Below are 48,216 nucleotides of genomic sequence, written 5' to 3' on the forward strand. Positions count from 1 at the left end.
GTATCGCCGAAATAGCCGTTCTTGATGACCGTGATATCGATATTCAGGGCGTCGCCGTTCTTGACGATCTTGTCGCCCGGAATGCCGTGGCAGATGACGTCGTTCACCGAAATGCACGTTGCCTTCGGATAGGGCGGGTAGCCGGGCGGCTGATAATTGAGCGGCGCCGGGATCGTGCCTTGCACGTCGAGCATGTAGTTGTGGCAGAGCCGGTCGAGCTCGCCCGTCGACACGCCCGGTTTGACAAAGGGCGTGATGTAGTCGAGCACTTCGCTCGCGAGTCGGCACGCGATGCGCATTTGCTCGACGTCGTATTCGTTTTTGATCGTGATAGCCATTGGAGTGCCAGCATGGGACGCGGATTGCCGGATTATCGCACCATATAGAGCCGCCGGCTGAAACCAAGGTCGGTGTTGAGGCGGACGCCGCGAGCGTGATATACTTTCTGGCTAGTCGTCAATGGTGCCCGGCGGAATTGGTGTTTCATTCCGTGTTTGATTCGCTCGGGGCTTCGGCGGCTGGAAGTCAAAGAGTCAAATTTTGAGTAAATCGCAAGCCGGCGCACCCAGGGTGCCGGGTGCGCATGATACGCGAGCATCGGCGAGATCGTCCGTGCACGCCTGTCGCGCATCCGTTACTGCAGCCGGCTTAAGGCCCAACCCTCGCGGAGAATTTCAATGGCAGTCACCATGCGTCAAATGCTGGAAGCCGGTGTCCACTTCGGTCACCAGACCCGCTTCTGGAACCCCAAGATGGCCCCGTTCATCTTCGGTCATCGCAACAAGATTCACATCATCAACCTCGAAAAGACGCTGCCGATGTACAACGACGCGCTGAAGTACGTGCGTCAGCTGGCGGCGAATCGGGGCACGATCCTTTTCGTGGGTACGAAGCGTCAGTCGCGCGACACCATCGCCGAAGAGGCGCAGCGCTGCGGTATGCCTTACGTGAACGCCCGCTGGCTCGGCGGCATGCTGACCAACTTCAAGACGCTGAAGGTTTCGATCAAGCGCTTGAAGGACATGGAGACGGCCGTCGAGGCAGGCGAGACCGAGCGCATGAGCAAGAAGGAAGCCCTGTTGTTCGAACGTGAAATCGCGAAGCTCCAGAAGTCGATCGGTGGCGTGAAGGACATGGGTGGCATTCCCGATGCGATCTTCGTCGTGGACGTCGGCTATCACAAGATCGCCGTGACGGAAGCCAACAAGCTGGGCGTTCCGGTCATCGCCGTGGTCGACACGAACCACTCGCCGGAAGGGATCGACTACGTGATCCCCGGTAACGACGACGCGAGCAAGGCTGTGGCGCTCTACGCGGCTGGCGTGGCGGACGCGATTCTCGAAGGCCGCGCGAATGCGGTGAACGAAGTCGTCCAGGCAGTGCGTGGCGAAGGCGACGGCGACGAATTCGTCGAGGTCAACGGGGAGGCGTAAAGCAACCCTGGGGCCGGCAAAAAAGGGGGCTTTCAGGGGCCCCCTTTTTTTGAGTTTCGGCCGCGGCGACGGCCGTTGATGCGGCGCAGCGGTTTTGGCGCGTGCCGCGAACGAATGCCTGCCGTTCGCATCGAAAGCGGGCGGCCTATGAAAGACAGACTCAAGGAGCGAATGATGGCGGCAATTACCGCAAGCATGGTGGCAGAACTGCGCGCGAAGACCGACGCGCCCATGATGGAGTGCAAGAAGGCGCTGACGGAAGCCGAAGGCGACATGTCCCGCGCGGAAGAACTGCTGCGCGTGAAGCTCGGCAACAAGGCCAGCAAGGCCGCCTCGCGCGTGACGGCCGAGGGCATCATCGTCTCGTCCATCAGCGGCAACGCGGGCGCGCTCGTCGAGTTGAACTGCGAGACGGACTTCGTCGCGAAGAACGACGATTTCAACGCGTTCGCCAAGCAAGTCGCGGAACTCGTGGTGGCGCACAAGCCGGCCGATGTGGCCGCGCTGTCGGCGCTGACGCTGAATGGCCAGACGGTCGACGCCGTGCGCCTCGCGCTCGTCGGCAAGATCGGCGAAAACCTGTCGATCCGCCGCTTCGTGCGCTTCGAGACGACCAACAAGCTCGCGGCCTACCTGCACGGCACGCGCATCGGCGTGCTCGTGGAGTACACGGGCGCCGACGAGCAAGTCGGCAAGGATGTCGCCATGCACGTGGCCGCCATGAAGCCGGTGTCGCTCTCCGCGAGCGATGTGCCGGCCGAGCTGATCGCGAAAGAGCGCAGCATCGCCGAGCAAAAGGCAGCCGAATCGGGCAAGCCGGCCGAGATCGTCGCGAAGATGGTCGAAGGCAGCGTGCAAAAGTATCTGAAGGAAGTGTCGCTGCTGAATCAGCCGTTCGTGAAGAACGACAAGCAGACGATCGAGCAGATGCTGAAGGCGGCCAATGCGTCGGTCCAGCAGTTCGCGCTCTTCGTCGTCGGCGAAGGGATCGAAAAGCGGCAGGACGATTTCGCGGCCGAAGTGGCCGCGCAGGTCGCAGCCGCCAAGCAACAGTAAGTACCTGCCTCGAAAGCGTCCGGGTGCCGGTGCATTCGGGCGGCGAGGCGAGCCTCGATGCGGAGTTCGGCACGAACCCGCTTCGCGGCATCGGCGGCACCGACTATTGACCAAGGGTTTTCCCTTAGTCATCGCGCGCAAGCTTTGCCGGGTGGCGGTTTTGCCAGTTGCCCGGCGAGCACGCGGCGCGGCGTGGGCGGTGCTTGCTCGAATTTATGTTTCACCCCTACAGTTCCACATTGTCGTCACTCCCTTCGGCGCGATCGGATACCGCTATGCCCACAGCCTATAAACGCGTTCTTCTCAAACTCTCCGGCGAAGCTTTGATGGGCGACGATGCCTTCGGCATCAACCGCGCGACGATCGAAAGAATGGTGGCGGACATCGCCGAGGTGGTTGGCCTCGGCACGCAGCTCGCGGTCGTGATTGGCGGCGGCAACATCTTTCGCGGCGTGGCCGGCGGTGCGGCGGGCATGGATCGCGCAACGGCCGACTACATGGGCATGCTCGCGACGATGATGAACGCGCTTGCGCTGCAAGACGCGATGCGGCACGCGGGCATCGAGGCGCGCGTGCAATCGGCGCTGCGCATGGACCAGGTGGTCGAGCCGTACATCCGACCGCGTGCAATCCGGCAACTCGAGGAAGGCAAGGTCGTGATCTTCGCGGCCGGTACGGGCAACCCGTTCTTCACGACCGATACGGCTGCGGCGTTGCGCGGCTCGGAAATCGGCGCCGAAGTGGTGCTCAAGGCGACGAAGGTCGACGGCGTATACTCCGCGGACCCGAACAAGGATGCGTCGGCAACGCGCTATGCGACGATCAGCTTCGACGAGGCGATCGGCCGCAACCTCCAGGTCATGGATGCGACGGCGTTTGCGCTGTGCCGCGATCAGAAGCTGCCGATCCGCGTTTTTTCGATCGTCAAGCCCGGCGCACTGAAGCGCATCATTCAGGGGGAGGACGAGGGTACGCTGGTCCACGTGTAAACTCTCGCACAACGCGGAAAACGCCCGCCGCGGCTTGTCGTGGTCATGCGCGCCGCTGGCGCGCGGGCGATCCGCACTGTTATGAAGGTTCGGAGGTTTAAATGAGTCTGGCAGACATAAAAAAGGGCGCCGATCAGAAGATGCAGCGTTCGATCGAGGCGTTCAAGAGCGATCTGGCGAAGATCCGCACCGGGCGCGCGCATACGGGCCTGCTCGATCATATCCAGGTCGACTACTATGGCTCGAACGTGCCTATTTCGCAGGTCGCCAACCTGACGCTCATCGATGCGCGCACGATCGGCGTGCAGCCTTGGGAAAAGAAGATGGTCGCCGTGGTCGAAAAGGCGATCCGCGAGTCGGATCTCGGGCTGAATCCCGCCACGCAGGGCGACTTGATCCGGGTGCCGATGCCGGCGCTGACCGAGGAGCGCCGCCGCGAGCTGACGAAAGTCGTCAAGAGCGAAGGGGAGACGGCGAAGATCGCCGTGCGCAATCTGCGCCGCGACGCCAACGAGCAGCTCAAGAAGCTCGTCAAGGACAAGGAAATCTCCGAAGACGACGAACGCCGCGCCAGTGACGAAGTCCAAAAGCTCACCGACAAGTACGTCGCCGAGATCGAGAAACTCGTGCATACGAAAGAAGCCGAGATCATGACGGTCTGAGGCCTCGCGCTTCCCGACGTCTTCCCGGTCTTACTTCGTTCAAAGCAGTTATCTGTCCCGGCGGCCATGACTTATACCAGCTCAACTGTTCGCGTACCCGATGTCGCAGCCGTTCCGCGCCACGTCGCGATCATCATGGACGGCAACGGCCGCTGGGCGACGCAACGACGTTTGCCGCGCGTAGCGGGCCATACGCGCGGCGTCGATGCGGTGCGTGCGACCGTCGAGGCGTGCGCGCGCGCGGGCGTCGAATATCTGACGCTTTTCGCGTTCAGCTCCGAAAACTGGCGCCGGCCCGTGGAAGAAGTGTCGTTCCTCATGCGGCTTTTCGTGACCGCGCTCGAGCGCGAGGTCGGCAAGCTGCACGCCAACGGCATCCGCTTGCGCGTCGTGGGCGATCTGTCGCAGTTCGATACGCGCATTCAAGACCTCATTCGCCGCGCGGAAACCAAAACGGCACGCAATGAACGGCTGACGCTGACGATTGCCGCCAATTACGGCGGGCGCTGGGATATCCTCCAGGCGGCCCGCAAGGCGGCCGAGGAGGCCGCGCAGCAAGGCCAGCCGGCGAGTTTCGACGAGGATGCGTTTTCCCGGCATCTGGCGATGGCTTACGCGCCGGAGCCCGATCTGTTCATCCGCACAGGCGGCGAGACGCGCATCAGCAATTTCCTGCTCTGGCAACTCGCCTATACAGAGCTCTATTTCACCGAGACGTTCTGGCCCGATTTCGACGCCAATACGCTCGCCGATGCCATTGCCTCTTATGGACGCCGGGAGCGGCGTTTCGGCCGCACCAGTGCACAGCTCGAGCCGCAATCGCAGGACGTCGATTCCCTCCCATGCTGAAGACTCGCGTCGTCACGGCCATCGTTTTGCTGGCCGTGTTTGTTCCGGTCACGCTTTATGCGCCGGCAAGTGCGTTCGGTGCGTTGATTGGACTGGTCGTGGTCCTGGCGGCATGGGAATGGGGGCGCCTTCTGGGTTTGCCGGCTCTCGCTTCGTATGGCTACGCCGCGCTGGCCGCGGTGGCGCTGCTGGCGAGCCTGCGGCTCGGCCCCGGCATGCGGGCCACGCGCCCGCTTTTCGAGGCGGCCGCGATATTCTGGCTCCTGGCGGGTCCGTTCGCGCTTGCCCGCAAGCCGCAGCTTGCACACGGTGCGTGGCGCGCGTTCCTCGTCCTGGCGGGGCTTGTCGTCTTCGTCGCCTGCTGGCATGCGCTGGTGCTGGCGCGCACGATTGGCGTCGCGTTCGTGCTTTCGGTGCTGATCGTCGTCTGGCTTGCGGACATCGGCGCATACTTCTCCGGCAAGGCTTTCGGCAAGCACAAGCTCGCGGTGACCATCAGCCCGGGTAAAACCTGGGAGGGCGCCGTGGGAGGCTGGATCGCCGTGCTCGTCGTGGGCGGCGTGGCGATGGCAAGCGAAGCGTTCGCGCCTACGCTATTTTCGACGTTGCCGGCCAAGCTCGGCGCAGTACGGGCGCTCCTGGCGCTCACCGGGCTCGTCGCCTTCAGCGTCGTCGGCGATCTGTTCGAGTCGCTGCTCAAGCGCCAGGCGGGCGTGAAGGATTCGAGCGCGCTGTTGCCGGGGCATGGCGGGGTGCTCGATCGCATCGACGCATTGCTGCCGGTGTTGCCGCTCGTGATGTTGCTCGTGGCGTAAGGCGCCTTCGGCGCCCAGGAAATGAACTTATGACAAAACGTTTGACACTGCTGGGTTCCACGGGCTCGATCGGCGAGAGCACCCTGGACGTCGTCGCTCGCCATCCGGAGCGCTTCTCGGTTTACGCCTTAAGTGCGCATCGCAATGGCGATAAGCTCGTCGAGCAATGCCTGCGCTTTGTGCCGGAGGTCGCCGTGGTCGGCGATGCCGACACGGCAGCCCGAGTCGAGGCGCAATTGCGTGCGGCCGGCTGCGCCACGCAGGTGACTTATGGCCCGCAGGCACTCGTCGATGTGGCCAAAAGCGATGACTGCGACACTGTGGTGGCGGCGATCGTCGGCGCGGCGGGACTGGCGCCGAGCTTGGCCGCGGCCGTCGCCGGCAAGCGCATTTTGCTCGCGAACAAGGAAGCGCTCGTCATGTCGGGGGCGATCTTCATGGATGCCGTGCGCGACCATGGCGCCACGCTGTTGCCCGTCGATAGCGAGCACAACGCGATATTCCAGTGTCTGCCGCGCGACGCATCGCCGCGCGGCGGCGTCGCCAAGATCATCCTGACGGCGTCGGGCGGCCCGTTTCGCACGCGCGAACCGGCCACGCTCGTCGATGTCACGCCCGAGGAAGCCTGCAAGCATCCGAACTGGGTCATGGGCCGCAAGATCTCCGTCGATTCGGCCACGATGATGAACAAGGGGCTGGAAGTGATCGAGGCGCATTGGCTGTTCGATCTGCCCGGCGAGCGCATCGACGTGCTGATCCACCCGCAAAGCGTCATCCATTCTCTCGTTTCGTACGCCGATGGATCGGTGCTGGCCCAGCTCGGCAATCCGGACATGCGTACACCGATAGCGCACGCGCTCGCTTATCCCGAGCGCGTCGATTCGGGCGTCGCTCAACTGGATCTGGTACAGGTCGCGTCGCTGAGCTTCGAAAAACCCGACTACGAACGTTTCCCGTGCCTGGCGCTCGCCATGCAGGCGCTGAGCGCAGGCGGAATCGCCAGCGCGGCGCTCAATGCGGCCAACGAGGTCGCGGTCGAGGCTTTCCTCGAGCGCCGCATCGGTTTCACCGATATCGCGCAAACGGTGGCGGCCGTGCTGGATGCGGTGCCGAACCAACGCCCCGACGAGCTCGCTACCGTGCTCGAAGCCGATGCCGCTGCGCGGCGCGCCGCCATCGATTTCATCGCGCGGCGCCCCATCGCGGGGCGCACTGCCGTTCACCGCGACCGGGCGAACCGCGCGTTGCAGTGAGACGTAGATGAACCTGCTGATCGAAATTGCCGCCTTCGCCGTTGCGATCGGCGTGCTCGTCGTCGTTCATGAATTCGGGCATTTCGCTGTCGCGCGATTGTGCGGCGTCAAGGTGTTGCGGTTTTCGATCGGTTTCGGTCGCCCGCTGCTGACCTGGGTCGGCAAACGAAGCGGCACCGAGTGGACCATCTCGGCGCTGCCGCTCGGCGGCTACGTGAAGATGCTCGACGAGCGGGATCCCGGGGCGGGCATTGCCCGCGCCGACCTGCCTTTCGCGTTCAATCGCCAGCACGTTGCCAAGCGCATCGCGATCGTGCTGGCCGGGCCGCTGGCCAATTTCGCGCTTGCCATCGTCCTTTTCGCGGCAGTTTTCGCGACCGGTGTCGTGGAGCCCGCGGCCACGCTTGCCACGCCGCCGGCCGACAGCGTAGCGGCGCATGCGGGCTTCGAAGGCGGGGAGACGATCGTCGCGATCGGCGACGTGCACGGTGCGGACATCGAGCCTGTGCGCTCCTGGTCGGATTTGCGCTGGAAGCTGCTCGATGCGGCGTTCGATCATCGGCGCATCGTCATGCGCGCGCACGACGGGCACGGCACGTATGACTTCCAAGTCGACCTCGGCCGTGTCTCGGACCGCGACGTCGACGACGACTTCATGTCGAAGCTGGGTTTCGACGAAGGCGGCGCGCTCTCGGTGGCTGCCGTGGAGCCCGGCAGCGCGGCCCAAGAGGCCGGCCTCGCGGCGGGCGATGTGTTACGCACGGTCGACGGCCGACGCATCGACGGCGCCGAGGCGTTCATCGCTTATGTGAAGGCTCACGCCGGACATCCGATCGAGCTCAAGGTGGAGCGGCCCAACGCCGCAAGCGGCCCGCTCGCCGTGGCGATCACACCCGTTGCCCAGGAAGACTCCGCCACGGGGCGCGAGGTGGGCCGCATCGGGGCCGCGCTCGCCACCAAGGTGGCTACGGTGCACGTGCGTTACGGCCCGCTCGAAAGCGTCGCACGCGGTGCGAGGCGCACGTGGGAGATCGGTGTGTATTCGCTGCGCATGTTCGGGCGCATGCTGATCGGCGAGGCCTCGATCAAGAATCTGTCCGGGCCGGTGACGATCGCCGATTATGCCGGCAAGAGCGCGCGGCTCGGCTGGGTGCCTTTCCTGTCCTTTCTCTCGCTCGTCAGCATCAGCCTCGGCGTGTTGAACTTGTTGCCAATTCCGGTATTGGACGGGGGGCATCTGTTATATTATTTGGTTGAAGCTGCGACCGGCAAGGCCGTATCGGAGCGTTGGCAGCTTGTTCTGCAAAGAGCCGGACTCGTTTGCATCGTCGCGTTGTCGGCGATCGCGCTCTTTAACGATCTGGCTCGTTTAATCCACTTCTAAAGCGTCCCGCGGCATGCGCTCGGCAGGCCGCTGCGGACTGATGCAGCTAAAAACATTGGGGAAGCACGTTGTTGAAACCTCATCGCTTTGTTCCTAAGACTGTCGCAGCCACGGCCATCGCCGTCCACGGGCTCGTCGCTCATGCCGCGGCGCCTTTCGTGGTGAAGGACATCAAGATCAACGGGCTGCAACAGGTCGAACCGGCCACGGTGTTCGCCTACCTGCCGATCAAGCAAGGCGATACGTTCACGGACGACAAAGCATCGGAGGCGATCCGCGCGCTCTACGCAACGGGGTTCTTCAACGACGTACAGATTTCGACGGAAGGCCAGACGGTCATCGTCAACGTCGTCGAGCGATCGGCCATCGCTTCGATCGACTTCTCCGGGTTGCACGAATTCGAAAAGGATGCCCTGCTCAAGGCGCTCAAGAGCGTTGGCCTCTCGCAGGGGCGCTACTACGACAAGTCGCTCGTCGACCGCTCGGAGCAGGAACTGAAGCGCCAGTATTTGACGCGCGGTTTTTACGCGGCCGAAATCAAGACCACGGTGACGCCCGTCGACCGCAACCGCGTGTCGATTCTGTTCTCGGTGACGGAAGGCCCGAGTGCGAAGATCCGGCAGGTCAATTTCATCGGCAACAAGGCGTTCAGCACGAGCACGCTGCGCAACGAGATGCAGCTGTCGACACCGAACTGGTTCTCCTGGTACACGAAGAACGACCTCTATTCGAAAGACAAGCTCACGACCGACCTCGAGAACGTCCGCAAGTACTATCTGAACCACGGCTATCTCGAGTTCAACATCGAATCGACGCAGGTGTCGATCTCGCCCGACAAGAAAGACATGTACCTCACGCTGACGGTACACGAGGGCGAGCCCTACAAGATTTCGAGTATCAAGCTGGCCGGCAATCTGCTCGATCGTCAGGCCGAGCTGCAAAAGCTCATCAAGATCAAGCCGGGCGAGCGGTTCTCGGCCGACAAGCTGCAATCCACGACGAAAGCGATCGTCGACAAGCTCGGCGAATACGGTTACGCGTTCGCAACCGTCAACGCGCAGCCCGAAATCGATCAGCAGCATCACACCGTTGCGATGACGCTGCAGGTGGACCCGAGCCGCCGCGTCTATGTCCGGCGCATCAATATCGTCGGTAATACGCGCACGCGCGACGAAGTCGTGCGCCGCGAAATGCGCCAGCTCGAAAGCTCGTGGTTCGATTCGAGCCGTCTCGCACTATCGAAGGATCGCGTCAACCGGCTCGGCTATTTCACCGATGTCGATGTGACGACGGTGCCTGTCGAAGGGACGGCGGATCAGGTCGATGTGGACGTCAAGGTCACCGAAAAGCCGACCGGCGCGATTACGCTCGGCGCCGGTTTTTCGTCGACGGACAAGGTCGTGCTGTCGGCCGGCGTATCGCAGGACAACGTCTTCGGTTCCGGCACGAGCCTCGCGGTCAACGTCAACACGGCGCGCACCTATCGCACGCTGACGGTGACGCAGGTGGACCCGTACTTCACCGTCGACGGCATCAAGCGGATCACCGACGTCTATTACCGCACGACCGAGCCGCTTTATTACTCGACGAGCTCGAGCTTCCGGATCATCACTGCCGGTGGCGATCTGAAGTTCGGCATTCCCTTCTCGGAAGTGGATACCGTCTATTTCGGCGCGGGCTTCGAGCAGAACCGGCTCGATATCGACAGCAACACGCCCAAGAGCTACCGCGATTACGTGACCGACTTCGGCCGCGTATCGAACAACATCCCCGTGACGGTGGCATGGTCGCGCGACGCGCGAGACAGCGCGCTCGTGCCGAGCCGCGGCTACTTCACGCAGGCGAACGCCGAGTACGGCACGCCGGCCGGCGCGACCCAGTATTACAAGGCGGACCTGCAGGCGCAGTATTACTACTCGTTCGCGCGCGGCTTCGTGCTTGGCCTGAACTTGCAGGGCGGTTACGGCCGCGGTCTGGCGGGCAAGCCTTTCCCGATCTTCAAGAACTACTACGCGGGCGGTATCGGCTCCGTGCGCGGCTATGAACCGAGCTCGCTCGGCCCGCGCGATGCGACGACGGGAGATCCGATCGGCGGCTCGAAGATGGTCGTCGGCAACATCGAGTTGACGTTCCCGCTGCCGGGTACGGGCTATGACCGGACGCTGCGCGTATTCACGTTCCTCGACGGCGGTAACGTCTGGGGCGAACTCGGCAACAGTGTCGGCGCGAACGGCTTGCGGTATGGTGCCGGTGTCGGTCTCGCATGGATTTCGCCGATCGGGCCGCTCAAGCTGAGCCTCGGTTTCCCCGTGACGAAGCACGAAGGCGACAAATATCAGAAATTCCAGTTCCAGATCGGGACGGCATTCTGACGAACACGCCCCAAACAGCATCGAGAGGAAGATTTTGCTAACCGGTACGTTTTCGAAACGCTTGATTTGCGCGACGGCGCTGGCGGTCGCGCTAGGCGCCAGCGTCGGCGAGGCGTGTGCTCAGGAAGCCCGCATCGCGGCCGTCAACTCCGATCGCATTCTGCGCGAATCCGCCGCGGCGCAAGCGGCGCAGAAGAAGCTGGAGGCCGAATTCGCGAAGCGCGACGGCGACTTGCGCGATATGACTCAGCGTCTGAAGGCGATGTCCGATGCGCTCGACAAGAACGGTCCGAAGATGTCGAGCGTCGAGCGCGCGGAAAAGCAGCGCGAGCTGTCGAATCTCGACAGCGACTTCCAGCGCAAGCGTCGCGAGTTCAACGAGGATCTCAATCAGCGCCGCAATGAAGAGCTGGCCGCTGTGCTCGACCGCGCGAACAAAGTCATCAAGCAGATCGCCGAGCAGCAGCACTACGATCTGATCGTGCAAGAGGCGGTCTATGTGAGCCCGCGCATCGACATCACCGATCAGGTGCTCAAGGCACTTGCGGCGAACGCAGCGAACTGAACACGCGGGGTAGCAAGCGAATGGCATTGACGCTCGGTGAAATTGCGCAGCGTTTCGGCGGCGACATCGTCGGCGACGCGACGACGCGCGTTGGCGGCCTCGCGCCGCTCGATCAGGCGCGCTCGGATCAGCTCGCCTTTTTAGCCAATCCCAAATATCTGTCGCAAGTCGAGGCGACGCAAGCTGGCGCCGTGCTGATCTCGCCGGCCGACCTCGCGAAGCTCGGATCGCGCGAGGGGCGTAACTTCATCGTCACACCGAATCCTTACGCGTATTTCGCCCGCGTGGCGCAGATGTTCATCGACCTGGCTGCGCCCAAGGCGGCGGCGGGCGTGCATCCGAGCGCAGTGGTCGATCCGGGCGCGCAGGTTGCGGCAAGCGCGGTCATCGGCCCGCATGCGGTGATCGAGGCCGGCGCCGTCATTGGCGAAGGCGTGCGGCTCGATGCGAACGTGACGATCGGCCGCGGCACGCACGTGGGCGAGGGCGCGCACCTTTATCCGCACGTCACCGTCTATCACGGCTGCAAGATCGGCCCGCGTGCGATCATTCACGCGGGCGCCGTCGTCGGGTCGGACGGTTTCGGCTTTGCGCCGGACTTCGTCGGCGAAGGCGATGCGCGGACGGGGACCTGGGTCAAGATTCCGCAGGTCGGCGGCGTGACGATCGGCCCGGACGTCGAAATCGGCGCCAACACGACGATCGATCGCGGTGCGATGGCCGATACGGTCATCGAGGAGTGCGTGAAGATCGATAATCTCGTGCAGATCGGCCACAACTGCCGGATCGGCGCTTATACGGTCATCGCGGGCTGTGCCGGCATCGCGGGCAGCACCACGATCGGACGCCACTGCATGATCGGCGGGGCCGTTGGCATCGCGGGGCACGTGACGCTGGGCGACTACGTGATCGTCACGGCCAAATCGGGGGTCTCGAAATCATTGCCCAAGCCGGGCATCTACACGAGCGCGTTTCCGGCGGTCGAGCACGGCGAGTGGAACAGGAGCGCCGCGTTGATGCGTAATCTCGACAAGCTGCGGGAGCGGATCAAAGCGTTGGAGGCCGCTGTCGCCGCGCGCGACAGCGGAGCATGAAGAGCGCCTGAAGTGCGCGAATGGCGGTGCCGCGCATGAACGGCGGACGCCGCGGGCGCAGGCAGCACGAACGCTTCGAACGAAGCACAGCAGTTATCATCCGCGCAACCGAGCGTGGAGCAGACACACCATGAGCACTGAAAAAATCAACCTCGACATCCATAAGATTCTGACGCTGCTGCCGCATCGCTACCCGATCCTGCTCGTCGACAGGGTGCTCGAGCTGGAACCGCACAAAAGTATCAAGGCACTGAAGAACGTGTCGATCAACGAACCCTATTTCGTCGGCCACTTCCCGAAGCGGCCCGTGATGCCGGGCGTCCTGATCATCGAGGCGCTGGCGCAGACCGCGGCGCTGTTGACGTTCACCGAAGAGGCGCACGATCCCGCGACGGCGCTGTATTACTTCGTCGGCATCGATGGCGCACGTTTCAAGCGCGTCGTCGAGCCGGGCGATCAGTTGATTCTGAACGTGGCGTTCGAACGCTGCATGCGCGGTATCTGGAAATTCAAAGCGCGCGCCGAGGTCGATGGCGCGACGGCAGCCGAGGCTGATCTGATGTGCACGATCAAGCATACCGATCAGTGAACGCATTGACGTATTGAAGAAGGGCGAAGGCGCATGAGCAGGATTCATCCCACCGCGATCATCGAATCGGGCGCAGAGCTGGCCGACGAGGTCGAAATCGGGCCGTACGCGATCGTCGGCCCGAACGTCGCGATCGGCGCGGGAACGGTCATCGGTTCGCACAGCGTGATCGAAGGCCATACCACTATTGGCGCTGCCAATCGGATCGGGCATTACGCCTCGATCGGCGGGCGCCCCCAGGACATGAAGTACCAGGGCGAACCGACGCGGCTCGTCATCGGCGAGCGCAACACGATTCGCGAATTCACGACGATTCATACCGGCACCGTGCAAGACGGCGGCGTGACGACGATCGGCGACGACAACTGGATCATGGCGTACGTGCACATCGGGCACGATTGCCACGTCGGCAGCAACACGATCCTGTCGAGCAATGCGCAGATGGCCGGCCATGTGATCGTCGGCGACTGGGCGATCGTCGGCGGCATGTCGGGCGTTCATCAATTCGTGCGGATCGGCGAGCATTCGATGCTCGGCGGCGCGTCGGCGCTCGTGCAGGACGTTCCGCCGTTCGTGATCGCGGCCGGCAACAAAGCGGAGCCGCACGGTATCAATGTCGAAGGCCTGCGCCGGCGCGGTTTTTCCGCCGAGGCGATCTCCGCGCTGCGCGGCGCTTACCGTCTGCTCTACAAGAACGGGCTGTCGCTCGAGGACGCGAAGGCCCAGCTGGGCGAACTCGCGGCGGCGGGCGGCGACGGAGACGAGCACGTGCGCAAGCTGATCGCCTTCATCGACGCGTCGCAGCGCGGCATCATCCGCTAAATGGTGCTCCCGACCCACTCGCTGCGCGTGGCAATGGTAGCGGGCGAGCCGTCGGGCGATCTGCTCGGCGCGTCGCTCGTGGGCGGCCTCGTGCGCCGGCTACCGGCCGGCACGCGCTACTACGGTATTGGCGGCCCGCGCATGATCGCGCACGGCTTCGACGCGCATTGGCCGATGGAGAAGCTGACGGTGCGCGGCTATGTGGAAGCGCTGCGTCACATCCCCGAGATTCTGCGGATCCGGCGCGACCTCAAGCATCAACTGCTGGCAGAGCGGCCGCACGCATTCATTGGCGTGGACGCGCCCGACTTCAACTTCGGGCTCGAGGAGCCGTTGCGCGCAGCGGGCATTCCGACCATTCACTTCGTCTGCCCGTCCATTTGGGCGTGGCGCGGTGGCCGCATCAAGAAGATTGCGCGGTCGGTCGACCATATGCTCTGCGTCTTCCCGTTCGAGATCGAACTGCTCGAGAAAGCCGGTGTTCCGGCCACTTACGTGGGCCATCCCCTTGCCGACGAGATTCCGCTCGTGCCCGACATGGCGGGTGCGCGTCAGGCATTGGGCCTGCCCGCGGGCGGTCCGGTGATTGCGGTGCTGCCGGGCTCCCGACGCTCGGAGATCGAGTTGATCGGGCCGACGTTCTTTGCCGCCATGGCGCTCATGCACGAGCGCGAGCCTGACGTTCGCTTCGTCATGCCGGCCGCGACGCCGGGCGTGCGCGCGCAACTGCAGCCGCTCGCCGACGCTCATCCGGGGCTGCCGCTGACGATCACCCCAGGCGATGCGCAGCGCGCCATGACAGCGGCCGACGCGGTGCTCGTCAAGAGCGGCACCGTCACACTGGAAGCCGCACTGCTGAAAAAGCCGATGGTGATTTCGTACAAGGTGCCTTGGTTGACGGGACAGATCATGCGTCGCCAGGGTTATCTGCCGTACGTCGGTTTGCCCAACATCCTCGCGGGCCGCTTCGTCGTCCCCGAAATCCTGCAGCATTTCGCGACGCCGCAAGCGCTCGCGGATGCAACGCTGACCCAGTTGCACGACGAAGCGAATCGGCGCACGCTCACCGAAGTGTTCACGCGCATGCATGAGACGCTCAAACGAAACACGGCCGAGCGCGCGGCGGAGGCGGTCGAGCGGATCATCGAATCGAGAAGGGTACGAACATGACGGCCTCCGGTCCAACGCGCCGCGCCGGCGCGGCGAGTGGTGCGGCTGCATCGAAGGCAGCGGGCAAACCGGCTGGCGACGCGCCGCAATCGGCGCTCGATTTCAGCTCGCCGCTCGATATCGTCTGCGGTGTCGACGAGGCGGGGCGCGGACCGCTGGCCGGTCCCGTCGTGGCGGCGGCCGTCATCCTGAATCCGAAACGACGTATTCGCGGTCTCGACGATTCGAAGGTGCTCAACGCGAAAACGCGCGAAGCGCTTTACGAGAAAATCGTCGAACGCTCGATTGCCTATTGCGTGGCCTCGGCCAGCGTCGAGGAAATCGATACGCTCAATATCCTTCACGCGACGATGCTGGCGATGAAACGCGCCGTCGAAGGACTGGCGATCACGCCGACCCTGGCCAGAATCGACGGCAATCGTTGCCCCATGCTATCGATCCGAAGCGAAGCGATCATTGGCGGCGATGCCCTCGTGCCGGCGATTTCGGCGGCGTCGATTCTTGCCAAGGTAACGCGCGACCGGATGCTGCACGAGCTGCACGAACGTTTTCCGGTGTACGGGTTCAACGCCCATGTCGGCTACAGTACGCCGCAGCACCTGGCCGCGCTGGCCGAGCACGGCCCGTGCGAGCACCATCGGCGCTCGTTTGCGCCGGTGCGCGAGGCGTACGCGCAGCGCGGCGTGTGCGTCAGCCTGCCTGCCGGCACCCAGGTCGTGGTCCCATCGACGCTCGAGGAGGCATTCGCGCTCGTGGACGTTGTCGCGCCCGCGGCAGCGCCCGGCGAGGATGCCGCGCCCACGCCTCCCTCGATGCCGTGAAAGCCATTACTTCGCGCGACAATCCGCTCTATAAGCGTCTGAAGGCGCTGGCCGGCTCGACGCACCAGCAGCGCAAAAGCGGCCATGCGCTGCTCGAAGGCTTTCACCTCGCAAGCGCCTACCTCGATGTTGCGGGGCAACCCGAGACTTGCGTGGTCACCGACGAGGCATTGCATCATCCGGAAGCGCAGGAGATCGTCGCGCGCGTCGATCCGGCACATGTCGTGTCGTTGCCGCAAGCACTGTTCGGGCAGCTATCGAATGTCGTCAACGGCGTTGGCATGCTCTTCGTCGTGCCGAAACTCGTGCGGGCGCTACCGGAGCGCATCGACGAGACCTGCGTCGTGCTCGATGGTGTGCAAGATGCTGGCAATGTGGGTTCGGTTCTGCGCAGCGCGGCTGCTGCTGGCATCAAGCGTGTATTTTGTGCGCCCGGAACTGCCTATGCCTGGTCGTCCAAGGTACTGCGCTCCGCGATGGGCGCGCATTTTCTGCTCGATGTCCACGAAGATGCCGCGGCCGAGACGTTGATTCCACGTCTCGCCGTGCCGGTGGCGATCACCGATTCGCACGCGGCCTCACCGCTTTACGATTGCGATCTGTCGGGGCCCATCGCGTGGGTATTCGGTAACGAGGGCGCCGGCGTGTCACCCGCGTGGCGTGCCGCCGTTTCGTACCGGTTGAGCATTCCTCAGCCGGGCGGGATGGAATCGCTCAACGTGGCCGCGGCCGCCGCCATTTGCCTGTTCGAACAGTGCCGTCAACAGCGGGCTTAAGGCCGCAGCCTCGGCGTCATGCCCCGTTGAGCGGCTCTGCCTGAACCATGCGGCGTCGCATTTGCACCTTCAATAGCCAGGCCGTTCCAGTTTGATTTCCTGGAGGATCGTGGTTGCGATTTCTTCGATCGACTTGTGCGTCGACGACAACCACTTGATCCCCTCGCGCCGCATCATCGCTTCGGCTTCGTTGATCTCGTAACGGCAGTTTTCGAGCGCCGCGTATTTGCTGCCAGGACGCCGCTCGTTGCGAATTTCGGACAGGCGTTGCGGGTCGATGGACAGGCCGAACAGTTTGTCGCGGTGATCGCCGAGCGCGCCGGGCAGCTTGCCGCGTTCGAAATCTTCGGGAATCAGCGGATAGTTCGCCGCTTTCACGCCGTATTGCATGGCGAGATAAAGGCTTGTCGGCGTTTTGCCGCTTCGCGATACGCCGATCAGGATCACGTCGGCTTCGGTCAGATTGCGATTCGATTGACCGTCGTCGTGCGCGAGCGAGAAGTTGATCGCCTCGATACGCGTCTTGTATTCCTCGGTGTCCGCATTCTGGTGGCCGCGGCCGACAGCGTGCGTCGACTTCATATCGAGTTCCTGCTCGAGCGGCTCCACGAACTGCTGGAAGATGTCGAGCACGAGTGCATTCGAATTCTTGACGATGGCATTCGATGCGCTGTCGACGAGCGTCGTGAAAACGATCGGGCGGCGGCCGTCGAGCAGGGCGGATTCGCTGATCTTTTCGACCGTCGCATACGCCTTGTCGGCCGAATCGACGAAGGGGACGCGGACGAGACGGAACTTCTGGTCGAACTGGGAAAGAATCGAGTGCGCGAAGGTTTCGGCAGTGATTCCAGTACCGTCGGAAACGATGAATACGGTTGGCGGCATCGAGAAAAACTCTGAAGGTAGCGGCGCTGCGGGGTGGGAACTGGCTCGAAAACAGACGGCATTGCCCGCGGAAAAACGGAGGAGCGATGCCTTGAAGGCGCCCCGGCGCACGTTCTGCCGGCGCTTTTTCGCTTCGAGCGCCCCGATTATCGCGCGGCGGCCACTATTTGGCGAGGCAGCACGGTAAAATAGCGACAACCTGTTGGATAAGCAATTGCTATCGAAACGCGAATGCGATTGCTTCTCCAACAGGTTGCGCATGATGCGCGCCGTCTTCCAATGGGGTGGCGCGCGTCCAAGCCCACGTGCGCAGCCGTGCATTTTTTTCACACTTAGGGGCTTGTATGACTAACGTAGCAAACGTCGCAAAGGACCAGGCGTATGTAGTTCCGTTCGAACAATTGCGAATGACCGATGTCGAGATCGTGGGCGGCAAGAACGCCTCGCTCGGCGAGATGATCAGCCAGCTGGCCGAGGCAGGCGTGCGCGTGCCGACCGGCTTCGCCACGACCGCGCTGGCCTTTCGCGATTTCCTCGCTCACAACAACCTGACCGAGCGCATTGCGGCGCGCCTAGCGACGCTCGACGTCGACGACGTCAAGGCGCTCGCCGCCGCCGGTGCCGAAATTCGGCAATGGATCGTCGAGGCGCCGATGCAGGCACGCCTCGAGCAGGAGATCCGCGCGCAGTTCGAGACCCTCCAAAACGGCTCGCCCGACGAACTGTCGTTCGCCGTGCGTTCGTCGGCCACGGCCGAGGATTTGCCCGACGCATCGTTCGCTGGCCAGCAGGAAAGCTACCTCAACGTCGTCGGCATCGACGAGGTGCTGGACCGGATGAAGCACGTCTTCGCCTCGCTCTACAACGATCGTGCGATCTCGTACCGCGTTCACAAGGGCTTCACGCATGCGGAAGTGGCGCTTTCGGCCGGCGTGCAGCGCATGGTGCGCTCGGACGTGGGCGCGGCCGGCGTCATGTTCACGCTCGATACGGAATCGGGCTTCAAGGATGCGGTGTTCATCACCTCGAGCTACGGTCTCGGTGAAACCATCGTGCAAGGCGCGGTGAATCCGGACGAGTTCTACGTCTTCAAGACGACGCTCGAGCAGGGCAAATATCCGATCATCCGCCGCTCGATCGGCTCGAAGCTGATCAAGATGGAGTTCACGAAGCCGGGCGAGCCGGGGCGCGTGAAGACGGTCGACGTGCCGCACGAGCAGCGCAACCGTTTCTCGATCACCGATGAGGATGTGATCGAGTTGGCGAAGTACGCCGTCATCATCGAAAAGCACTACCAGCGTCCGATGGACATCGAGTGGGGCAAGGATGGCCGCGACGGCAAGATCTTCATCCTTCAGGCGCGCCCGGAGACGGTCAAGAGCCAGAGTGCCGGCAAGATCGAGCAGCGTTTCAAGCTGAAGGGCCAGTCGACCGTGCTTACCACCGGCCGTGCGATCGGTCAGAAGATCGGCGCGGGACGTGTCCGCGTCATTCACGATCCGTCGGAAATGGAGCGTGTGCAGCCGGGTGACGTGCTCGTGGCCGACATGACCGATCCGAACTGGGAGCCGGTGATGAAGCGTGCGTCGGCGATCGTCACGAATCGCGGCGGACGTACCTGCCATGCGGCGATCATCGCGCGCGAACTCGGTGTGCCGGCCGTCGTCGGTTGCGGAGACGCCACCGATGTCCTGAAGGACGGCACGCTCGTCACCGTGTCGTGTGCCGAGGGCGACGAAGGCAAGATCTATGACGGCTTGCTCGAAACGGAAGTAACCGAGATCGCGCGTGGCGAGCTGCCCGAGATTCCGGTCAAGATCATGATGAACGTCGGCAATCCGCAGCTTGCGTTCGATTTCGCGCAGTTGCCGAACGCCGGTGTCGGCCTTGCGCGGCTCGAGTTCATCATCAACAACAACATTGGGGTGCATCCGAAGGCGATCCTCGAGTATCCGAATGTCGATCAGGATCTCAAGAAGGCTGTCGAAAGCGTTGCGCGCGGCCATGCATCGCCGCGTGCCTTCTACGTCGACAAGCTGACCGAGGGCATCGCCACGATTGCCGCGGCGTTCTATCCGCGCCCCGTCATCGTGCGGCTTTCGGACTTCAAGTCGAACGAGTACAAGAAGCTGATCGGCGGTTCGCGCTACGAGCCCGATGAAGAAAACCCGATGCTGGGGTTCCGTGGCGCCTCGCGCTACATCGCGCAGGACTTCGCTCAGGCGTTCGAAATGGAATGCGTGGCACTCAAGCGCGTGCGCGAGGACATGGGTCTTTCGAACGTCGAAATCATGGTGCCGTTCGTGCGTACGCTCAAGCAGGCGGAGCGCGTGGTGGGTCTGCTCGCGAAGTTCGGATTGAAACGCGGCGAGAACGGCCTGCGTCTCATCATGATGTGCGAGATTCCGTCGAACGCGATTCTGGCCGAGCAGTTCCTCGAATACTTCGATGGCTTCTCGATCGGCTCGAACGACCTCACGCAGCTCACGCTCGGTCTGGACCGTGATTCCGGCATGGAGCTGCTCGCGGCCGACTTCGACGAGCGCGACGAGGCGGTCAAGTTCCTGCTGAAGCGGGCGATCGATACGTGCCGGCGCCTGGACAAGTACGTCGGTATCTGCGGTCAGGGGCCGTCCGATCACCCCGATTTCGCGCAATGGCTCAGCGATGAAGGCATCGCGTCCATCTCGCTGAATCCGGATTCGATCATCGAAACCTGGCAGGCGCTTGCCAAGGCCGCCGCGAAGTAACGAGCGAACCCGCCCGATATCGGTGCGGGTCCATCGTGCAAGCCACGGCATTCGTGCTATAACGCCCCGGTAACCCCGGGGCGTTTTTATATTGGGCAATTCAATTCAGTACTCAGGATTCGGGATTCGGTACTCGGGGTGAGCCGGATTCGAGGAGACCGGGGATGAATGCGAACGACTATATCTGGTGGATCGGCGCGGGTGTGCTCGTCGTCGCCGAGCTGTTGACGGGGACGTTCTATCTATTGATGATCGCGCTCGGTTTTCTGGCCGGCGCGCTCGTTCATCTGGCCGGTGCGGCGCCCGCCGTTCAATACGCGGTGGCGGCGCTCGTTGCGCTGGCGGCCGTCATCACGTTGCGACGCAGCCGCTTCGGTCACCGCAAGGCGCGGCGCGATGCTGCGTCGAATCCCGACGTCCATCCCGATATCGGCGCTGCGATCGAGGTCCTCGAGTGGAGCGATGGCCATGCGCGTGTGCCGTATCGCGGCGCGCTCTGGGACGTGGAGCTCGCGCCCGGAGCCCGCGCCGACGCGCGCCGCTATGAGATCACCGCGGTACACGGGAACCGTCTGGTCGTCGCCGAAAAGAAGCCGTCGGGGCCGGGCGCGGCGCATCATCCGCTGTCAACAACCAAGGAGTGAACAATGGATATGACCATCGTGGGGGCCGTGCTGCTCGTCGTCGTGATCGTCCTCGTCGCGCAGACGATCAAGATCGTGCCGCAGCAGCATGCGTGGGTGGTCGAGCGGTTCGGTCGCTATCATGCGACGCTCGCGCCGGGGCTCAACATGGTGCTGCCGTTCGTCGATCGCGTCGCCTATAAGCACGTACTCAAGGAAATCCCGCTCGAGGTACCCGCGCAAATCTGCATCACGCGCGATAACACGCAACTGCAGGTGGACGGGGTGCTGTACTTCCAGGTGACCGATGCGATGAAGGCATCGTACGGATCGACCAATTTCGTGTTCGCGATCACGCAGCTCTCGCAGACGACGCTGCGCTCGGTCATCGGCCGGCTTGAACTCGACAAGACCTTCGAAGAGCGCGATCTCATCAACCGCAGCGTGGTGTCGGCGCTCGACGAAGCCGCGTCGGGCTGGGGCGTGAAAGTGCTGCGCTACGAGATCAAGGATTTGACGCCGCCGAAGGAAATCCTGCATGCGATGCAGGCACAGATCACCGCTGAACGGGAAAAGCGCGCGCTGATCGCGGCCTCCGAAGGGCGCAAGCAAGAACAAATCAACATCGCGGCCGGCCAGCGCGAGGCGGCCATCCAGCGCTCGGAAGGCGAGCGTCAGGCGGCGATCAACCAGGCGCAGGGCGAAGCAGCGGCGATTCTGGCGGTGGCCGAAGCGAATTCCGAGGCGATCCGAAAGATCGCGGGCGCGATTCAATCGACCGGGGGCATGGACGCCGTCAACCTGAAAGTGGCCGAGCAATACGTCAACGCGTTCTCGAATCTGGCGAAGGCGGGCAATACGCTGATCGTGCCCGGCAACCTGTCCGACTTGAGCACGATGATTGCCTCGGCGCTGACGATCGTGAGCCGCGGCAAAAACGCACAGGTGGCCGAGGCGCGCTGAAACCGTCGGCCATTTCGCGACCGAGGCCGCCGGCGGTGGTCTCGGTGTTTGACGGAGCCCCCAGCGCTCGGTTTTTAGCCTTTCTCCGCCTTGGCCGGACGCTCAGCCGGCAGAGCGCATGAGCCGTGCCTTTTCGCGTTCCCAATCGCGCTTTTTCTCGGTCTCGCGTTTGTCGTGCTGCTTTTTGCCCTTGGCGAGGCCGATTTCGCACTTGACGCGGCCGCCTTTGTAGTGAAAGTTGAGCGGCACGAGCGTATAACCGCGTTGTTCGACCTTGCCGATCAGTTTTTTGATCTGGTCCGCATGTAAAAGCAGTTTGCGCGTGCGCACAGGGTCGGGCTTGATGTGGGTCGACGCTTCGGGCAGCGGACTGATGTGCGCCCCGATCAGGAACATCTCGCCGTCGCGCACGACGACGTAACCTTCCTTGATCTGGCCGCGCCCGGCGCGCAGTGACTTGACCTCCCATCCCTCGAGCACGAGCCCTGCTTCGTAGCGCTCCTCGATGAAGTAATCGAAGAAGGCTTTTCTGTTGTCGATGATGCTCATGAATGGAGGATGCCCATCTCGTTTAAAATCGCAATTTTAGCAAAGCGGGACCTACCGAGGCTCCGCTCCGCCCACTTTCGCCCGCGCGCCGTCAAATGTATGGCTGATGTCCAGAAAACCGTATTGATCCGGCACTCGGCCGAGGAGATGTTCGATCTCGTCACCGATGTCGCCGATTATCCCAACTTCCTGCCCTGGTGCGGCGGCGTCGAGATCCGGCGGCAGGACGAGCACGGCATGGAAGCCCGCATCGACATCAACTTCAAGGGCATCAAGCAGCACTTCGCGACACACAACTCGCAGTCGCGTCCGACCCGCATCGACATGGAATTCGCCGAGGGACCGTTTCGCAAGTTCACCGGCTACTGGCGGTTCACCCCGCTGCGCACGGACGCCTGCAAAATCGAGTTCGCACTGCATTACGAGTTTGCGAGCATCATCCTCGAGAAACTCATCGGCCCGGTATTCACGCACATCGCGAACACGTTCGTCGAGTCGTTCGTCAAACGCGCCGATCAGCGCTACGGCCGGCCATGAGCGCGCAGTTGTCGATCTGCGTCTGCTATGCGCAACCTGGGACGCAAACCCTGATCGAGGTCCGTGTGCCGGCGGGTGCGACGGTTCGCGACGCGATCGACGCGAGCCGCATCGTCGAGCGGCATCCGGAGATCGAGCTCTCGACCGCGAAAGTCGGTGTCTACGGCAAGCTCCGGCCGCTCGACGCGCCGCTTGCGGATCACGACAGAGTCGAGATCTACCGTCCGCTCATTGTGGACCCGAAGCTTGCTCGGCAGCGGCGCGTGGACAAGACACGCCGCGAGGGCTCGATCGAGGGCCGCAAATGGCTGTCGAAGGATTCGCGCTGAGCGGGGAGGCGGCCCGGGACTGCGCGCCGCTATGCCGCTTGACCGACCATACCACACCGGCCAACAGCAGCGCGATGGCTGCGATTTCCAGCGGGCGCGGCATGCGCGCGTCGTAGATGAATCCGTAGAGCAGGGCGAAGAGCGTCTCGAAGACGATCAACTGGCCCGATAGCGTGAGCGGCAAGCGGGTTGCGGCCGCGTTCCAAAGGCCGTTGCCGAGCCAGGAAGCACCTACCGCCAAACCCAGATTGAGCAGCCAGAACGTTTGCCAGCGCGCACCGCTCAGGGCGTCGAAGCTGTCCACCGCGCCATGCGCGTGGACGAATGCGAGGGCGGGCAACCACGTGAGCGCGCCGAAGAAGCCCGTAGCCACGCCGAGCAGGACGGACCATTCGTTGCTGTCGAAGCGGGCATTGCCGCGCAGCGTGCGCGCGTTGACCACGGCGAACCAGGTCCATGTGGCGAGCGCGCCCACCGCGCAGGCGACGCCGGCGAGCTTGCCGGCCACTGTTGTCGCGGTCGCGGCCGCCTGCGAGGCGTCGCCCGTGAAGACATCCACATTGATGCAGGCGATGCCGGCCGCCACGAGCCCGAGCGGAAAGATCAGACGAAGCAGCGGTACGGCGCCATGGTCGTGTCGGCCGGCGAGCGTGACCGTGACGGGGAGTACGCCGACGATCAGCGAGGTCGGCCCAATACCGATCCGATGCACCGCCGCGGTCAGAAAAAGGTAGTAAACGAGATTGCCGATCAACGCGAGCCCCGCGAGCGCGCCGAGATCGGCACGCGTCAGCTTGCCGGCCACTCGGCGCGCGATCGGTACCGCAGCGGCGAGCGAAACGAGCCCGTACATCATGCAGCGCGCAGAGGCGAGCAACGCCGGCGGGAAGTCGCCCAACAGCCTCGGCACGAGAAACACGGTGCCCCATAGGGCGCCAGCCATGATGCCGTAACTCACGCCCTGCCGCATGCCGTGATCCTCGTTCGATGGGTTGCACTGTGCCGCACTGTAGGACCGCGGGGAGCCCTCGTCTTGTTCATTTCTGCACTCGCGGCAGCTTGGGCTCGATCGCGCGCTTTTTTTCTGTTGGTTCGATTCGTGCGTGTCACGCAAACGAAAAACGAGCGAACCGGGCTCGAACGCAAAACCGAAATCGCGTCGGCCCGAGGGGCATAAAAATGCGCTAACTTGCTGTTCGCGCAGTGAAAACCGGGGAGGTATCGCGTATAATTCGCTTTTGCGCCTATAGGATTTGCCATGCGTCTGATCCAGAAAGCACTCACGTTCGATGACGTGCTCCTCGTCCCGGCTTTCTCCGAAGTGTTGCCGCGCGACACCAGCCTCAAGACCAAGCTGACCCGCAATATTTCCCTGCATATGCCGCTCGTGTCGGCCGCGATGGACACGGTCACCGAGGCACGGCTCGCGATCGCCATGGCGCAGCAGGGCGGCGTCGGCATCATCCACAAGAATCTGACGGCTGCCGAGCAGGCGCGTGAAGTGGCGAAGGTCAAGCGGTTCGAATCGGGTGTCGTGCGCGATCCGATCACGATCCCGCCCGACATGAAGGTGCGCGACGTCATTGCGTTGTCGCAGCAGCACGGCATTTCCGGCTTTCCCGTCGTGGAGGGCGCGAAGCTCGTCGGTATCGTGACGAACCGCGACTTGCGCTTCGAGACGCGCTTCGACGAGCCCGTACGCAGCATCATGACGCCGCGCGAGCGGCTCGTGACGGTCAAGGAAGGGACGCCCCTTGCGGAGGCGAAGGCCTTGATGCACTCGCACCGTCTCGAACGCGTGCTCGTCGTGAACGACGCATTCGAACTGCGCGGGCTCATGACCGTGAAGGACATCACGAAGCAGACCGAGCACCCCGATGCGTGCAAGGACGAGCACGGCAAGCTGCGCGTGGGCGCGGCCGTCGGCGTCGGTCCCGATAACGAAGAGCGCGTGACGCTGCTTGCGGCGGCAGGGGTCGATGTCATCGTCGTCGATACCGCGCATGGTCACAGCAAGGGTGTGCTCGAGCGTGTGCGCTGGGTCAAGAAGCAATACCCGCACGTGGAAGTCATCGGCGGCAATATCGCGACGGCCGATGCGGCGCGTGCACTCGTCGAATACGGTGCGGACGGCGTGAAGGTCGGCATCGGCCCCGGTTCGATCTGCACGACGCGGATCGTGGCCGGCGTGGGCGTGCCGCAGATCACGGCGATCGCAAACGTCTCCGAGGCGCTCAAGGGCACCGGTGTTCCGGTGATTGCCGATGGCGGTGTCCGTTACTCGGGCGATGTCAGCAAGGCGCTTGCCGCCGGTGCCGACGCAGTCATGATGGGCAGCATGTTCGCCGGTACGGAAGAAGCGCCGGGCGATGTGTTCCTTTATCAGGGCCGGCAGTACAAGTCGTATCGCGGCATGGGGTCGGTCGGCGCGATGAAGGATGGCGCGGCGGACCGCTACTTCCAGGACAATTCGGCCAATATCGACAAGCTCGTACCCGAGGGGATCGAGGGCCGCGTTGCGTACAAGGGCTCGGTCAACGCCATTCTGTTCCAGCTGATCGGCGGTGTGCGGGCCAGCATGGGTTATTGCGGCTGCAGCACGATTGCCGAGATGCACGAGAAAGCGCAGTTCGTGGAGATCTCGTCGGCAGGCATGCGCGAATCGCACGTGCACGACGTCCAGATCACGAAGGAAGCACCGAACTATCACGTGGACTGACGCGTGTGGGCGTCGCGGGGCGGGGCGGGTCGGCTTGGTTCGGCTTGCCCTTCACGCCGACCGTCCGGTTTCCGCGATCGTCGTCAGCTTTTCTCGATGATGGGTGCTGCCACTCGCTGCCTGCATAGCTGTTGCGCCTGCGTGCCGGTCTTGTTTGCCGGCCGCTCGGCGCAATTTGTTTATCGGCGTGGCCAATCGCCTGTCCTGACGCATTCGTTTTCTATTTTTCCTCATTGAGTTTCGTGCCCAGCCATGCATGACAAGATCCTGATCCTCGACTTCGGCTCGCAAGTCACCCAACTGATCGCCCGCCGTATTCGCGAAGCGCATGTGTATTCGGAGATTCATCCGTACGACGTCGACGACGCGTTCATCCGTGAGTTCGCCCCGAAAGGCGTGATTCTGTCGGGCGGCCCGAGCTCGGTGACCGAATCCGATACGCCGCGCGCGCCGCAGGCGGTGTTCGAACTGGGCGTGCCGGTGCTCGGCATCTGTTATGGCATGCAGACGATGGCGGAACAGCTGGGGGGCAAGGTCGACCGCGGACACGTGCGCGAATTCGGCTATGCCGAAGTGCGTGCGCGCAACCATACGAGCCTGCTCGAAGGTATCGAAGATTTCCGCACGCCGGAAGGACACGGCATGCTGAAAGTCTGGATGAGCCACGGCGACAAGGTGACCGAGATGCCGGAAGGGTTCGCTCTGATGGCGTCCACGGAATCGTGCCCGATTGCGGCAATGGCCGATGAAAAGCGGCATTTCTATGGTCTTCAATGGCATCCGGAAGTCACGCATACGGTTCAAGGCCGTGCGATGCTCGAGCGCTTCGTGCTGCAGATTTGCGGCGCGAAGGCCGATTGGGAGATGGGGCATTACATCGACGAGGCTGTCGAAAAGATTCGCGCGCAGGTGGGTGACGAGCATGTGATTCTCGGCTTGTCGGGTGGTGTCGATTCATCGGTGGCGGCGGCGCTCCTGCATCGCGCCATTGGCGATCAACTGACGTGTGTCTTCGTCGATCATGGGTTGTTGCGGCTGAACGAGGCGGAGCAGGTGATGGCGACGTTTGCCGATCATCTCGGTGTGCGCGTCATTCATGTCGATGCGAGCGAAGCGTTTCTCTCGAAGCTTGCCGGCGTGACGGATCCCGAGCACAAGCGCAAGATCATCGGCGCGGAGTTCGTTGAAGTGTTTCAGACGGAAGCGGGCAAGCTGCGCGATGCGAAATGGCTGGCGCAGGGCACCATTTATCCGGATGTGATCGAATCGGCCGGCAAGGGTAAGAAGGCCGCGCATACGATCAAAAGCCATCACAACGTTGGTGGGTTGCCTGAGACGTTGAATCTCAAGTTGCTGGAGCCGCTGCGCGAACTGTTCAAGGACGAGGTACGCGAGCTCGGCGTGAAGCTCGGATTGCCGTATGAGATGGTCTACCGGCATCCGTTTCCGGGGCCGGGGCTCGGTGTGCGGATTCTTGGCGAGGTACGGCGCGACTTTGCGGATCTACTGCGGCGAGCTGATGCGATTTTTATCGAGACGCTGCGTAACACGATCGACAAGGAGACGGGGAAGTCGTGGTACGACCTTACCAGCCAGGCGTTTGCGGTGTTTTTGCCCGTGAAAAGCGTTGGCGTGATGGGAGACGGGCGGACTTATGAATATGTCGTCGCACTGCGCGCGGTGCAGACGCTCGATTTCATGACGGCGCATTGGGCCCATTTGCCGCACGAGTTGCTCGGGCAGGTTTCCAATCGGATTATCAACGAGGTCCGGGGGATCAATCGGGTTGTTTATGATATTTCGGGGAAGCCGCCGGCTACGATTGAGTGGGAATAGGGGTTCTTGAAATTTCCTTTTGAATCGAGGGCTTGTGATGGTCGATAAATCACGCGTGCCCGATTTTAAATTGCCGAGCGCAGGTGCGTAAGGCTTCGATTGATAAGGAGATTATAAACCTACGCCTGCGCTCCGCGTTCAGGCCAAGCAGCCGTTATTTGACGGTATTTCTGACGGTATGTGCGGGCAACATGCGGATGGGCTTGCTTGATACCGTCAGCGGTGCCGACGGCATCCTTGACTGTTAAAGCCATGCGCTTTGACGCTTAGCCGTCCAAGCCGCCGGTGGATGCAGCCTTGATGCCAATGGCACCAGCATGGAGTTGCTCAGTGCCTAGCGACTCCTGAGGCAGCCACGTGCCCGTAGACCAAATTCCTTCTAGTTCTGCGGCCAGCTCTGCGCCGAGCCAAGCGGCCGCTAGTCCTGCTGCATAGGTTGCACACTCGGATTTTTCACGCCGCACCCCGTTCGCAAGCAACCAGCGGTACAACGGGAGCGCCGCAGAAACGGTCGGATAGCCTGACTCGACGGAACGGTTGAAGTCGAGGGGAATCGACAAGCCCTTCGGGTCCAGGTCGCCGAAGTATTCCGCTGAAGAAGCTCCTGTTTCATGCATCGCTTGGCGCAGCGCTCGCCCAGTAAGCCTGAAGTTTTCGCCTCCGCCATAGACGACTCCCGTATATCGTCTCGTGGTCTCGTTCCATTCGGCGAAGCTCCAGTACGTGTTGTGGTTTTCGACAACGAGTACAGGCTTACCCGGCGTATCAACCTTGCGATACGGTAGCGGCTGGGGTACCCGGAAGCAACCGATGATGGAGAGTGGAAGTCGCCCGTTAAAAAGGAAGTCCCCGGCGCACATGTTGTCGAGCCGCTTCTCGTCGCCGAAGATTTCCAAGGAGCGCTCCTTGATTGGAACCGAGGAGAAAGCCCCTCGGCGTCGGAGTAGGAAGTCATTGATGGGCCATAGCGCTGACAACTGCGATGGCCTCAACTCCGGCCAGAACCCCAGCTCCGGCGCCCAGGTCACGTCGGCATGGTTCACAGAAACCTGGGAGCGATGTGAGCTCTTCAACGTGACCCAAAGTGGAAGAGCGGGCGAGCCGGCCTGTTCCCAATTTCCGGTAGCCGGCAGCGAGATGGCGCCGTCAGCTTCCAGCTCCTTCAGCGCCCTCAGTAGCAGCACACCACGGTCTGGGCTGTTCTGGACATCTGGGTACAGCGAGAAGTAGTGTCGGCGCAGCTCGTCGAGCGGCACACGCTTGCGCGGCGATGACAGCAGCGTTTCAAGGAACTCGCTCAAGCCAACTCCTAGGGTACGTTATTGAGCGTCAGGTTTGCGAACTCGAGGTGCCAGCGCCTTGTCTTGCTGTTCTGTCCGGCGCGGCGCAGGCGGACGAATCGCTGGAACTCGCCGAGAGCGTTGAAGTCCTGAAGCGCCGTGGCGAATATTAATTGGACGTTCATGGCCTCGGCGAGCAGCCGTTGGGCGCGCCACATGGCGGGGCTGGTGGCCTTCGCGAACGGGTTGTCGAGGATGAGCGGCCCACCGGCGATGCGATGTACCTGCGCGTGGTTCTCAGCCCGCAACTGGTTGATGACAAGGTACAGGAACATCGCCATGACGACGCCTTCGCCACCGGAGTTCGAAACCCGCTCAACTGGTACATACTGCTCTGTTTCCTCGATGGACATCTTCAGGACCTGCAGTCCGAGCGGGCGCCCATAAACGCGCGCCACAGCGTCGGCGATGAGGTCTGTACCGCGCGGAGGGAACACGTTCGTATCGACCAAAGTGTCGAGGTAGGCGCTGAGAGTCTGGCGTCGCGTTTCGACTGGCACCGAGCCGAAGTTTGCCCGCATCTTCAGGACTTGCTTGCCACCGACGTATGGGGCGCCCACCGGCACTGACTTGTCCTTGCTCGTTGCTCGATTGAGCGTCGCGATGGCTGAGCGGACGACGGCGAGCACCTCCTCGACGCAGGCGTCGAAGTCAGCTTGCATCGATCGCAGCGTTGCCTCGGTCGTCGCGATGCGGTCGTCCAGATGCTCCAGGAGCCGTTTCGCGTCCGTACACGCGGCACTGAACTCGTTGGCGACCATCTGCTGCGCAACATCGGGGTCAACCCCGCTGAACGACGGCTCCGACGCAGCCACCTTGATGAGGTCGAAGGCCGCGCGAGCTTTGCTCTGCAGTTTGCTGACGCCTTGGTTCCTCCCCATGTAGTCCTTTAGCAGTGCGTTGACCTGATTGCTGGCGTCGGCTTCGAGAACCAGGCTGTCTGGGTCCGGCACCTCCAAGGTCATTCCCACTTGGGCGCCGATTTCCGCTGCGATGAGAACTGGGTCGGGCTTGTCTTCAAACCCCATACTGCTACGCAGTAGCGCCTCAACCTTCCCGTCGGCCTGCGCGGCTGCACGCTTCCGGCTGGCCCGGTCCGCTGCTTGATTCGCAGCTTCGTTGGCCGCACGCATCCGCTCCAGCGCCGCGGTCACGCGCTCCTCGGCTTTCGCCATAAGAGCGGCCAGGGCATCCAGGTCCAAAGCCTCGTGAGCGGATACTGTAGGCCCGAGGTTCGTCTTGTTTTGGTCGAACCACTTTCTCGACTCGTTGGTTACAACCTGCAGGTTCGAAGCGGCGGTCACTTGCTCTGGCTTGGCCGCCTCCAGTGCGGATGCGACGTTCACCAATGCCTCTTCATGGTTGATATCCAGGAAGGGGGCAAGATCCGCCGTCTGTACACCCTTGTATTCGCGGGTGAACTCCTTGGCCTTATCCTCGCGGCGCTTTCGAGCATCTTCCAGTTTGTGAGCCAAGAGTCCCAATCGCTCCTTTTCCTCGGCCAGGTAGGCGGCTTCGGCGTCGCGATAGATGCGACGTAAAGTCTCTACTGGCCGAGGGTTCTGCAGCAGCTGTTCATGGGCCGGATAGTCCTTGTCGTAGTGAGCAACGCCCGCACGCTCATCGCCAGCGAGCTTGAGTGTATGGTCGGTGCTCACGCGCAGGCCTTGGTCGCGGTCGTGTTCATCCTGCAGCCGCTCAAGGCCACCGTCTGCTGCGGACTTTCTCTCCTGTGCTGCGGTGATATCTTGCGCTACCTCCGCCAGTCGACGGACGCGCTCCGCATGGCCGGCTTCGTGTTCGCTCTGGAACGTACGAACTGCTGCGGAAGACAGAAGTGCAGCCTGGCGTCTCGCATCGCTGGCCTGGGCTTGCAGCTCCAGCCCTTGAGCCTTCTCATCCAGCTCAAGCGAGAGCGATTCGAGGGACTCTGCGCGTGCTGTCGCCGCGGCAGCGTCTTCTTCGAGGGCCACCTTGTCGGCTCGTGTCCGTCCAAGTTTTCCGTCGCCGAACTCCTTCGCATACGTGTCGAGCTCGTGGATGGCTTTCAGCGTTTGGTCGTGGCGCTCCCGATACGCGCACCGACGCTCGTTTTCATCGGAGACGCGGATCTCGAGGTTCGACCTCAGCTTGGCGGCAGCCTCGACGTTAAAGGCTGAATCGTCCTCGGCAGGGACGACCAGGCGCTCCGCCAGTTGCGCTGCAGGCTCAAGGGTTGTCGCTGACATCACTACAGGACGCGTAGGCCGGCGCGCCTCCCAGGAGATTGCCTTGGCCTTACCAAGTTCCGTGGACGCCACGCAGACGCCGAGGAAGCGGGCGGGGTCGCTGGAGACGAGCGCCCGCGCCTGGGAGACATCCGGAAGGGCGCGTGAGATGTACTCGTTATAGGCTTTGGCTGAGCGCACTCCAGCCTGTAGAAGTGTCTCGACGACGAGTGCGACGTCGATGCTGTAGCCAGCAACCCCGGTCTCATCAATAGCCTGCTTAGTTGCGCGCAGCTCCGCCAAGCGAACGTCTCCCAGAGACACGTGTCTTGCCGACTCAGAGACGACCTCGCGCAGGCGGGCAGGCAAGGCCGCGGACAACGGGTCGACGCGGTCGGATTCGACGGCATTCAGAAGAGCAGGTAGCTGCGCCAGGCGCTCGAGCTCGGCCTCCCCTCGTGCGATGAACTCGCCGAGTGCCCGTGCCCTGCCGGTCAACTCGGCTGCGCGGACGTTCTCCGCTGCGGCGACCAGTCGATGCTCTCGCGCCTCTTTGGCGCAGCGTTGCTGCGTTGCTCGATGCAGGTCACGCTCGGAAGCCGCAGTTGCGGCTTCGGCATTCAGTCGTTCAAGCGACTCCGCAGTTGTCTCATCGGGTCCGAGAAAGGTCCCATCCACTTCAAGAGTTTGCCTACGACGCGTGTAGGACTCCTCGGCCGCTTGAAGCTTCGAGCGTTCTCCTACCTGGCGGAGCTCATCAGCTTCGGCTTGAGCTCGTTGCTTGCGAAGGGCCGTCCGTTCTTCCTCCCGCGCGGTAGCTTGCTCATCGAGCAATTGGAGCGTTATCTTCAGTCGCTGCTCTTCGTCGAACAGCGCTCGGCGCAGCAGCGCCCCTTGAATTTCGACGTGGTCCTTCGTCGGTTTGAGATTCGCACGCTCGGCTTCGGTCAGCGCGTCAAGCTCCTTGAGCTCCTCGTCGACGCCGACGATTTCCTTTTGCAGTCGCGCAGCTCGAACGAACCGTTCGTCTCGCTCCAGGTGCTTCACCTGGCCATCGGCCGCCTCCTTGCGCGCCTTCGCCAGTGCGATGCGCTTCTGGTGCCAAGCCCAGGTGACCGTCGCCAGCTCCTTCGTGCACGACATCGAGTCCGCGAGTGCAGCCGAGGCCAGTCCTCGCTGGGTCTGCGCAAACTCCATCTCTCGGTCGTGGTCAAGGCACAAGGAGACGGTCCGGGCCTGCAGAGCCTGGACCATCTGTGCGCCCCGAATCAGCATCGAGCGCTGCGCGGCAAGCATCTCAAGGTACAGATGAGCAGCCTCGGCGAAAGCTTTCAGCGACGCCCGGAACTTGGTTAGCTCATCACGACGCTTCTGGAACTGAGGCTTGCGGCGATGCTTCTCGCATACCGCAACCACCAGCTTCCGTGCCTCGTCGGCCTTCGTGGTGTCGCTGGTCAGGTGCAGGAACTTGCGCAGGAACTCGCCTTCCGTCTTGAAGTCGAGGAAGCCCGTGTCGAAACCGCCTTCCTGGGCCGAGAAGTTGACCTGCATGCGTAGCATGTCCAGGTCAATGAGACGCTCGTCTTTCAAATGCCGCTGCCACTCCGCTTGGCGATTGTGGCTGATGAAAACGTCACCCGGGTACTTCTTCTGCTGCGCGTGTAGCCAGCGAGAAAACTCCGGCATGGAGGACGGCGTGGGCTGCGCCAGACCAGGGGCCGGGATGTCCGCCAGGCCGAGGTCGGCGCGCTCCTCGAATGAGAAGAACATGCGGTCGACTTCCGGTGGCTCGGTGTGCGACCTTACGGCGACCGCCTGACCGGTCACCAGACGGTAGGGCTTGCCTCCTGCCGTTCTGGACGGCAGGAGCCATTCAACGATGATGAAACCAGGCGCGCCATCGTGGGTGAAGTACTGAGAGAACGTGTTGTGCTTGCTCTGGATGTGCTTGAGGAACCTCTCTTGAGCGGTCTCGAAGCACGAGAACACAAGCCCGATGAGCGTGGTCTTGCCGCCGCCGTTCTCCAGATTGATGAGCGTGTCGGTGGGTTGGCCGCTGTCCGGGTCGGTTACCTCAAAGGTCATCCCTTCATACCATGCGGTGCGGTAGCCACAGTTACCCAGGTGGATGCGGGAAATCTTCTGCATGGTCATGCCGCCTTGCGCTCGGTCGTAGCCAGTTGCGCCATCTCGTAGAGCCGCCGCAACGCCAGTTCTCGCAGCTGCACACGCAGCCGAAAGGTGGGTGTGTAGGTCGCAGCCGCCTCGTCTTCCGCGTCGCGGTCAAGCCGAACAAGGCCGCTCTGCGCCATCTGGTTCAGCGCAATCTTGACGACGCCGACGACCGAGGCGTGCGACGCCCGCTGACCGGACGGAATTGCTACTGGCAGTGCTGAAATCGTCTCCCAGCCAGGAGCTAGCTCAGGTGGCACGTCCGGCGGAACGTCAGATGTCTCCTTCAGACGCCGCGCTAGCGCGTAGAGCACGTCGCGGCAGGTGGCCACCGACGCCGGGGGCGGGGAGTAGTTGTCGTCGTCCAGCCCATCAGTCGTTGGGAAGAAGACCGCGGCGATGGCGATGTGCGCAAGCACGAGCGCGGCCTTCTGGTCTGGAGTCATGCCGCTGCGGATATCCGTGAGACGCACTGCGAAGCGGCTGTCCTTGGAGACCGGAACTACGATGAGCCCACGCTGCTCGCTCAAGTCGAGAATCTGCAGTTCCATGCCGGCCGCGACATCCTCGACGTACCGTCTGAATGTCGGGTCCGCCCTGCACAAGGCAAGCAGTTCGCGGTACTCGGGGTCATTGATGGGCGACAACGTCGTGTGCAGCGCCTTGTAGGTCAGTCGCGCGGCGCTGCGCACGGTAGGTTCTGCATTCATTCTGACTCTCCCTGGGGAACGAACTCGAGAGCGCTGCCCTGAGCGATGTCGAGGTGGAAGGTGTCTCCCGTGAGTTCGGCGCTCACGTTTTTGAACTCGCTCTCAGACCGCGCGAACGAGCGGAACAGGATGAGAACGACGCACCGCCGCGTCGTCCGGTCTAGGCCTTCGTCTTCGGCGGCATCCAGCAACTGGTCTATACGCAGCCGTTGGCCGGTGGAGAACTTGCCTGCCAACCAGTCGTTGGCACGCCGTACGAGCTCCTTCGAAAACTGGTCGGGCAGAGGTTCGAACTTCTCAATCGAGCCTGGGTCAGTTTCGACCTCTGCATCTTCCCCACGCTGCTCTAGTAGCAGGGCGAACACCGAGTTCAGGTCGTACACCCTTGGCCACACCGGTGGGTATAGCGCACTGATGAAGACGTCCGCTTCTGCCGAGAGTGCTTGGGTCGGAAGGCTGACGAGCTGCGGAAGGAGTTGCGGCTCAAGGTCCGGGAGACCGGTGGGCTTGCGTGCACGGAAGACCGCGCGCTGCGCCTCGATGAAACGCTCGGGCGCTATGTTGATATCAGTGACAAGCTGTAGTCGGATGAGGCTGGCGCTACGGATGGTTTCCTTCAACTGTACGAGACTCTCGCGCGTCTTCGGCTCATCGGCGCCAAGTAGGGCCTCGCCAACCGCTTCCTCCATCCGGGCGTCTTCGACTTGGCGCTGACGAACGTGCGTCCGCGCCTCGTCGAGCCGCCCGGCCATGTCGCGGCTCCAGTTGACGCTGCCTGGCGCTCGATAGGCTTGATAGAGCCGGTCACGAATCAGTTGGCGGTACTCAATGGAGTACTTCCGTGCTCGCCGGGCAATCTCGACGGCTGCTTCGAACCGGCCGCGGCGCACGAGCAGGTCGAGCATCTTCTCCATAAGCTCTTGCGAGTCGTCCGGCGCGAGGTCGAGCATCCCCAGGTAGACGAGGTAACCTTCGGCGGTGGGGCGATAGCGGTAGACGTCATCAGCGTCTGGTTCGAAGCGGACCAGTCGGTATCGGACCGTCTTAGTCGTGCCGGTAGACGCGTCGAAAAACTCTCCTGTGAACTCCCTGTGGTTGTTGGCCTTGTTGTCGAGCGCGTCGAGGACAACTTCCGCGATGAGGCGTACTTGAGACGACGTGAGGCCAGGCTTCATGCGACCGGCGACATACTCCAGGTGAATCACAACCTCGACCGAGGTGCTACCGCTGGAAACTGTCGTCGCTTCCATCATCAGGTCAAGGGCGGACAACGCGAGGTAGTGGGTGTCGATGCCGTGGAACAATGTCCTGTCCGCTCCACCCTCGTCACCAAGCATCGTCTTATAGCGCTCGAGGTGGAAGATGGGGCGGAGGAGTAGCAGGTTGCGCTGTTGACGCGATAGGTCAAGCAGGTCTGCGGAGCCGCCATCCAATCGCACCCTGCCCTCGGAGGATTCCTTCGGCTCAGGTTCAGCCGGGACTATCTTGCGCGAGGCAAGGTTCTGTTCTGAGTCCAACGATGGCGCCTCCTGGTGCGGCACAGCTCCCTCCTGAGAACATCTAATAAGTGTACGAACAAGAAGACACGCCTACCTTCGATACCGCGGGTATGTTTCATTGCGCGCCCACGCGCGAAGTGGTTCAGATTTCAAATGCGCTTGACAGCATCACTAGACCGATGCTTTTCTCAGGAACAGCGCGTGTAGCGCGTGCCGTCGAAATGCCCAAACTCGGCATCGCATTGGAACAGAGGCCGGCGGTTAGGTGCCTCGGTCTCTGCTCGCACATTCTTATCACTTGTTATGCTGTGCGTACACCGCGAGCTTCCACTGTATCGGCCCGAGATTGGCCGAATGCTGGGCGTGATTCTGGGCCGGCAGAATGTGTCCCTCGGCGATTCCGATTTCATGATTGCATTTGACGCAGCGATAGATGCCCGCGTACGGCGCCGCGACGCCAGGGGCGTGTATCGCGTCGAATGCTTCGCTCGTTGACTGTCCAAGCACGTTCTGGTTTTTGTAGAGAGCCATGTTCTATCCTTTATCGCGTGTGAAAAAATTAAACTGTCATGGACGTTTAGAGACCGAAACACTGGGCGATTCATGGACCAGAAAAAGGACGGCGAACCGCTAGCCCGGAACCATTCCCCGGAGATGAGGAAATTTTATAGGACCAGGTGGCTCATAGAGTGAGCCACTAAATGCCTAAACTTGGTATTTCGCTGCTGCGATGCACAAATCGTCGTGAATTTTTCGCCTCAGTTCGGGAGGCTCCAGGACTTCCACTTCGGGTCCGTGCCGAAGGAGGTCCATCACCAGTTCTTGATCGCTAGAGTATGGAACCTCCAGCAAGTAACTACCGTCATCACACCATGTAGCGGTCTGATTCGTGTGCCATGTTTCTTGCGAGACCCACTGCGCACGGCTTGGGCTAAATTTGAGTTTCGCTCGGTGGGCGGCCTTACCAGCGAAAATTCCGTAACCACTTTGGAAGTGTTCAGCCATGTCTGCTGCGCTGACGTCGATCGCTGGCGTTTCGATCGCGCAGACCTCGCGGACGGCTTCGAGAGCAAACGAGCGTATGGCATCCTTCTGGTGGCACCACGCGTCCAGTAGCCAGTTTTCGCGGTAATAGACGAGTTGGAGAGGCGAGACTTCGCGGACGGTTAATTCTTGCTTGTCGCGGCTCCAGTAGCGCATCTGCAAACGCTTTCGATCAAGCAGGGCGTTCGCAACGAGCTGAAAATGCTTCAGTGCTACCTTGCGGCTGGCAAAGTGAATCAACTTTACTCTACGCTCGATAGCAGCGGCTGAGTGGGCACCCTGTCCTAACATTTGACGTAGTTTCGTCTTGAGCGGTCCAACGTGTTCGTCCAAAAATCCCGGTTGAACACCGTGCAAGAGGTGCAGCATCGTCAGCAACGCATAGACCTCCGATGAGTCGAACCACAATCCCGGTAGCTCAAACGGTTCGCCGTTGGGAAGATGCGCGTCGTTGATCACGTAGCCACGTTTCTTTCCATCCCATTCCAAAGGACAGCCAAGCCGAGACCTAAGGTATTCAAAGTCGCGCTTGATTGACGCGTTCGAAACCTCGAACTCGTCTATCAGTTCACGAATGGTGACCGCTCCGCGTTTGCGTATCATTCGAACAATATTGCGGATCCGCTCGCTGTTCTCCTTGGGCATGTTTTGCCCTCCCCGTAGCGATATCGACAAGATGAGGATATCTTAAGAAAGAACGATTTGTCATCGGATAACAACGATAGGTAAGTCGCCGCCATTGATTCGTGTAATCGATTGCAGACGTGGCTCGCGGGCGAAATCAAGCAATCAATATGGAGGGAGATGATGAGCAACGACGAACATGCGCGCCGGCCGGGCTTGTTTGGTCGGAGATAGTGCATGACCGATGAAGCGATAAAAGAAGGCAAGCTGTCGGGCCCGAACTGAGAAAATCGCACACGCGAATATCTGCTCGCGGAGCTCGCTCGCATGCGGGCCGAAAACGCCCGATTAGCTGCCTTGGTGCCGGCAACTGTGGCGGCGCAAGAGCGCGCCCCGTTTCTGCGCTCTTGCTCGCTTACGTCCCGGGGCTTGCGATTTGCAAAAAGCCCACGCGCAGTGATGTGCGATCCGTGTCCTTGCGGCATCGAGCCGTTCAGCAATCCGAAGGGGTTGGCAACATGAATGTCATCTTCGTGTTACATTAACTGGTATTAAGTACCATGAAGGTAGCAAAATGCCAACCCCTCACGCTCCTTCTGCCGCCGTCCGACGGGCACTGCGCAAATTGGGCGCAGATATTCACGACGCGCGTCGTCGTCGCCGATTAACCATGGCGGTGATTGCCGATCGAGCTTTCACGTCGAGAGCGACTTTGCAGCGCGTTGAGGCGGGAGATCCGGGCGTGAGCATCGGCATCTATGCAGCAGTCCTGCTGGCGCTTGGGCTTCTAGGCGGATTACAGGAGGTTGCCGACGCTGCCCACGATACAGTGGGGCAGTCGTTGGCTAACGCGGCGTTGCCTCAGCGCATCCGGCTGCCGCGTGGCAAAGGGAAGGGCGATCATGGCTGATGTCGAGGTATACATCGATCTCGACGGCTCGCCGCGTCCGGTGGGGCTGCTCAGGCGCCATGCCTCGCGCCGGGAAGAAACGGTCACATTCGAATATGACGAGACCTGGTTGGCCGACGACGAGCGCTTCTCGATCGAGCCAGCGCTGGCGTTGACGCGAGGTCTCTTCCCCCCGCCGGCTGACCAACCCATTTTCGGTTCGATCGGCGATTCGGCGCCGGACACCTGGGGGCGCCGCCTCATGCAGCGTGCGGAGCGTCGACAAGCCGAACGGGAAGGGCGGCGCGTCCGCACGCTCGGCGAACTGGACTATCTGCTGGGCGTAGCGGATGAAACGCGCCTGGGCGCGCTGCGATTCCGCTGGAGCGGAGAAGAAGAATTCCAGTCGCCTGTGCTCGCCGGGGTCCCGGCGCTGATCGAATTGGGGAGGCTGCTTCAAATCACCGAACGCATCTTGCGCGACGAAGAAACCGAGGAGGATTTGCAACTGATCTTCGCGCCAGGGTCGTCACTTGGTGGTGCGCGTCCCAAGGCCTCGGTCATCGACCAATACGGCCATCTGTCGATTGCCAAATTCCCGAAGGAGACCGATGACTACAGCATCGAGACCTGGGAGGAAATCGCCCTGCGATTGGCTGAACGCGCGGGCATTTCTACTCCGCATCACGAACTACTAGAGGTCGTGGGTAAGCCGGTGTTGCTGTCGCGCCGCTTCGATCGGACAGGAGGCATTCGCATTCCCTTCCTTTCGGCCATGTCGATGACGGGGTCGCGGGATGGCCAACGCGGCAGTTATCCCGAACTGGTTGATTCGCTGACACAACACGGAGCGAAGGCTCGGGCCGATGCTGCGCAGTTGTATCGACGGGTGACGTTCAATGTGCTGGTTTCCAACGTCGATGACCATCTGCGCAACCACGGCTTCCTGTGGGCGGGGCGCGATGGATGGGTGTTGTCGCCAGCCTACGACCTCAATCCCACGCCAACCGATGTCAAAGCACGCATTCTGACGACAAACATCGATCTCGACGAGGGAACGTGTTCGGTCGACCTCCTAGAAAATGCCGCGGAGTTCTTTGGTTTGTCGCTCAAGCAGGCTCGGGCCACGATTCGGGAGGTGGCCAACGTGACCCAGACATGGCAAACGGTCGCTCAGGAAGTGGGTTCCAGGCGAGCAGAGATCGCCCGCATGGCGAGCGCCTTTGAGCACGATGATCTTTGCGCCGCGTTACGGTTGTGACGGTATCGAGGACTGAGTTCGAACGCGTTTTGACGGTATTAGCGACGGTATCGCGCTCACGGATTGCCCGGCGACCCGGGGGTCTTCGATGGTTTTCAACGAAGCGAGCATTGATCCTCCAGTGCAGTCCAACAACGGCCGTCTTTAATTCGATGGCTTGCGGTGGCCTGGTCAGAAGTTCCCAAGCGATTGCTGCGGCGTCGGGATTCGAGGCTGATGCGCTTTTGAGAGCAGTGACGACGGAGCCTGCGAGGCCGTTCGGCGGACCGTGAGCAGGGTCGACGGATCGGGCGATACGATGAACAAGGCATGGAATAAATCGCACCTGCAAGTGCGGACCGGCCGCGGGCCGGCGACCGTCAAGGCCCCGTGATGTGCTCGATGCCGTCGCTTTCGGCACGCGGCGACGCTGCCGAAAGCGCGAGCGTCGAACAGGCTCATTCGAGGTTGCCTTGACAGAGATACTTGGTCGAGAGGTAATCATCGAGGCCATACTTGGAGCCTTCGCGGCCATAGCCCGATTCTTTCACGCCGCCGAACGGTGCGGCCTCACTCGACAGCGCGCCTTCGTTGATGCCGACGAGTCCCGCTTCGAGCTGGCGCGATACGCGGTCGATGCGGCGCAAATCCTGGCTGTAGAAATAGGTCGCGAGGCCGAACGGTGTGTCGTTGGCCGCCCGAACCACTTCGTCTTCGTCGTCGAAGCGGAACAGCGGCACGACGGGGCCGAATGTTTCCTCGCTGCTCAAACGCATCTCCGGCGTGGCGCCGGCGAGCACGGTCGGCGCGTAGTAGTTCGGGCCGCGTTCTGTCAGGCGCGTGCCACCCGTAAGCACTCGGGCGCCGCACTGAATCGCATCGCTTACATGCTGCGCGATCTTCTCGACTGCGCGGGCATTGATCATCGGCCCAATTTGCGCGTCGGGATCGGTCGCTGGCGCGACCTTCAGCGCGGCGACGCGCGCTGCCAGCAAGTCCGCGAACTTGTCGTAGATCGACGCTTGCACGTACACGCGATTCGGCGACACGCACGTCTGCCCACCGTTGCGAAACTTCGATGCCATCAGGCCCGCGACGGCGGCATCGAGGTCCGCGTCCTCGAACACGATAAATGGCGCATTGCCGCCGAGTTCGAGCGAAAGCTTCTTCAACGTGCCGGCTGATTCGCGTGCGAGATACTTGCCAACAGATGTCGACCCGGTGAAGGTGATCTTGCGCACGCGGCTGTCGTCCAACCACGCTTTTACGGAAGCAACCGCGCTATCTCGCGATGCGCCAATGAGGTTGATGACGCCCGCCGGAATGCCTGCTTCGTGCGCGAGGAAGACCAACGCGAATGCGGTGAGCGGCGTGTCCTCGGACGGCTTACTGACCACCGTGCAGCCCGCCGCGAGCGCTGGCGCGATCTTGCGCGCGATCATCGCGAGCGGAAAATTCCACGGTGTGATGGCTGCCACGATCCCCACAGGTTCCTTCACCGCGCTCATGCGCTTGCCGCGCTGCTGCTGCGGGATGATGTCACCGTAGATGCGCGCCGCTTCATTTGCGAACCACGCGACGTATGATGCGCCGTACATCACTTCGCCACGCCCTTCCGCGAAAGGCTTCCCCTGTTCCAGCGAGATCAGGCGCCCGAGCGTATCCGCGTGCTCGAGGATGAGAGCATGCCAGCGATGCAATACCGCGGCGCGGTCCTTTGGCAAGGTATCGCGCCAAGCGGGGAGGGCGCGTGCGGCGGCATCTGTGGCGGCGCGGGCATCGGCGGGGCCGCTGTCGGCCACTTGGGCGATGACGTCGCTCGTCGCTGGGTCAGTCACGGCAAAGCGCTTGCCGCTCCTGGCAGAAACCCACTTACCGTCGATGAAATTGTCTGAATGGATCAGATCGTGCAATGCGTAACGTTGGGTCATATCAAATTCCTCAGCGATCGGCGCGATCACGTAAACACAGCCATGGCAAACTCTCTGTGCGTTGTCAGTGGCTGTAATGCCGAGCGATGTATGCCATCACCGCGTCTGCCGACGGCGCCATCGGTTCGCAGCGCCTCGTGCGATGCTCCAGGTCGGCCACAGCTGCCGGGCGCGGCGCGGCCTGGCCCGTTGCCTCACGGATGATGTCCTCGAACTTCAGCGGCAGCGCGGTCTCGAGCACGATGGTGCGAACACCGGGGCGGAGATGTTCGCGCGCGACCTTAACGCCATCGGCCGTGTGCGGGTCGATCATCGTGCGATGGCGCTCCCATGTATCGGAGATGGTCTGCACCCGGTCTACGTGCGTACTCTTGCCCGACACGAAACCGTAGCTGGCGATGCGCGATATCTCCTCCGCCGTCAGGCTGAACTGACGGCACGCTGAGAGCTCAGTGCCAAACAGCCGTCGAATGCGTTCCGCGTCCCGGCCGAGCAGATCGAACACGAAACGTTCGACGTTCGACGCCTTCGCAATATCCATCGACGGACTCGAAGTCACCATCGTCTCGTTACTGGTGCGCACACGATATCGGCCGGTCTTGAAAAATTCGTCGAGCACGTCGTTCTCGTTTGTCGCCAGCACCAGTCTTTCGATCGGCAACCCCATCATGCGGGCGACGTGGCCGGCGCATATGTTGCCGAAATTGCCCGAAGGGACGCAGAACGAGACGCGTTCGCTGTTGTCGTTCGTAGCCTGGAAATAGCCGGAAAAATAGTAGACGACCTGTGCCAGCAGCCGTGCCCAGTTGATGGAATTGACGGTGCCAATGCTGTACCGCCGCTTGAAGGTCAGGTCTGCTGAAACAGCCTTGACGATGTCCTGGCACGTGTCGAAGCTACCTTCGATGGCGAGATTGTGGATGTTCTCGTCGTGCAAACTGAACATCTGCGCCTGTTGGAACCGACTCATGCGGCCAGACGGGCTCAGCATGAAAACCTGGATGTTCCGCTTGCCGCGCATCGCATATTCCGCGGCGCTGCCGGTATCGCCCGAGGTGGCACCGAGAATGTTCAGTTCTGTGTCGCGGCGCCCCAACTCGGCTTCGAAAAGCTTGCCAAGCAACTGCATCGCCATGTCCTTGAACGCGAACGTTGGACCGTTGGACAGGTTGAGCAAAGCAATCGATTCGTCGAGCTTCCGCAAAGGCGCGATCTGCACCGAGCCGAACGTGTCCTGCGTGTAGGTCCTGGCGATGATGGTGCGCAGTTCGTCAGCGGGAATGTCGTCGATGTACAGCGAAGCGATCTCGAAGGCCAACTCGGGATACGACAGGCCGCGCCAGTGCTGCAGCGTTGCGTCGTCGACCTTGGGATAGCTGGTGGGCACATAGAGGCCACCATCGGCCGCCAGTCCTTCCATCAATACTTCGGAAAACCGCAGGCCGGCGCTGGCACCACGGGTCGAGACATACTTCATAACGAGGCTACCTCTCTATGGATTCGAATTCGGCGCTCGTTACCAGCCATAGAACCGCGGCCAGGTTTCGACATTGCCGTCAGGGCCGACGGCCTGATAGGCGGGATGCTGTGCGCCGGTGGCGCACGCATGATTGGGCAGTATCCGAAGGCGCGTCCCGATCGGAAAACGTTTCTCGATCTCGTGATCCGGCGTACCCGACCGGGAGACGATTCCGTGCTCCTGGTTCGCACCGCTCATCACATACTCGCCAAGCACCTCTCCGTTTTCGCTGCACACGAGCCCGTAACCAAAGTCGCGCTTCTGGCGCTGAGTGCCACGGTCGCGGCTCATGGCCATCCACCCCGCATCGACGATGGCCCAGCCTTTCTCGCTCTGATGTCCGATGACGGTAGTCAACACGCTCAATGCAATCTCGGACGCGTCGTTCACGCCGATGTTGTGCATGACGAGATCGAACATGACGTAGACGCCTGCGCGAACTTCGGTCACGCCCTCCAGATGTTCGGCGGCCAACGCTGTCGGTGTCGATCCGATGCTCACGACGTCGCACCGTAGGCCCGCTGCCCGAATGCGTTCAGCGGCACGCACGCAGCGCGAGCGTTCCTGCTCCGCGATCTGCACGAGCTCTTCACGGGTATCGTAGTCGTAGCTCGAGCCGGCATGGGCCAACACGCCGCCAAGATGCATGCCGCCATTCGATAGGGTCGCTGCGACAGCGAGAAGCGCGTCGTCATCGGGTGTGATACCTGAGCGATGACCATCCACGTCGATCTCGATCCAGACCTCGAAGGGCTCTTCGTACGCTCGACCGAACGCGGCGATGGCCTCGGCGCAGGCGACGCTGTCGGCAACGATCTTCAGATCGCAGCCTTGTCGGCGCAGTGCCAGCGCCTGCGCGAGTTTTGCCGGCGCCATGCCCACCGCGTAGACGATGTCGCGAATGCCGCTTGCGAAGAATTGTTCGGCTTCCTTAAGTGTGGATACGGTGATGCCGCGTGCTCCGGCATCCATTTGTGCCCGGACTACCTGCTCGCATTTAGTCGTCTTGACGTGCGGGCGGAACCTCACGCCGAGCGCATTCATGCGTTGCTGCATCCGTTCGATGTTGCGGTGCATACGCGCGACATCGATCACTGCAGCGGGTGTATTCAACGACTCCAAATTCATCAGTGGCTCCTGGCAACTCTTGGCGCGGTCGGTGTCGATGCCGTGTGGCGCTTGAGGAAAAGCCACTATAGAAGTTAGCCGCGAATTTGTGCTTAACGGAGAATAAACTGGCCGTTAAGCCCCGTTGAATGTCGGTGCGGAGAAGGTCGCGTCACCCCCAGCATTAAATGGGCTTTAACGTTGGATTTTTTGGATATTAAGCACTGGCAAAAGATTCTTTCCTATAGTTCGCGGCATGGACTTGGCGCATGCGGTGGGCGTCCCACTGCAACACACGGGCCCGATCCGGTACGTCCTTGCCTATCTGATGAATTTTCGTTGAGGATCTGTCATGTACTCATATACATCGCAACGCGTCTGCCGCTCGCGTGTCTGCTTCTTCCGGCGCCTTCTATCTGCTGCTGCCATCGCCATCCCCGCGGCGTTTGGCGCCGGTCATGCATGGGCAGCGCCAGTCAACGTTTCTGCGGGGACCACGCCATCGAGCGTGCCGAATGCATTCCTGGATATGAAAACGCACGAGATTCAAGGGGTCATGCCGGATGTGATTCGCGCTATCGGGAAACGCGAGGGTTTCGATGTGTCCTTCGACGTCATCCCGTTCTCGGCACTGATCCAATCCGTCGTCTCCGACAAGATCGACCTCATCGTTGCGGGCATGACGCCGACGCCGAAGCGCGAAGAAGTGATCGACTTCTCGCAGCCGGTGGCGTTTTTTGGCAAAGGGATCATTGTCAATGCTTCGGACAAGAACAACTACCGCACGATTCAAGATCTGAAGGGCACGGTTGTCGGAGCGGGCGTTGGCGAGGAAACCTCAGAAGAACTAATGAAGCTCGGCATCTTCAAGGAGGTCAAGCTATACAACACAGGAGCCGACATGGCGCGCGATGTCGCGTTGGGCCGTATTGCGGCTGCGTTCAACGACTATCCCGTCTGGAAGGCTCAGGAAGCGGCAGGCACGCTGCAGGGCTGTCGGGTCGTGGATGGGTTTACGCCGCTGCGGAGGGTGCCCATTGCATTCGGCGTGAAGAAGGGAAATGCTGCGTTGCTTGCGAAGATCAACGATGGGTTGGCAAAAATCAAGGCGGACGGAACGCTGGACGGCATCCTGAAAAAATGGAAGTTCGGTGGTTGATACGAGGACGCCTGATCGTTTCTTGCAGGGTGGATCGCGACGCATTTCCGGCTGGGTCCTGCGTCAGCCGCGACCCGGCCAGGAGGGCGTCCATGAGTATGGCCGGTAGATTAGGAGACGGCCCAGTGTGCGCGAGTATCCGAGCGTAGCGTGCGAGCCGACCGACGTTCGGCCGCTACGACGAAGATCGGCGCCGGGTTAAGCAGTGAAACGATTATTAGAAAGGCGAATCATGCGTTGGAGCGACATAGTCGAATTTGTCCCGATTCTGCTTCAGGGGGCCGGGATGACGATCTTCATCACCGTTAGCTGTCTGATTCTAAGTACCGCGCTCGGTCTCGTTTGGGCGCTCCTGAAGATGTCACGGCATGGGTCGGTCAGGCGCGCGGCCACCACGTTGATCAATCTGGTCCGTGGGCTGCCGATGATCGTACTGCTGTTCTACATTTACTTCGTATTTCCCTCGATCCATCTGCAGATGAGCGCGCTGCAAGCGAGCATCGTGGGGCTCGCATTCGGATATTCCACATATGTCGCGGAAATCATCCGGTCGGGCATCGAGTCGGTGGATCAAGGTCAATACGAAGCCGCACAATCGATCGGGATGGGTCGCATCAAGACCATGACCCGGGTGATTCTTCCTCAAGCGATCAAGGTTGCGCTGCCGCCCTATAGCAACACACTTGTATCGATGCTCAAGGACTCGTCTCTCGCATCGACGATCACCGTCTCCGAGATGACGCGCCAAGGATCGCTGATTGCGGCCGCGACCTTCCAGAATCTGGAGGTCTACACACTCGTCGCGGCGGGATATCTCGCGATGAGCCTTCCGTTGATGAGTTTGACCAGGACGCTCGAACGGCGCTTCGGAAAACACAAGGTGAAGTGAGGTTGCAATGATCGAAATCACGAACGTCCATAAAAGCTTCGGCGACGTGCCGGTGCTCAAAGGCATTACGTTGAAGGTGGCTGAGGGCGAGGTCGTTTGTCTGATCGGCGCATCGGGTTCAGGAAAGTCGACGCTGCTTCGATGCATCAACGCGCTCGAGTCCTATGATTCGGGCGAGATCAAACTGCTGGATCAAGTCGTCGAGCAACGCTCCCGCCATATCAATCAACTGCGCACCCAGGTCGGCATGGTCTTCCAGCGCTTCAATCTGTTCCCACACCGTACTGCGGTCGAGAACGTAATGGAGGGGCCGGTACACGTGAAGCGCGAGTCGGTCGGGCAGGCACGGCGCGAGGCAATCGAATTGCTGCACAAGGTCGGCCTCGGCCAGAAAATCGACGCGTATCCGCATCAACTGTCGGGCGGCCAACAGCAGCGGGTCGCGATCGCACGGTCGCTCGCAATGAAGCCCAAGGCCATCCTGTTCGACGAGCCGACCTCGGCCCTTGACCCTGAACTCGTGGGCGAGGTGCTGAGTGTCATGCGCACGCTGGCGCGCGAAGGGATGACGATGCTCGTCGTCACGCACGAGATGGGGTTCGCCCGCGAAGTGGCCGACCGTGTCTGCTTTCTGCATGCGGGCCTCATCATCGAGGAGGGCAGTGCGAAAGAAGTGCTCGGCTCGCCGCGGGAAGCGCGTACGCGAGAATTTCTGCGCCATGTGCTGACACACCACATCGAAGATCCGCCCGCTCACAGTGGGAGCGCACCGTCTTGCATCGCGGGAACTTCCGTGAACCCCCTCAAAAGCGCATGAAACTGCGCTTTGGACCTCCTAATTCAGCATAGGCGGAAAGCCGTCGCTGATTTAATTTCAATTAGATAAACGAACCATCACTCGCTAGATCCGTAGGAGCAAAAGTGACCGTAGCATTCGTATTGCACCGTGCCGAGGGTGCGGCTCTTTCAACCGCCTTCCGCAGAGCCGCATTCGGCGCCAACGACCCGTTCGGGCAACATCGGGAGATCGCTTGGGAAGGCCCCGATTCGATGGCCGCGGGCCGTGTGAGCTTTATTGGCGAGCTCGACATAGCGCGCTTTCCGCACACCGAGACCATCGTCGTTGTCGAAGGCCATCTCACGCTGGAAGCGGCCGAAATGGCGCCGTTGGAACTCGGCCCGCAAGCGGGCGTCGTGATCGGCTGCGGCACTGCGCTTCGCGTCAGGGCCGAATCGCGCACGGTTTTCGTGTCCTGTGTGGCGCGTTGCAACGGCCCCACGAAGAGCGGGCTATTCCCCTTGCGCGTTGACGCTGACTTCAAGCCGTCCGCAACACTACCTGCTGACGTGCTGCTGGGTCCCGCCCCGCAGTGCCGAAGTGCCAACGTATTCGCCGATGAAAGCGCGGAGTACCGCGCGGGTACGTGGGATTCGACGCCTTACCATCGGATCGTCCGGCCGCATCGCGTGAACGAGTTCATGCATCTCGTGGCCGGCAGCGTGCGATTCGCGGCGCCTGATGGCAGCGTGCTGTCGCTTGGCACCGGCGACGCGATCTTCGTGCCCCAGGGCGCGCCGATCGGATGGGAGAGTAGCGAGCGCGTAGCGAAATTCTACGTGACGCAGAACGTTCAGACTTCAACCGAGCGAGGCTGATCATGTCGCCCCCGCTGCAGCAGATTCAAACTTCGCCCACGCTGCCGGCCGCTGCCGACGTGGTGGTGATCGGTGGCGGCATCATCGGCGTCTTTGCAGCCTACTACCTGGCCCGGCGCGGGGTTTCGGTCGCGCTGGTCGAGAAGGGGAGAATCGGCGCCGAGCAGTCGAGCCGCAATTGGGGCTGGTGCCGGCAGCAGAACCGCGACGCGCGCGAATTGCCGATGGCGAGCAAGAGTCTCGAGCTGTGGCAACGATTTGCGATCGAAACGGGCGAAGACACGGGCTTTCATCGGTGTGGGCTGCTGTACCTCAGCAATGACGACGCCGAATTGTCCCGTTGGGCCAGTTGGGGCGACTTTGCGAAGACCGCGGGCGTGACAACTTAC

Annotated in this window: 42 protein-coding genes and 1 pseudogene (1 of these 43 cut by a window edge); 30 read left to right on the top strand and 13 right to left on the bottom strand. The window is 61.9% G+C overall.

The features are described from left to right. Window positions 1-338, bottom strand: the 5' end (the start) of a protein-coding gene (gene map / locus ACO1XS_RS15160; protein WP_331572781.1) for a type I methionyl aminopeptidase. 469 nt of this gene lie to the left of the window's left edge; 338 of the gene's 807 nt are visible here — the first part of the coding sequence; its start codon is at window positions 336-338; its stop codon lies beyond the left edge, outside the window. Between the two features lie 339 nt (window positions 339-677). Between map and rpsB the strand changes: the two genes are divergently transcribed. The 16 genes from rpsB (at window position 678) to ACO1XS_RS15240 (ending at window position 16,650) form a co-directional block, all read left to right on the top strand. Further along, window positions 678-1,433 carry a 30S ribosomal protein S2 gene (rpsB, locus tag ACO1XS_RS15165; protein ID WP_331572783.1) on the top strand — a complete coding sequence of 252 codons (756 nt, stop codon included), beginning with the start codon at window positions 678-680 and terminating at the stop codon, window positions 1,431-1,433. A 174-nt stretch (window positions 1,434-1,607) separates the two neighbouring features. Beyond that, complete coding sequence (gene tsf / locus ACO1XS_RS15170; protein ID WP_331572836.1) at window positions 1,608-2,489, top strand: translation elongation factor Ts; 882 nt, start codon at window positions 1,608-1,610, stop codon at window positions 2,487-2,489. Between the two features lie 275 nt (window positions 2,490-2,764). After that, on the top strand, window positions 2,765-3,478 hold the full coding sequence (gene pyrH / locus ACO1XS_RS15175) for a UMP kinase (protein WP_173259036.1): 714 nt from the start codon (window positions 2,765-2,767) through the stop codon (window positions 3,476-3,478). Between the two features lie 101 nt (window positions 3,479-3,579). Next, window positions 3,580-4,140: a ribosome recycling factor gene (gene frr / locus ACO1XS_RS15180; RefSeq protein ID WP_331572785.1), complete on the top strand. Its 561-nt coding sequence runs from the start codon at window positions 3,580-3,582 to the stop codon at window positions 4,138-4,140. 66 nt (window positions 4,141-4,206) lie between these two features. Next, on the top strand, window positions 4,207-4,989 hold the full coding sequence (gene uppS / locus ACO1XS_RS15185; RefSeq protein WP_331572787.1) for a polyprenyl diphosphate synthase: 783 nt from the start codon (window positions 4,207-4,209) through the stop codon (window positions 4,987-4,989). Further along, a complete protein-coding gene (locus tag ACO1XS_RS15190) occupies window positions 4,983-5,804 on the top strand; it encodes a phosphatidate cytidylyltransferase (RefSeq protein ID WP_331572790.1) in 822 nt (273 codons plus the stop codon). Before uppS ends, ACO1XS_RS15190 begins: the two co-directional genes overlap by 7 nt. 29 nt (window positions 5,805-5,833) lie before the next feature. Beyond that, on the top strand, window positions 5,834-7,057 hold the full coding sequence (locus tag ACO1XS_RS15195) for a 1-deoxy-D-xylulose-5-phosphate reductoisomerase (protein ID WP_440563779.1): 1,224 nt from the start codon (window positions 5,834-5,836) through the stop codon (window positions 7,055-7,057). Window positions 7,058-7,064: 7 nt separating this feature from the next. Beyond that, window positions 7,065-8,441, top strand: coding sequence for an RIP metalloprotease RseP (rseP, locus tag ACO1XS_RS15200; protein WP_486391071.1), 1,377 nt, complete (start codon window positions 7,065-7,067; stop codon window positions 8,439-8,441). A 68-nt stretch (window positions 8,442-8,509) separates the two neighbouring features. Beyond that, complete coding sequence (gene bamA, locus ACO1XS_RS15205) at window positions 8,510-10,813, top strand: outer membrane protein assembly factor BamA (RefSeq protein ID WP_331572796.1); 2,304 nt, start codon at window positions 8,510-8,512, stop codon at window positions 10,811-10,813. A 34-nt stretch (window positions 10,814-10,847) separates the two neighbouring features. After that, complete coding sequence (locus tag ACO1XS_RS15210; protein ID WP_331572797.1) at window positions 10,848-11,378, top strand: OmpH/Skp family outer membrane protein; 531 nt, start codon at window positions 10,848-10,850, stop codon at window positions 11,376-11,378. A 20-nt stretch (window positions 11,379-11,398) separates the two neighbouring features. Then, on the top strand, window positions 11,399-12,472 hold the full coding sequence (gene lpxD, locus ACO1XS_RS15215) for a UDP-3-O-(3-hydroxymyristoyl)glucosamine N-acyltransferase (RefSeq protein ID WP_486391072.1): 1,074 nt from the start codon (window positions 11,399-11,401) through the stop codon (window positions 12,470-12,472). Between the two features lie 130 nt (window positions 12,473-12,602). Beyond that, window positions 12,603-13,061 carry a 3-hydroxyacyl-ACP dehydratase FabZ gene (gene fabZ / locus ACO1XS_RS15220; protein ID WP_440563773.1) on the top strand — a complete coding sequence of 153 codons (459 nt, stop codon included), beginning with the start codon at window positions 12,603-12,605 and terminating at the stop codon, window positions 13,059-13,061. Window positions 13,062-13,094: 33 nt separating this feature from the next. Next, window positions 13,095-13,883, top strand: a complete 789-nt coding sequence (gene lpxA / locus ACO1XS_RS15225) for an acyl-ACP--UDP-N-acetylglucosamine O-acyltransferase (RefSeq protein ID WP_331572803.1) — start codon at window positions 13,095-13,097, stop codon at window positions 13,881-13,883. Beyond that, window positions 13,884-15,053 (top strand): lipid-A-disaccharide synthase, encoded by a 1,170-nt coding sequence (lpxB, locus tag ACO1XS_RS15230; RefSeq protein WP_331572805.1) that lies wholly within the window; start codon window positions 13,884-13,886, stop codon window positions 15,051-15,053. Then, complete coding sequence (gene rnhB / locus ACO1XS_RS15235) at window positions 15,050-15,874, top strand: ribonuclease HII (RefSeq protein WP_486391073.1); 825 nt, start codon at window positions 15,050-15,052, stop codon at window positions 15,872-15,874. Before lpxB ends, rnhB begins: the two co-directional genes overlap by 4 nt. Further along, window positions 15,871-16,650 carry a TrmH family RNA methyltransferase gene (locus ACO1XS_RS15240; protein ID WP_331572809.1) on the top strand — a complete coding sequence of 260 codons (780 nt, stop codon included), beginning with the start codon at window positions 15,871-15,873 and terminating at the stop codon, window positions 16,648-16,650. Before rnhB ends, ACO1XS_RS15240 begins: the two co-directional genes overlap by 4 nt. 69 nt (window positions 16,651-16,719) lie before the next feature. On the opposite strand, the gene ppsR is transcribed toward ACO1XS_RS15240, so the two are convergent. Next, window positions 16,720-17,535, bottom strand: coding sequence for a posphoenolpyruvate synthetase regulatory kinase/phosphorylase PpsR (gene ppsR, locus ACO1XS_RS15245; protein WP_331572811.1), 816 nt, complete (start codon window positions 17,533-17,535; stop codon window positions 16,720-16,722). A gap of 344 nt (window positions 17,536-17,879) precedes the next feature. Here ppsR and ppsA point away from each other — a divergent pair, with 344 nt between their 5' ends. The 3 genes from ppsA (at window position 17,880) to ACO1XS_RS15260 (ending at window position 21,871) form a co-directional block, all read left to right on the top strand. Continuing rightward, entirely contained in the window at window positions 17,880-20,285 is a 2,406-nt protein-coding gene (ppsA, locus tag ACO1XS_RS15250; protein ID WP_440563767.1) for a phosphoenolpyruvate synthase, read from the top strand. Window positions 20,286-20,449: 164 nt separating this feature from the next. Beyond that, window positions 20,450-20,929, top strand: a complete 480-nt coding sequence (locus ACO1XS_RS15255; protein ID WP_331572815.1) for an NfeD family protein — start codon at window positions 20,450-20,452, stop codon at window positions 20,927-20,929. A gap of 3 nt (window positions 20,930-20,932) precedes the next feature. Further along, entirely contained in the window at window positions 20,933-21,871 is a 939-nt protein-coding gene (locus ACO1XS_RS15260; protein ID WP_173259002.1) for an SPFH domain-containing protein, read from the top strand. Window positions 21,872-21,973: 102 nt separating this feature from the next. On the opposite strand, the gene smpB is transcribed toward ACO1XS_RS15260, so the two are convergent. Then, window positions 21,974-22,420 carry an SsrA-binding protein SmpB gene (gene smpB / locus ACO1XS_RS15265; protein ID WP_331572817.1) on the bottom strand — a complete coding sequence of 149 codons (447 nt, stop codon included), beginning with the start codon at window positions 22,418-22,420 and terminating at the stop codon, window positions 21,974-21,976. Between the two features lie 99 nt (window positions 22,421-22,519). Between smpB and ACO1XS_RS15270 the strand changes: the two genes are divergently transcribed. Together ACO1XS_RS15270 and ACO1XS_RS15275 are read left to right on the top strand one after the other, a co-directional pair. Continuing rightward, on the top strand, window positions 22,520-22,957 hold the full coding sequence (locus ACO1XS_RS15270) for a type II toxin-antitoxin system RatA family toxin (protein WP_331572818.1): 438 nt from the start codon (window positions 22,520-22,522) through the stop codon (window positions 22,955-22,957). Next, window positions 22,954-23,286 (top strand): RnfH family protein, encoded by a 333-nt coding sequence (locus ACO1XS_RS15275; RefSeq protein ID WP_331572819.1) that lies wholly within the window; start codon window positions 22,954-22,956, stop codon window positions 23,284-23,286. Before ACO1XS_RS15270 ends, ACO1XS_RS15275 begins: the two co-directional genes overlap by 4 nt. Here ACO1XS_RS15275 and ACO1XS_RS15280 read toward each other — a convergent pair. Continuing rightward, a pseudogene (locus ACO1XS_RS15280) lies at window positions 23,276-24,256 on the bottom strand (DMT family transporter); the annotation flags it as partial. The gene ACO1XS_RS15275 and the pseudogene ACO1XS_RS15280 overlap by 11 nt on opposite strands. 288 nt (window positions 24,257-24,544) lie before the next feature. On the opposite strand from ACO1XS_RS15280, the gene guaB reads away from it, so the two are divergent. Next, the gene (gene guaB, locus ACO1XS_RS15285; RefSeq protein ID WP_331572822.1) at window positions 24,545-26,005 is read left to right on the top strand and encodes an IMP dehydrogenase; all 1,461 of its coding nucleotides are present in this window, start codon (window positions 24,545-24,547) and stop codon (window positions 26,003-26,005) included. Window positions 26,006-26,257: 252 nt separating this feature from the next. After that, on the top strand, window positions 26,258-27,841 hold the full coding sequence (gene guaA / locus ACO1XS_RS15290) for a glutamine-hydrolyzing GMP synthase (protein WP_486391074.1): 1,584 nt from the start codon (window positions 26,258-26,260) through the stop codon (window positions 27,839-27,841). Window positions 27,842-28,107: 266 nt separating this feature from the next. Here guaA and ACO1XS_RS15295 read toward each other — a convergent pair whose 3' ends face one another. The 6 genes from ACO1XS_RS15295 to ACO1XS_RS15320 all read right to left on the bottom strand — a co-directional run bounded on the left by ACO1XS_RS15295 (window position 28,108) and on the right by ACO1XS_RS15320 (window position 37,458). Then, the gene (locus ACO1XS_RS15295) at window positions 28,108-29,142 is read right to left on the bottom strand and encodes a Wadjet anti-phage system protein JetD domain-containing protein (protein WP_486391075.1); all 1,035 of its coding nucleotides are present in this window, start codon (window positions 29,140-29,142) and stop codon (window positions 28,108-28,110) included. A gap of 8 nt (window positions 29,143-29,150) precedes the next feature. Then, window positions 29,151-33,536, bottom strand: coding sequence for a coiled-coil domain-containing protein (locus ACO1XS_RS15300; RefSeq protein ID WP_486391076.1), 4,386 nt, complete (start codon window positions 33,534-33,536; stop codon window positions 29,151-29,153). A 2-nt stretch (window positions 33,537-33,538) separates the two neighbouring features. Then, the gene (locus ACO1XS_RS15305) at window positions 33,539-34,270 is read right to left on the bottom strand and encodes a hypothetical protein (RefSeq protein ID WP_486391077.1); all 732 of its coding nucleotides are present in this window, start codon (window positions 34,268-34,270) and stop codon (window positions 33,539-33,541) included. Further along, on the bottom strand, window positions 34,267-35,787 hold the full coding sequence (locus ACO1XS_RS15310; protein ID WP_486391078.1) for a hypothetical protein: 1,521 nt from the start codon (window positions 35,785-35,787) through the stop codon (window positions 34,267-34,269). The genes ACO1XS_RS15305 and ACO1XS_RS15310 overlap by 4 nt, the downstream gene beginning before the upstream one ends. Before the next feature lie 276 nt (window positions 35,788-36,063). Continuing rightward, on the bottom strand, window positions 36,064-36,300 hold the full coding sequence (locus tag ACO1XS_RS15315; protein WP_486391079.1) for a protein L: 237 nt from the start codon (window positions 36,298-36,300) through the stop codon (window positions 36,064-36,066). A 174-nt stretch (window positions 36,301-36,474) separates the two neighbouring features. Further along, entirely contained in the window at window positions 36,475-37,458 is a 984-nt protein-coding gene (locus ACO1XS_RS15320) for a helix-turn-helix transcriptional regulator (protein WP_486391080.1), read from the bottom strand. A 553-nt stretch (window positions 37,459-38,011) separates the two neighbouring features. Between ACO1XS_RS15320 and ACO1XS_RS15325 the strand changes: the two genes are divergently transcribed. Next, window positions 38,012-38,347: a helix-turn-helix domain-containing protein gene (locus ACO1XS_RS15325; protein ID WP_486391081.1), complete on the top strand. Its 336-nt coding sequence runs from the start codon at window positions 38,012-38,014 to the stop codon at window positions 38,345-38,347. Further along, window positions 38,340-39,587, top strand: coding sequence for a type II toxin-antitoxin system HipA family toxin (locus ACO1XS_RS15330; protein ID WP_486391082.1), 1,248 nt, complete (start codon window positions 38,340-38,342; stop codon window positions 39,585-39,587). Before ACO1XS_RS15325 ends, ACO1XS_RS15330 begins: the two co-directional genes overlap by 8 nt. 437 nt (window positions 39,588-40,024) lie before the next feature. Here the strand turns inward: ACO1XS_RS15330 and ACO1XS_RS15335 are convergent, their stop codons facing one another. The 3 genes from ACO1XS_RS15335 to ACO1XS_RS15345 all read right to left on the bottom strand — a co-directional run bounded on the left by ACO1XS_RS15335 (window position 40,025) and on the right by ACO1XS_RS15345 (window position 44,144). Continuing rightward, the gene (locus ACO1XS_RS15335; RefSeq protein ID WP_486391083.1) at window positions 40,025-41,497 is read right to left on the bottom strand and encodes an NAD-dependent succinate-semialdehyde dehydrogenase; all 1,473 of its coding nucleotides are present in this window, start codon (window positions 41,495-41,497) and stop codon (window positions 40,025-40,027) included. 64 nt (window positions 41,498-41,561) lie between these two features. Next, window positions 41,562-42,974 (bottom strand): threonine synthase, encoded by a 1,413-nt coding sequence (gene thrC, locus ACO1XS_RS15340; RefSeq protein WP_486391084.1) that lies wholly within the window; start codon window positions 42,972-42,974, stop codon window positions 41,562-41,564. Window positions 42,975-43,013: 39 nt separating this feature from the next. Next, entirely contained in the window at window positions 43,014-44,144 is a 1,131-nt protein-coding gene (locus ACO1XS_RS15345) for a DSD1 family PLP-dependent enzyme (RefSeq protein WP_486391085.1), read from the bottom strand. Window positions 44,145-44,475: 331 nt separating this feature from the next. On the opposite strand from ACO1XS_RS15345, the gene ACO1XS_RS15350 reads away from it, so the two are divergent. The 5 genes from ACO1XS_RS15350 to ACO1XS_RS15370 form a co-directional block, all read left to right on the top strand. Next, window positions 44,476-45,282, top strand: a complete 807-nt coding sequence (locus ACO1XS_RS15350) for an ABC transporter substrate-binding protein (protein WP_486391086.1) — start codon at window positions 44,476-44,478, stop codon at window positions 45,280-45,282. Window positions 45,283-45,514: 232 nt separating this feature from the next. Continuing rightward, a complete protein-coding gene (locus tag ACO1XS_RS15355; protein WP_331571562.1) occupies window positions 45,515-46,171 on the top strand; it encodes an amino acid ABC transporter permease in 657 nt (218 codons plus the stop codon). 7 nt (window positions 46,172-46,178) lie between these two features. Beyond that, window positions 46,179-46,988: an amino acid ABC transporter ATP-binding protein gene (locus ACO1XS_RS15360; protein ID WP_486391087.1), complete on the top strand. Its 810-nt coding sequence runs from the start codon at window positions 46,179-46,181 to the stop codon at window positions 46,986-46,988. A gap of 104 nt (window positions 46,989-47,092) precedes the next feature. Then, window positions 47,093-47,827: a cupin domain-containing protein gene (locus tag ACO1XS_RS15365; RefSeq protein WP_486391088.1), complete on the top strand. Its 735-nt coding sequence runs from the start codon at window positions 47,093-47,095 to the stop codon at window positions 47,825-47,827. A 2-nt stretch (window positions 47,828-47,829) separates the two neighbouring features. Then, window positions 47,830-48,216, top strand: a 387-nt coding sequence (locus tag ACO1XS_RS15370; protein WP_486391089.1) for an NAD(P)/FAD-dependent oxidoreductase, incomplete at its 3' end; no start/stop codon positions are given.

The organism is Trinickia sp. (genome assembly GCF_057351765.1).

Bases quoted from the DNA above. Each gene is read 5' to 3' on its own strand.
- rpsB (WP_331572783.1), top strand. From the start codon at position 678: ATGGCAGTCACCATGCGTCAAATGCTGGAAGCCGGTGTCCACTTCGGT.
- tsf (WP_331572836.1), top strand. From the start codon at position 1,608: ATGGCGGCAATTACCGCAAGCATGGTGGCAGAACTGCGCGCGAAGACC.
- pyrH (WP_173259036.1), top strand. From the start codon at position 2,765: ATGCCCACAGCCTATAAACGCGTTCTTCTCAAACTCTCCGGCGAAGCT.
- frr (WP_331572785.1), top strand. From the start codon at position 3,580: ATGAGTCTGGCAGACATAAAAAAGGGCGCCGATCAGAAGATGCAGCGT.
- uppS (WP_331572787.1), top strand. From the start codon at position 4,207: ATGACTTATACCAGCTCAACTGTTCGCGTACCCGATGTCGCAGCCGTT.
- ACO1XS_RS15190 (WP_331572790.1), top strand. From the start codon at position 4,983: ATGCTGAAGACTCGCGTCGTCACGGCCATCGTTTTGCTGGCCGTGTTT.
- ACO1XS_RS15195 (WP_440563779.1), top strand. From the start codon at position 5,834: ATGACAAAACGTTTGACACTGCTGGGTTCCACGGGCTCGATCGGCGAG.
- rseP (WP_486391071.1), top strand. From the start codon at position 7,065: ATGAACCTGCTGATCGAAATTGCCGCCTTCGCCGTTGCGATCGGCGTG.
- lpxD (WP_486391072.1), top strand. From the start codon at position 11,399: ATGGCATTGACGCTCGGTGAAATTGCGCAGCGTTTCGGCGGCGACATC.
- fabZ (WP_440563773.1), top strand. From the start codon at position 12,603: ATGAGCACTGAAAAAATCAACCTCGACATCCATAAGATTCTGACGCTG.
- lpxA (WP_331572803.1), top strand. From the start codon at position 13,095: ATGAGCAGGATTCATCCCACCGCGATCATCGAATCGGGCGCAGAGCTG.
- lpxB (WP_331572805.1), top strand. From the start codon at position 13,884: ATGGTGCTCCCGACCCACTCGCTGCGCGTGGCAATGGTAGCGGGCGAG.
- rnhB (WP_486391073.1), top strand. From the start codon at position 15,050: ATGACGGCCTCCGGTCCAACGCGCCGCGCCGGCGCGGCGAGTGGTGCG.
- ppsR (WP_331572811.1), bottom strand. From the start codon at position 17,535: ATGCCGCCAACCGTATTCATCGTTTCCGACGGTACTGGAATCACTGCC.
- ppsA (WP_440563767.1), top strand. From the start codon at position 17,880: ATGACTAACGTAGCAAACGTCGCAAAGGACCAGGCGTATGTAGTTCCG.
- ACO1XS_RS15255 (WP_331572815.1), top strand. From the start codon at position 20,450: ATGAATGCGAACGACTATATCTGGTGGATCGGCGCGGGTGTGCTCGTC.
- ACO1XS_RS15260 (WP_173259002.1), top strand. From the start codon at position 20,933: ATGGATATGACCATCGTGGGGGCCGTGCTGCTCGTCGTCGTGATCGTC.
- smpB (WP_331572817.1), bottom strand. From the start codon at position 22,420: ATGAGCATCATCGACAACAGAAAAGCCTTCTTCGATTACTTCATCGAG.
- ACO1XS_RS15270 (WP_331572818.1), top strand. From the start codon at position 22,520: ATGGCTGATGTCCAGAAAACCGTATTGATCCGGCACTCGGCCGAGGAG.
- ACO1XS_RS15275 (WP_331572819.1), top strand. From the start codon at position 22,954: ATGAGCGCGCAGTTGTCGATCTGCGTCTGCTATGCGCAACCTGGGACG.
- guaB (WP_331572822.1), top strand. From the start codon at position 24,545: ATGCGTCTGATCCAGAAAGCACTCACGTTCGATGACGTGCTCCTCGTC.
- guaA (WP_486391074.1), top strand. From the start codon at position 26,258: ATGCATGACAAGATCCTGATCCTCGACTTCGGCTCGCAAGTCACCCAA.
- ACO1XS_RS15300 (WP_486391076.1), bottom strand. From the start codon at position 33,536: ATGCAGAAGATTTCCCGCATCCACCTGGGTAACTGTGGCTACCGCACC.
- ACO1XS_RS15305 (WP_486391077.1), bottom strand. From the start codon at position 34,270: ATGAATGCAGAACCTACCGTGCGCAGCGCCGCGCGACTGACCTACAAG.
- ACO1XS_RS15315 (WP_486391079.1), bottom strand. From the start codon at position 36,300: ATGGCTCTCTACAAAAACCAGAACGTGCTTGGACAGTCAACGAGCGAA.
- ACO1XS_RS15320 (WP_486391080.1), bottom strand. From the start codon at position 37,458: ATGCCCAAGGAGAACAGCGAGCGGATCCGCAATATTGTTCGAATGATA.
- ACO1XS_RS15325 (WP_486391081.1), top strand. From the start codon at position 38,012: ATGCCAACCCCTCACGCTCCTTCTGCCGCCGTCCGACGGGCACTGCGC.
- ACO1XS_RS15330 (WP_486391082.1), top strand. From the start codon at position 38,340: ATGGCTGATGTCGAGGTATACATCGATCTCGACGGCTCGCCGCGTCCG.
- ACO1XS_RS15335 (WP_486391083.1), bottom strand. From the start codon at position 41,497: ATGACCCAACGTTACGCATTGCACGATCTGATCCATTCAGACAATTTC.
- thrC (WP_486391084.1), bottom strand. From the start codon at position 42,974: ATGAAGTATGTCTCGACCCGTGGTGCCAGCGCCGGCCTGCGGTTTTCC.
- ACO1XS_RS15345 (WP_486391085.1), bottom strand. From the start codon at position 44,144: ATGAATTTGGAGTCGTTGAATACACCCGCTGCAGTGATCGATGTCGCG.
- ACO1XS_RS15350 (WP_486391086.1), top strand. From the start codon at position 44,476: ATGTACTCATATACATCGCAACGCGTCTGCCGCTCGCGTGTCTGCTTC.
- ACO1XS_RS15355 (WP_331571562.1), top strand. From the start codon at position 45,515: ATGCGTTGGAGCGACATAGTCGAATTTGTCCCGATTCTGCTTCAGGGG.
- ACO1XS_RS15360 (WP_486391087.1), top strand. From the start codon at position 46,179: ATGATCGAAATCACGAACGTCCATAAAAGCTTCGGCGACGTGCCGGTG.